51 protein-coding genes and 2 pseudogenes (1 of these 53 running past the window's edge) are annotated in these 57671 nt (G+C 40.7%); 22 read left to right on the forward strand and 31 right to left on the reverse strand.

What is annotated here, in order from left to right; genetic code table 11:
* The 3 genes and pseudogenes from V7K79_RS16105 to V7K79_RS16115 form a co-directional block, all read left to right on the forward strand.
* Positions 1-153 (forward strand): annotated as a pseudogene (locus V7K79_RS16105) (photosystem II q(b) protein); the annotation flags it as partial.
* Between the two features lie 224 nt (positions 154-377).
* Positions 378-887 carry a hypothetical protein gene (locus tag V7K79_RS16110; RefSeq protein ID WP_335049013.1) on the forward strand — a complete coding sequence of 170 codons (510 nt, stop codon included), beginning with the start codon at positions 378-380 and terminating at the stop codon, positions 885-887.
* Positions 888-936: 49 nt separating this feature from the next.
* A complete protein-coding gene (locus tag V7K79_RS16115; RefSeq protein ID WP_335049014.1) occupies positions 937-1824 on the forward strand; it encodes a hypothetical protein in 888 nt (295 codons plus the stop codon).
* A gap of 50 nt (positions 1825-1874) precedes the next feature.
* Here V7K79_RS16115 and V7K79_RS16120 read toward each other — a convergent pair whose 3' ends face one another.
* Both V7K79_RS16120 and V7K79_RS16125 read right to left on the reverse strand, forming a co-directional pair.
* Positions 1875-2270, reverse strand: a complete 396-nt coding sequence (locus V7K79_RS16120) for a hypothetical protein (RefSeq protein ID WP_335049015.1) — start codon at positions 2268-2270, stop codon at positions 1875-1877.
* Between the two features lie 60 nt (positions 2271-2330).
* On the reverse strand, positions 2331-2897 hold the full coding sequence (locus tag V7K79_RS16125) for an ABC transporter transmembrane domain-containing protein (RefSeq protein WP_335049016.1): 567 nt from the start codon (positions 2895-2897) through the stop codon (positions 2331-2333).
* A 277-nt stretch (positions 2898-3174) separates the two neighbouring features.
* Here V7K79_RS16125 and V7K79_RS16130 point away from each other — a divergent pair, with 277 nt between their 5' ends.
* From V7K79_RS16130 to V7K79_RS16145, 4 genes are read left to right on the forward strand one after another with little or no spacing between them, the layout of a single operon-like run.
* Positions 3175-3813 carry a sigma-70 family RNA polymerase sigma factor gene (locus tag V7K79_RS16130; RefSeq protein ID WP_335049017.1) on the forward strand — a complete coding sequence of 213 codons (639 nt, stop codon included), beginning with the start codon at positions 3175-3177 and terminating at the stop codon, positions 3811-3813.
* A 33-nt stretch (positions 3814-3846) separates the two neighbouring features.
* On the forward strand, positions 3847-4812 hold the full coding sequence (locus V7K79_RS16135; protein WP_335049018.1) for a DUF1822 family protein: 966 nt from the start codon (positions 3847-3849) through the stop codon (positions 4810-4812).
* Positions 4813-4835: 23 nt separating this feature from the next.
* A complete protein-coding gene (locus V7K79_RS16140; protein ID WP_335049019.1) occupies positions 4836-7214 on the forward strand; it encodes a CHASE2 domain-containing protein in 2379 nt (792 codons plus the stop codon).
* Between the two features lie 12 nt (positions 7215-7226).
* Positions 7227-8015 carry a DUF928 domain-containing protein gene (locus tag V7K79_RS16145; protein ID WP_335049020.1) on the forward strand — a complete coding sequence of 263 codons (789 nt, stop codon included), beginning with the start codon at positions 7227-7229 and terminating at the stop codon, positions 8013-8015.
* A gap of 6 nt (positions 8016-8021) precedes the next feature.
* Here V7K79_RS16145 and V7K79_RS16150 read toward each other — a convergent pair whose 3' ends face one another.
* Positions 8022-8150, reverse strand: coding sequence for a hypothetical protein (locus V7K79_RS16150; protein ID WP_335049021.1), 129 nt, complete (start codon positions 8148-8150; stop codon positions 8022-8024).
* A 74-nt stretch (positions 8151-8224) separates the two neighbouring features.
* Positions 8225-11518: a two-partner secretion domain-containing protein gene (locus V7K79_RS16155; RefSeq protein ID WP_335049022.1), complete on the reverse strand. Its 3294-nt coding sequence runs from the start codon at positions 11516-11518 to the stop codon at positions 8225-8227.
* A 127-nt stretch (positions 11519-11645) separates the two neighbouring features.
* Here V7K79_RS16155 and V7K79_RS16160 point away from each other — a divergent pair, with 127 nt between their 5' ends.
* Positions 11646-11771, forward strand: a complete 126-nt coding sequence (locus V7K79_RS16160; protein ID WP_335049023.1) for a hypothetical protein — start codon at positions 11646-11648, stop codon at positions 11769-11771.
* Between the two features lie 42 nt (positions 11772-11813).
* On the opposite strand, the gene V7K79_RS16165 is transcribed toward V7K79_RS16160, so the two are convergent.
* Positions 11814-12410, reverse strand: a complete 597-nt coding sequence (locus tag V7K79_RS16165) for a hypothetical protein (RefSeq protein WP_335049024.1) — start codon at positions 12408-12410, stop codon at positions 11814-11816.
* A gap of 231 nt (positions 12411-12641) precedes the next feature.
* Here V7K79_RS16165 and dacB point away from each other — a divergent pair, with 231 nt between their 5' ends.
* Both dacB and V7K79_RS16175 read left to right on the forward strand, forming a co-directional pair.
* On the forward strand, positions 12642-14117 hold the full coding sequence (gene dacB, locus V7K79_RS16170) for a D-alanyl-D-alanine carboxypeptidase/D-alanyl-D-alanine endopeptidase (protein ID WP_335049025.1): 1476 nt from the start codon (positions 12642-12644) through the stop codon (positions 14115-14117).
* A gap of 29 nt (positions 14118-14146) precedes the next feature.
* Positions 14147-15043, forward strand: a complete 897-nt coding sequence (locus tag V7K79_RS16175) for a S66 peptidase family protein (protein ID WP_335049026.1) — start codon at positions 14147-14149, stop codon at positions 15041-15043.
* A 28-nt stretch (positions 15044-15071) separates the two neighbouring features.
* Here the strand turns inward: V7K79_RS16175 and V7K79_RS16180 are convergent, their stop codons facing one another.
* Both V7K79_RS16180 and V7K79_RS16185 read right to left on the reverse strand, forming a co-directional pair.
* Positions 15072-16118: a glycosyltransferase family 4 protein gene (locus V7K79_RS16180; protein WP_335049027.1), complete on the reverse strand. Its 1047-nt coding sequence runs from the start codon at positions 16116-16118 to the stop codon at positions 15072-15074.
* Between the two features lie 120 nt (positions 16119-16238).
* Entirely contained in the window at positions 16239-16982 is a 744-nt protein-coding gene (locus V7K79_RS16185) for a class I SAM-dependent methyltransferase (protein ID WP_335049028.1), read from the reverse strand.
* A gap of 149 nt (positions 16983-17131) precedes the next feature.
* Between V7K79_RS16185 and V7K79_RS16190 the strand changes: the two genes are divergently transcribed.
* On the forward strand, positions 17132-18451 hold the full coding sequence (locus V7K79_RS16190; RefSeq protein ID WP_335049029.1) for an ABC transporter substrate-binding protein: 1320 nt from the start codon (positions 17132-17134) through the stop codon (positions 18449-18451).
* A 146-nt stretch (positions 18452-18597) separates the two neighbouring features.
* On the opposite strand, the gene V7K79_RS16195 is transcribed toward V7K79_RS16190, so the two are convergent.
* Complete coding sequence (locus V7K79_RS16195; RefSeq protein ID WP_335049030.1) at positions 18598-19239, reverse strand: hypothetical protein; 642 nt, start codon at positions 19237-19239, stop codon at positions 18598-18600.
* 33 nt (positions 19240-19272) lie between these two features.
* The gene (locus tag V7K79_RS16200) at positions 19273-20010 is read right to left on the reverse strand and encodes a hypothetical protein (RefSeq protein ID WP_335049031.1); all 738 of its coding nucleotides are present in this window, start codon (positions 20008-20010) and stop codon (positions 19273-19275) included.
* 738 nt (positions 20011-20748) lie between these two features.
* Between V7K79_RS16200 and V7K79_RS16205 the strand changes: the two genes are divergently transcribed.
* The 4 genes from V7K79_RS16205 to V7K79_RS16220 all read left to right on the forward strand — a co-directional run bounded on the left by V7K79_RS16205 (position 20749) and on the right by V7K79_RS16220 (position 25931).
* Positions 20749-21435, forward strand: coding sequence for an Npun_F0296 family exosortase-dependent surface protein (locus V7K79_RS16205; protein WP_335049032.1), 687 nt, complete (start codon positions 20749-20751; stop codon positions 21433-21435).
* 359 nt (positions 21436-21794) lie between these two features.
* Entirely contained in the window at positions 21795-22856 is a 1062-nt protein-coding gene (gene hemE / locus V7K79_RS16210; RefSeq protein ID WP_335049033.1) for a uroporphyrinogen decarboxylase, read from the forward strand.
* Between the two features lie 246 nt (positions 22857-23102).
* Positions 23103-24062, forward strand: a complete 960-nt coding sequence (locus V7K79_RS16215; protein WP_335049034.1) for an NAD-dependent epimerase/dehydratase family protein — start codon at positions 23103-23105, stop codon at positions 24060-24062.
* A 270-nt stretch (positions 24063-24332) separates the two neighbouring features.
* Positions 24333-25931 carry a B12-binding domain-containing radical SAM protein gene (locus tag V7K79_RS16220; RefSeq protein WP_335049035.1) on the forward strand — a complete coding sequence of 533 codons (1599 nt, stop codon included), beginning with the start codon at positions 24333-24335 and terminating at the stop codon, positions 25929-25931.
* A 68-nt stretch (positions 25932-25999) separates the two neighbouring features.
* Here V7K79_RS16220 and V7K79_RS16225 read toward each other — a convergent pair whose 3' ends face one another.
* Together V7K79_RS16225 and V7K79_RS16230 are read right to left on the reverse strand one after the other, a co-directional pair.
* Positions 26000-26164 carry a hypothetical protein gene (locus tag V7K79_RS16225; protein ID WP_335049036.1) on the reverse strand — a complete coding sequence of 55 codons (165 nt, stop codon included), beginning with the start codon at positions 26162-26164 and terminating at the stop codon, positions 26000-26002.
* A gap of 13 nt (positions 26165-26177) precedes the next feature.
* Positions 26178-27734 carry an NAD(P)H-hydrate dehydratase gene (locus V7K79_RS16230; protein WP_335049037.1) on the reverse strand — a complete coding sequence of 519 codons (1557 nt, stop codon included), beginning with the start codon at positions 27732-27734 and terminating at the stop codon, positions 26178-26180.
* 331 nt (positions 27735-28065) lie between these two features.
* Here V7K79_RS16230 and V7K79_RS16235 point away from each other — a divergent pair, with 331 nt between their 5' ends.
* Positions 28066-29241 carry a homospermidine biosynthesis protein gene (locus V7K79_RS16235; RefSeq protein WP_335049038.1) on the forward strand — a complete coding sequence of 392 codons (1176 nt, stop codon included), beginning with the start codon at positions 28066-28068 and terminating at the stop codon, positions 29239-29241.
* 115 nt (positions 29242-29356) lie between these two features.
* Here V7K79_RS16235 and V7K79_RS16240 read toward each other — a convergent pair whose 3' ends face one another.
* The 4 genes from V7K79_RS16240 to V7K79_RS16255 all read right to left on the reverse strand — a co-directional run bounded on the left by V7K79_RS16240 (position 29357) and on the right by V7K79_RS16255 (position 34518).
* Positions 29357-31258 carry an adenylate/guanylate cyclase domain-containing protein gene (locus V7K79_RS16240; RefSeq protein ID WP_335049039.1) on the reverse strand — a complete coding sequence of 634 codons (1902 nt, stop codon included), beginning with the start codon at positions 31256-31258 and terminating at the stop codon, positions 29357-29359.
* Positions 31259-31556: 298 nt separating this feature from the next.
* The gene (locus tag V7K79_RS16245; RefSeq protein ID WP_335049040.1) at positions 31557-32702 is read right to left on the reverse strand and encodes a hypothetical protein; all 1146 of its coding nucleotides are present in this window, start codon (positions 32700-32702) and stop codon (positions 31557-31559) included.
* Positions 32703-32961: 259 nt separating this feature from the next.
* Positions 32962-34023 carry an agmatinase SpeB gene (gene speB / locus V7K79_RS16250; protein ID WP_335049041.1) on the reverse strand — a complete coding sequence of 354 codons (1062 nt, stop codon included), beginning with the start codon at positions 34021-34023 and terminating at the stop codon, positions 32962-32964.
* A 192-nt stretch (positions 34024-34215) separates the two neighbouring features.
* Positions 34216-34518: an acylphosphatase gene (locus tag V7K79_RS16255; RefSeq protein ID WP_335049042.1), complete on the reverse strand. Its 303-nt coding sequence runs from the start codon at positions 34516-34518 to the stop codon at positions 34216-34218.
* Positions 34519-34758: 240 nt separating this feature from the next.
* Between V7K79_RS16255 and V7K79_RS16260 the strand changes: the two genes are divergently transcribed.
* The 4 genes from V7K79_RS16260 (at position 34759) to V7K79_RS16275 (ending at position 41157) form a co-directional block, all read left to right on the forward strand.
* Entirely contained in the window at positions 34759-35136 is a 378-nt protein-coding gene (locus V7K79_RS16260; RefSeq protein ID WP_335049043.1) for a DUF1823 family protein, read from the forward strand.
* Between the two features lie 322 nt (positions 35137-35458).
* Positions 35459-37117, forward strand: coding sequence for an alpha-amylase family glycosyl hydrolase (locus V7K79_RS16265; protein WP_335049044.1), 1659 nt, complete (start codon positions 35459-35461; stop codon positions 37115-37117).
* Positions 37118-37312: 195 nt separating this feature from the next.
* Positions 37313-38368, forward strand: coding sequence for a 3-deoxy-7-phosphoheptulonate synthase (locus tag V7K79_RS16270; protein WP_335049045.1), 1056 nt, complete (start codon positions 37313-37315; stop codon positions 38366-38368).
* Between the two features lie 593 nt (positions 38369-38961).
* Positions 38962-41157 (forward strand): transglycosylase SLT domain-containing protein, encoded by a 2196-nt coding sequence (locus tag V7K79_RS16275; RefSeq protein WP_335049046.1) that lies wholly within the window; start codon positions 38962-38964, stop codon positions 41155-41157.
* A 139-nt stretch (positions 41158-41296) separates the two neighbouring features.
* On the opposite strand, the gene V7K79_RS16280 is transcribed toward V7K79_RS16275, so the two are convergent.
* Both V7K79_RS16280 and V7K79_RS16285 read right to left on the reverse strand, forming a co-directional pair.
* A complete protein-coding gene (locus tag V7K79_RS16280) occupies positions 41297-41503 on the reverse strand; it encodes a hypothetical protein (RefSeq protein ID WP_335049047.1) in 207 nt (68 codons plus the stop codon).
* A 97-nt stretch (positions 41504-41600) separates the two neighbouring features.
* Positions 41601-41756 carry a hypothetical protein gene (locus V7K79_RS16285; protein ID WP_335049048.1) on the reverse strand — a complete coding sequence of 52 codons (156 nt, stop codon included), beginning with the start codon at positions 41754-41756 and terminating at the stop codon, positions 41601-41603.
* A gap of 111 nt (positions 41757-41867) precedes the next feature.
* On the opposite strand from V7K79_RS16285, the gene V7K79_RS16290 reads away from it, so the two are divergent.
* Positions 41868-42059, forward strand: coding sequence for a hypothetical protein (locus tag V7K79_RS16290; protein ID WP_335049049.1), 192 nt, complete (start codon positions 41868-41870; stop codon positions 42057-42059).
* Positions 42060-42112: 53 nt separating this feature from the next.
* On the opposite strand, the gene V7K79_RS16295 is transcribed toward V7K79_RS16290, so the two are convergent.
* From V7K79_RS16295 to V7K79_RS16315, 5 genes are all read right to left on the reverse strand, one after another.
* Positions 42113-43294, reverse strand: coding sequence for a hypothetical protein (locus tag V7K79_RS16295; protein ID WP_335049050.1), 1182 nt, complete (start codon positions 43292-43294; stop codon positions 42113-42115).
* A 273-nt stretch (positions 43295-43567) separates the two neighbouring features.
* Positions 43568-43816: a helix-turn-helix domain-containing protein gene (locus tag V7K79_RS16300; RefSeq protein WP_335049051.1), complete on the reverse strand. Its 249-nt coding sequence runs from the start codon at positions 43814-43816 to the stop codon at positions 43568-43570.
* A gap of 429 nt (positions 43817-44245) precedes the next feature.
* Positions 44246-44710: a CYTH domain-containing protein gene (locus V7K79_RS16305; RefSeq protein WP_335049052.1), complete on the reverse strand. Its 465-nt coding sequence runs from the start codon at positions 44708-44710 to the stop codon at positions 44246-44248.
* A 324-nt stretch (positions 44711-45034) separates the two neighbouring features.
* Positions 45035-45721: a DUF6875 domain-containing protein gene (locus V7K79_RS16310; RefSeq protein ID WP_335049053.1), complete on the reverse strand. Its 687-nt coding sequence runs from the start codon at positions 45719-45721 to the stop codon at positions 45035-45037.
* A gap of 970 nt (positions 45722-46691) precedes the next feature.
* A complete protein-coding gene (locus V7K79_RS16315; protein ID WP_335049054.1) occupies positions 46692-48353 on the reverse strand; it encodes an alpha/beta hydrolase in 1662 nt (553 codons plus the stop codon).
* A 519-nt stretch (positions 48354-48872) separates the two neighbouring features.
* Here V7K79_RS16315 and V7K79_RS16320 point away from each other — a divergent pair.
* The gene (locus tag V7K79_RS16320; protein ID WP_335049055.1) at positions 48873-49325 is read left to right on the forward strand and encodes a hypothetical protein; all 453 of its coding nucleotides are present in this window, start codon (positions 48873-48875) and stop codon (positions 49323-49325) included.
* Between the two features lie 8 nt (positions 49326-49333).
* Here V7K79_RS16320 and V7K79_RS16325 read toward each other — a convergent pair whose 3' ends face one another.
* The 9 genes and pseudogenes from V7K79_RS16325 to V7K79_RS16365 all read right to left on the reverse strand — a co-directional run.
* Positions 49334-50389 (reverse strand): M28 family peptidase, encoded by a 1056-nt coding sequence (locus V7K79_RS16325; RefSeq protein WP_335049056.1) that lies wholly within the window; start codon positions 50387-50389, stop codon positions 49334-49336.
* Positions 50331-50561, reverse strand: coding sequence for a hypothetical protein (locus tag V7K79_RS16330; RefSeq protein WP_335049057.1), 231 nt, complete (start codon positions 50559-50561; stop codon positions 50331-50333). Before V7K79_RS16330 ends, V7K79_RS16325 begins: the two co-directional genes overlap by 59 nt.
* Complete coding sequence (locus V7K79_RS16335; protein ID WP_335049058.1) at positions 50551-51648, reverse strand: ABC transporter ATP-binding protein; 1098 nt, start codon at positions 51646-51648, stop codon at positions 50551-50553. The genes V7K79_RS16330 and V7K79_RS16335 overlap by 11 nt, the downstream gene beginning before the upstream one ends.
* 8 nt (positions 51649-51656) lie before the next feature.
* Positions 51657-52520 (reverse strand): carbohydrate ABC transporter permease, encoded by an 864-nt coding sequence (locus V7K79_RS16340; RefSeq protein ID WP_335049059.1) that lies wholly within the window; start codon positions 52518-52520, stop codon positions 51657-51659.
* 3 nt (positions 52521-52523) lie between these two features.
* Positions 52524-53435, reverse strand: coding sequence for a carbohydrate ABC transporter permease (locus V7K79_RS16345; protein WP_335049060.1), 912 nt, complete (start codon positions 53433-53435; stop codon positions 52524-52526).
* 271 nt (positions 53436-53706) lie between these two features.
* Positions 53707-56082: a two-partner secretion domain-containing protein gene (locus V7K79_RS16350; protein WP_335049061.1), complete on the reverse strand. Its 2376-nt coding sequence runs from the start codon at positions 56080-56082 to the stop codon at positions 53707-53709.
* A gap of 420 nt (positions 56083-56502) precedes the next feature.
* Complete coding sequence (locus tag V7K79_RS16355) at positions 56503-57036, reverse strand: calcium-binding protein (protein ID WP_335049062.1); 534 nt, start codon at positions 57034-57036, stop codon at positions 56503-56505.
* 100 nt (positions 57037-57136) lie between these two features.
* Positions 57137-57432, reverse strand: a pseudogene (locus V7K79_RS16360) (IS1634 family transposase); the annotation flags it as partial.
* Positions 57433-57448: 16 nt separating this feature from the next.
* Positions 57449-57671, reverse strand: partial view of an ABC transporter substrate-binding protein gene (locus V7K79_RS16365; protein ID WP_335049063.1) — the 3' portion only. It continues 1100 nt past the right edge of the window; 223 of the gene's 1323 nt are visible here — the last part of the coding sequence; its start codon lies beyond the right edge, outside the window; it ends in the stop codon at positions 57449-57451.

Consider the following 57671-nt stretch of genomic DNA (forward strand, 5'->3'; position numbering starts at 1 on the left):
GGTCGCGTCATCAGCACTTGGGCAGATGTAATCAACCGCGCTAACCTGGGTATGGAAGTAATGCACGAGCGTAACGCTCACAACTTCCCTCTAGATTTAGCTGCTGGCGATCTTGCTCCTGTAGCTCTAAGTGCTCCTGCTATCAACGGTTAATCGTAATCTGAGATACGCTCTTAACACTTTTCTATAAATAAAAGACGCTCTCCCGAAAGGGGGGGCGTTTTTGCATTGGGTTAATTGCTATGTTAAGTAGTGCAAAAATGACCTTTATAGTTGAGAACTTAGGAAATAAATTATCAAAAAGTAAATTTTACGGGTAATAATTGCTAGCAGCGCAGATAATTGCCTCAAAGCTCAAGTTCAAGGAGAAGCCAAGAATGATTTTACACCGTAGGCGTAGAATGGTAGCCGCCTTGTTGCTGTCAGTAATACTACTGACAACAGCTTGTAATGCCAAAACACCTGGACGTTTTGACCAGGTGCAAAAAGAAAGCACTCAACAAAAAAAGGGTCAATCAATCGCTAAGACTGCAACTCAAGGTAGCGAATTTAATAAGCTTTTCCCTGATGCAGGTGATGGCTACCAGCGCGTGTATACCCAAGAGAAAAAAGGCTTTGCAGAAGCGAAGTTGAAAAAAGGCGGTAAAGATATGGCATTGCTGTCTATTTCTGATACTACTAGTACACCTAGTGCAGCAGCAAAGTTCTCAAAAAGCACTAAAAAAATTGGCGGTTATCCTGCAATAGAAGTTGGTAAGACGCAAACTGCAATTTTAGTGGGTAAGTACCAAGTAAAAGCACTTTCTCGCGATCCATCATTTACAGCTGGCGATCGCGCAGATTGGTTAGAGAAGTTTAATCTTAATCGTCTAGCTAACCTGAAATGATTTGTACTATCAAACGTTTAGATAACAAAACCCAAATCAGGAGATTTTTGTGAGTAAATCAATTTTTGAGTTGGTCGATCAATTACCAACCGGCGGTTTGACTGTTTCTCTGTTAAAGTCCCTTGATTTTGTTGCTCCTGGAGAGTGGCAAAATACCGTCGGCTTTGTCAACACTATTAAGAAAGTCACTGGCGAAGACGACGAAGATTTAATTCAGCAAATTGGTGAAAGAGCGATTTATCTATTCAACGATAAATCCCAAGGATACCAAACAGCCTTATGGTTATATCAAACTGTTGATGGTACAGATAAAGCACTTGGTGCAGCAGCTTTAGCTAACAAAGTCGGTGAAAAAATTCCTTTATTAGGTTTTTTAAATTCTGTCACTCCCAAACCTGATAAAGCCCAAACTATCGATCTAACATTAAAATTAGTGGCTGAGTTGGTAGCCTTCTGTCAAATTAACGGCATTCCTGGAGACAGTATTGGGGATTTTGTTGCCTCTTTAGGTGAGTATAGTGGTGAGTCACTGATCCGCATGGTGGCGTTAGTTTGTGTTGATGGTTTGATACCTTTGGGCCCAGATTTTATTAGCAAAGCGATATCTGGTCTGAATCAAACAAATCCACAAGAGTTAGAAAAAAACTCGACTTTCCAAAACATCAAAGATGTTATTCCAGGTAACAATTCTGCTGGAAAACTCAACTTTATCGGCGAAAGCTTTGACTCAGTTAAAGGTTGGATGAGTGGGCTAGTTAGCGCCAATAATTTAACGCCACAAAAGGTTGTCCACAACTTGCAAAGTTTTACCAATATTGCTGATGACAAGTTAGATTACCTGGCGGCATTCCTGGATGTAGCAACAAATTATTATGAACACACAGGTACGCAAACTTTGGCACGTCGCTTGATTGAACGGGCGGTGGCTGAGATTTAGGTTGGTGGGTGATTGAAGAAGGTTACAGGTTACAGGTTACAGGAGACAAATTATTCCCTATTACCTTTAACCTGTAAACTTTGTCCTAACTCTCCAGGCTTTGCATGGAGACTGATCTCTTCCAGGGTTACAGGTTCATCTTGACGGTAGCGAAACGTGACATGAACCACAGCAATTTTACTCATGAGCTTACCAGGCTCGGCTTTGCACAGCTCCACTTCCGGGATAGTTTCTAAAATTGGTTGAGCGCGTTTCCACTGGGGAATGACTTGCAAAGCATCGGTAACTGTATTGCTTACGTCTGTGGCACCTTTAATAAAAGTACCAAACGCACTGTTAAAAGCCAGGAAAGTCCCAATGCTCAATTCGATTGCACCCGTAGTCTGGGCTGATTCAAGCTGTTGGATGGTAAACCAAAACAGGATGCCAGAAGTTATCGTCCGCATCACTGTATTAAAAAGGGCAACACCATCTTCAACGTTCTGGGTGCTAAGTTCTAGTTTTATTTACCGACTGTAATTTTTACTCCAAGAAGCGAAACCGCGCTCCTGGGCCCCAGCGACATGTAGTTTAGAAATGCCATTGATTAGCTGCACCGTCTGCCCAAAGATATTTCCCTTTATTTCCAACAGTGGACGAACTTTACGGACGAGGAGCATACCAGAGAGTGTAGTAACAGTGATTACAACTACTGCTACAGCCACAGCAACTAAAGCTAATTTCCATCTGTAGCAAAACAAAAGTCCTAAGTTTAATAATGAGAACAGACCAGTGATTAGAGTAATCAGGGTTGTGCCACTTAGTAGGCGACGGATTGTACTAATTGATGTCACACGAGACTGAAGATCCCCTGTAGTGTACTGGCGAAAAAAGGATACTGGCAAGTTTAGCAGCCGATCCCACACAGCAGCTTGAGTAGAGGCATCCGAAATTGTTTCCACGCGCAAAAGTGCAAATCCCTGAGCCAGCCGAAATACTGCCGTCCCAAAAGCTGCAACCAGTAACCCCAACCCAACTTGTAGCAACAATTGCAAAAGGCAAACGGGTATCAATGAAAGCTGTTTCTCCGACAATTTCGCCTTTAGATAATCTCCCTATTTTAGTTAGGTGTCCAAATTATAATTTTAGATTTTATAAAAAATGTAGTTTTTATACTACTGGCTGAAGTACAAAATGTAAGATAAGTACTAAAGAATCTGGTGTCGCGCCAAGCCAAATCTTCCCAATCCTCAGTTCAATGCCTGAGTATAAAGTTTTGTAACAATTGTGGCTGGTTTGTGTAAAAGTCGCGATCAATACATGAGATATAGATGAATTTGCAACTTGGTACGTTCTGATTCGAGGTCTTTTATGAGTAATGACTGGAGAAAACAACTAGATGAACAACTTAAAGACTTAGCGATCGCAGCCCAACAATACACGCACCTAACTAAGGAAAAGCGGATAGCCTTAACACGTTTGATTAATGCTATTTGGCAGTCAGGCAAGCTTGTTCGTCCTTATAAAGGCCAATTTCAACTATTGTATCAAGATATCTATGATGAAGCAGTACAAAATTTATTTTTCTATCTTTGCCAAGATAACAATATTAATAAGTATAACCCAGAACGCGGCGAAGTGATGACTTGGATAAATATGCTATTAACTAAACGTTTTTTTCCAGAGGCTATCCCCAAAATTCTCGGCAAAGAAAATGAAATAAATCTCGAAAACTCTCACCTGGAAAATATATCCTCATCTCAACCTATGTCTTTATTTGAACAAGTAAGAGAATGTATAGAAACCGATCCAGATTTAATTTTTTGCAAGGAACATATCAAAGGTCATCCAGAGGCAAATTTTCAAGCTATAGCTAAAAGAAGATGTTCTGGCATTTCCTGGAAAGAAATTTCGGCAGAATGGGGTATTGGAATCACATCTCTTCATAGTTTTTATCAACGTTGTTTGGAAAAATTTGCTGTTAAATTCCATGAATATTTATGTATTTAATGTTTAATATCATCTAATCAGCTAAGCAAAAATATGAGTAAAAGCATCAACGTTTTAACATTTTCAGCCCCGATACCTGTAGATGGAAGGCACCGAGCAGAAGAGTTACGCAGACAACAAGCCACGCAAGCAAAAGGTGAACAAGTTTATCTCAATACTTTGTCTGTGTCGTTCGTAAATTATTATTTGTGTTGTATGGGATTTGAGACAGACTTGCATAAAAGTGATAGTTGGAATGTCATCCAACAGACACTTATGGATGTTGCTGATTTGTCGCTAAAAAACTTGGGCTTATTAGAATGTCGTCCAGTATTAGAAGATGCACAATTTGTTTATGTGCCGCCGGAAGTACAGTCAAATCGAATTGGCTATGTAGCTGTGCAAATTAGCAAATCATTTAGAGAAGCAACGCTGCTGGGATTTGTCAAGCAAGTACAAACTGATTTCTTACCCATTAACCAATTGCAACCTTTAGATAATCTTTTGGAGTATTTAGAGGAACTTTCTCAGTTTCAAGTTGCTGAAATAGCTGATACTTCGCTTACCTTAAATCAGAATATAATTAATTTGAAGCAATGGTTGGAGAATATTTTTGAAGCTGGGTGGCAAGAGGTTGAGACTCTTTTAGGTACTCCAAGTGTCAGTCCAGCTTTGAGTATAAGAAGCGGCAATGGTGCTTCTATTAGTAGAGGTAAGTTGATTGATTTAGGAGAGTTTTGGAGCGAACGTACTGTGATTTTAATCGTTACCTTACCTCCAGATAACGAGCAAGAAATGGACATTATTGTAGAATTACATCCGACAAATGGACTAGAGTATCTGCCACCAAATCTCCATCTAATGGTGCTGGATTTTGAAGGAGCATCTGTGATGGAAGCTCAAACAAGAAGCAGCAATAAGAATATTCAATTTGAATTTAGTTGTGAAGTGGGAGAACGTTTCGGCGTTAAACTTGTTCTGGGAGATATCAGCATCACAGAAAATTTTGTCATTTGTTAAGGACAACAGCAGGGATACTGCCAATGAGAAAGTTAGTTGTGCTGAAGCTAGATGGCGATTTGCATTTAGGCGTGCAGGTAACGCTGGAGATTGGAGAAGAGGGCAAACGCCCGACTACAGAAATTACTGGCAAGCTACCCTCCAATCTAGATATGGAAACAGCAATTGACCAATGGCAGTCCACATATCGCAGCTTATGGAAATTTACCCGCATCAAAGCCAAAAAAATTATTTACGATGGTTCTATTTCCCAGCGCCGTCAGGAGTGCAATACAAAAGCTAATGAGGTGCAGGAGCATCTAAATAACTGGTTGCTATCAGAGTCTTTTCGTCCCGTGCGGGAAAAATGGCTTAAACACTTGATGCCAGATGAAGAAGTGCGGGTGTTGATTCGCACTCATTGTTTGCAACTCAAAAAACTTCCCTGGCATTTGTGGGATTTGATAGATCGAGATTACCCGAAAGCGGAAGTTGTTCTCAGTGTTCCAGAATCAGAACCAGTAACAGCCGCATTGCAGACATCCAGAAGCAGAAATAAAATTAGAATTTTGGCAATTTTAGGTGATAGTAAAGATATTGATGTAGAGCAAGACCGCCAGTTATTAGAGAAATTACCTGATGCCACTACAACTTTTTTAGTAGAACCTGAATATTCAGACATCGAGGACAATTTGTGGAAACAACCTTGGAATATCTTATTTTTCGCAGGTCATAGCAAGAGTGAGGGTGAAGCTAGTTGCATCTATATTAATAAAACAGATAAATTAACAATTGATGAACTCAGATATGCCTTGAGAAATGCTGTTGCCAACGGGTTACAATTAGCGATTTTCAACTCCTGTGATGGATTAGGATTAGCGCGAGAACTACAAGATTTACAGATTCCGCAAATTATTGTCATGCGGGAACCAGTGCCAGACTTGGTAGCCCAAAAATTTTTAAAGCATTTTCTAGAGGCTTTTTCAGCAGGACAATCTATATATGGTGCGGTTCGCACTGCCAGACAAAGGCTCAAAGGAATAGAAAAGGAATATCCAGGTGCAAGTTGGTTACCAGTAATTAGCGAACATCATGCTGTAGTGCCAATGACTTGGGCAAAGCCCCAAATTCCCAACATTCGCCGCCTTGGAACCTTGCTACTGTTGAGCTTGCTGATAACTGTTGGTGTACTGGGGGTCAGACATCAAGGAGGATTGCAAACATGGGAGTTGCTCTTATATGACAAATTTATGCGATCGCGTCCACAAGAAAAGCAAGATTCACGTTTATTGATCGTCACTGTAACTGAAGACGATCTTGACCTCCCAGAACAGAAGCAAAGAAGTGGCTCACTGTCAAATCTAGCACTGGCGCGACTGTTAGATAAACTTGCACAGTACCAAGCGCGAACTATTGGCTTGGATATTTATCGTGCTGAACCAGTACAACTTAACCAAGGTTCTTTAACCACTCGTTGGAAAACTGATAACAATTTGTTTGCAATTTGCAAAGTTAGCGATCGCACCCAAAACTATCCCGGAGTTTCACCTCCAAAAGAAGTACCATCAGAACGCCAAGGATTTAGTGATATTGTTCCCGACTCAGACAATGTTTTGCGTCGTCATTTATTGGCAATGCAGCCAGCTAACCCAACGTCTCCTTGTACTGCACGCTACGCCCTTAACGCCCAACTGGCATTCCACTATTTGGAGAAAAAAGGGATTTTTGCAAAATACACTCCCCAAGGAGATTTGCAGCTAGGTAACATCGTTTTCAAACGGTTGCGATCGCAAAATGGCTTTAAAACAGAATCGCAGATGGGCGGCTATCAAAAAGTGGATATCGGGGGTTATCAAATATTGCTTAATTACCGCTCTTATCAAGGTTCACCTTTAGAAATTGCCCCTATAGTCACACTCACAGATGTTCTCAGAGGAAAGGTCAACCCCGAACAAGTCAAAGACCGAATTGTTCTCATTGGTACTACTGCCCAAAGCTTCCGTGATTATAGTCTTACCCCTTACATGAGCGAACAGGGTTCTTCTCAGGAAGTACCAGGAGTGATTCTGCAAGCGCAAATGGTGAGTCAGCTGGTGAGTGCTGCAATTGATGGCCGACCTTTAATATCAGTTTTGCCTGTTTGGGTTGAAGTGTTATGGATTTGGAGTTGGTCTGTAGTTGGAGGTGCGATTGGCTACGCTGTGTCGCAGACATTCACTTGGCGCGATCGCTCCAGACTATATCTATTGCTAACGGCAGGAGGCGTACTTGGAGGCTTATACATTCTTTGCTTAATTCTCTTTTATCAGGGTATTTGGGTTCCCTTAGTTCCGTCAACCTTAGTTTTAGTGCTTACTGTTGGCACAGTAGTGATTTACCTATCTACACAACAAGGTCAGCGACAACTGATTTCGACAACTTGAGGTATAAAACAAATGAAATTATCTATGCAAAAGATTCAACTTTTCCTCGCCATTAGTTTATCACTCCTTAGCTGTATCCAAGTGCAGGCACAGCCTGAAAACCCTAATCGACAATTAAATCAATCACTGATTTTCGCTGCGCCGCCCCCACCACCAGACATCGGGGAACCAGGTAAGCGAGGGGAAGCAGGTAGTCGTGGCTGTAGTCAGGATATGAATAAGCAGATGACTTCTTCTCAAAAGCGGCTCACAGCTTTAGTACCTATTTATTCAAACTCAGAATTGGTATTTGGAACAACGATCGCAGAGCATCCTAGTTTCTTATTTTATGTTCCTTATACATCTGACTTTGCATCTGGAGAGTTTGTGCTAGAAGATGAAGGAGAAAATCAAACTGCTTATAAAACTTCTTTAACGGGGACACCAGGAGTAGTTAGCTTTCGTTTGCCCTCAAAAGCAGCACCTTTAGAGATAGGTAAGCGATATCATTGGTATTTTAACATCTACTGTCAGAAGGATAAGCAACCTTTTGCTAATGTTGAAGGCTATGTAAAACGGGAGCAACTAAAGCCTGCTTTAAAAACTCAATTAGAAAAAGCAACACCACGCCAGCAAGTAAACCTTTATGCGGCTAATGGTATTTGGTATGAAGCGCTGAGTACTGCTAGCGAATTGCGTCGCCCCAATTCGCAAGATACTTCTTGGACGGCGTTATTGCAAGCTGTTGGTTTGAATGATTTTGTAACTGAACCAAAGGTAGAGTGCTGCAATTTGAAATATGCCGGGGAAGAGATAAGGTAAGCTCATTTATGCAGGTCGATGCAATGGGATTGTAAGGTGATGCGATCGCATTGTCAGCCGATACAATCGCATTGTAAGGCGATGCGATCGCATTGTCAGCCAATACAATGCCATTGCAGGTCGAAACAATGGCATTGTTAGTCAATACAATGCCATTGCAGATCGATGAAAAAAACCAGATTGCAATCTGACGAATCTGAAATTACGAATTACGAATTAGGAATTGCTCTACAAGATGCAGGCTTCAACCAAGGACTATGGGGCGTAGTGGTGGGAAGATTTGCTGTCAGAATAACTTCTCCTTTTTCGTTTAGCGCCAAACCAGTAGCTTCTATGATGCGTTCTGGTGCGGGAGTAGTTATTTTGCTGGGAACAAAGGAGCGATCGCGGTTATCACCGTTTGGATTGAGACTCACTAAATCTACCTGCACTGCATCAGTGTTAAGAGGTTCACCTGGGTTAGGAGGCAAACCGCCGCGTCCAGTGATTGTAAAACTGCTTTTAGCTAAATTTCCACCAGCTTGACAAGTCTGTGCTATCTCGGTATCAACTGGTACAGTTGGCAAATTGACTAAGCCACTGTTAGGGTCAATATTCGGCGTGTTAAGTTCTACAGTGCCGTTTACACCAAGCTCAGAACTAGCGGTGATGTCCGAAAGAGAAGTTGGGTTAGAGCGGGGTTGAATGCCTAAGATACGAAAGGCTCGAATATTGATTCTCCCACCACTGCCTGTGTAAGCATTAGCAGTAATGTCGCTATCTTCGCTTGGGACAGCAACGATGAAGCCCGACGGGGCATCAATATTAATGTTGCCACCATTACCACCAGCTTGTGCTGTGCCTGCGGAGGTGGAAATGGAAGCGCCACGACGCAGAAGCAGTAAATCAGTTTGTAAATTGATGTCGCCACCGTTACCTGATGCAGATATGGCGCTGAGTTTGCCATTGTTGTCTAGGGTAACTCTAGGTGAGGTGACGATAATATCTCCAGCAGTACCCGTCGGACTTTGGGAGTTAACGAACAAGCCACTGTTAAAGTTAGAATTATTGCTATAAATGGTGACTTTAGCAGCAGCATTCACTTGAATTGCACCTGCATTCCCTTGTCCAAATGTTGAGGCAGTAAGTTGAGCGCCATCAATTAGCGATAGCGTTGCAGCATTGATGTCGATATTGCCACCTTTACCTGCACCTCCTGCTTCCACCGTACTGAGGATGCCAGCATTACCAGCAAGGAAAACAGCATCTTTTGCATTTACTGTCACATTCCCTGCATTCCCAAGTCCCGAAGTTGAGGCAGAAAGCAGTACAACGCCATCTTTTAGCGAGAGGGTTGCAGCATTAATGTCGATATTGCCTCCCTTACCTACACCTCCTGCTTCCACCGTACTGAGGATGCCAGCATTATTTGCAAGGGAAACAGTATTGAGTGCCCGCACTATCACATTCCCCGCATTCCCTTGTCCTGAAGTTAAGGTAGTAATTCCAGCGCGATCGCGTAACGAGAATGAACCAGAGTCGATAGTAATATTACCCCCATTGCCAACTGTCCCAGTTTCTACCCTGCTGCTAATTCCACTTTTCCCACCAGCAATATCAACTGACCCAGTAACATAAATATTGACATTCCCCGCATCCCGCCGTTCTGCTGGCTGGGTAGCAAATGCTTCACGAGTAACGGTTAGCAATTGAGCGCCATCAATTAGTGATAATGTTGCAGCATTGATGTCGATATTGCCACCCTTACCTAAACCTTCTGCTTCCACCGTGCTGAGAATGTCACCCTTTGCAAGGGAAACAGCATCTCGTGCCCGCACTGTCACATTCCCCGCATTCCCAAGTCCCGAAGTTGAGGCAGTAAGTTGAGCGCCATCAATTAGTGATAATGTTGCAGCATTGATGTCGATATTGCCACCCTTACCTACACCTCCTGCTTCCACTGTACTGAAGATATAAGTATTACCAGCGAGGGAAACAGCATCTCGTGCCCGCACTGTCACATTCCCCGCATTCCCAAGTCCCGAAGTTAAGGCAGTAAGTTGAGCACCATCTCGTAACGAGAGTGAACCAGAATCAATAGTAATATTACCCCCATTGCCTTCTGTCCCAGTTTCCATAAAGCTGCCAATCCCACTTAAACCGTTTTTCCCATTAGCAATATCAACTGACCCAGTAACATTAATATTGACATTCCCCGCATCCCCCCGTCCTGCCATCTGGGGATCAGATGCACCACGAATAAGGGTTAGCAATTGAGCGCGATCAATTAGTGATAGTGTTGTAGCATTGATGTTGATATTTCCACCCTTACCTATACCATAAGCTTCTACTGTACTGAGGATGGCAACATTATCTGCAAGGGAAACAGCATTTTTTGCACTCACTGTCACATTCCCCGTATTCCCTTGTCCAAATGTTGAGGCAGTAAGTTGAGCGCCATCTCGTAACAAAAATGAACCAGAGTCAATAGTAATGTTACCCCCATTGCCAAGTGACCCGAAGCGCACAAGATTGCGAACTGTGCTTCCACCAGCAACTTTGATTGAGCCAGTAGCATTCAGCGTAATATCTCCTGCAACGGTTTCAGATGTTCCCAAACCTTGCCCAATACCAGCACTTAAAAGACTTCCTCCTAAAATCTCTAGATTAGAGGCATTGACTGCAATATTACCGCCACCAGCCCCAGTTACAAATACACCTGAACTATTAGTAAGGGATACCTCAGATCGCGCTACATTCTCAGGAAATCTCAAGCTGAGATTATCGCTATCTACATCCAACGCTACAGTACCAGCTTGGGCCAACCCTCCTAACTCAACTCGTCCACCATTAGCATTTAATCGTCCCCCATCTATGCTGACATTACCACCGACTAGCAGCAAACTTTTACCATTTGGTATTCGTAAACCAAATGCGTTTAAACCTGCTGGATCTTGTCCTGCAAATGCAACTGAGCTATTTTGAATCGCGGCGTTTTGATTAATCTGATTAAACAGCAATGCTGAAGGATTAATAGTCAACAAGGGTGAAGGGATATTTTTTTGTGTCGCGCTAAAAAATCCGATATTTCCAAATTGCAGTGCATTGGCTGTAGTTGCAACAAACGAACCACCAATATTTAGCCTCGCATCCTTGCCAAAAATAATCCCCCAAGGATTTATCAAAAACAAATTAGCCGCACCATGAGCGCGAATTAACCCATCAATCTGAGAAGCTGATCCACCCGTTACGCGACTGATAATATTTTGAATATCCGCAGCATTATTAAATAAAGCAGCGCCGTTAGGAGGAACAGAAAACTCCCGAAAGCTGTGGAACAAGTTGCCACCTGCTTGGGTTCCTCCTTCAATGATGCTGTTGTTCCCCTCTAATTTGACACTAGAGTTATTAGGCAAAGTGCCATCTGGGATAATTTCGGCAAAAGCGCAATTTGGACTCCAAACGCTTAAACCACATATTACAATTCCGATAAACCAGCCCCAACGAATATTTATCTTAGACATTGCACCCCTCTAAGCAAACAGCAGCTGCGGAACTTTTGGTTATTTCACACCACTAATGTGGGTTTACAGTGGTTGAAGTCACCTCTGGATAATTCTCTGTTGCGATCGCCTTAATTTTACGCAAAACTTGCTAATTTCTTTACATAAATTTATACAACATAATTCATCACTCGATGCGATCGCATTGTCAGCCGATACAATCGCATTGTCAGCCGATGCAATCGCATTGTTAGCCGATGCAATGGCATTGTAGATCGATGAAAAAAACCAGATTGCAATCTGATTAGTTAGCTAGCTAAAAGGAAATTGGTACATTTTTAAATGCAGCTGTATCTGGTACAAAAATGTCCAAATTATTAATACCATCGGGAACTCTTAGCCAGATATAAGCATCTGCGGAGGCTTGTGGACGTACTGGGAACAAAGAAACGCTTCCTGTTGAGCGATTAAGAGCAACTCCTTTGTAGGTTACGCTAGTGTCAGGATTGCGGGCTGTTGTACTAGCAACCGATATAATATCGCTACCAACAATTCCGTCTGTGGCAAGGCGACGAATACGCATTTGCACATTTACCACATCACGGTTTCCAGTTTCTGGATCTTTAATGCGTTTTGCTGAAAGTAACTCAACTTCTGCCTTTTTACCAAAAGCGGGCTGCACAAATTGACCAGGGCTAATTGCTGAAGTTGTACTAGCTGAGGATGGTGAGGCCGTTGCTTGTGGAGAAGTTGTAACTGTAAAATTTGGCACTGGAGTGGGAATGGTGTTACTGGCTGTACTAGTAGTATTTAGTGTCTGCCGTAACGTGAAAACTTCATAAGCTACATAGCCGCTACATCCCAAAGCCAAAGTAGAAAGTAATACAGCTACACCAGATAAAAATGTACTCACGCCGTTGCCTCAATTTCGTATTTCTGTATATGCAGGTTGACTTGGGTTTCTATTTTGTAGTCCCATAAATTATTTCTGTGCGTAGGCGCAGCCCGTTGTAGACATCGCCTATATATGAAACATGTGAACATCTTCCCTATACTAATTAAGTAACTTTACTGAGCTAATTCTTCTCTCTCCGGAAAGAAATTGTTTGCAAGGTAAAAATATCTGTCTTTGGGATAAGAAAAATTGGTGAAACTTAAGACTTTTAATCAACCACTAGGTGTTTTATTAATATTTTTGACTAGCCAAATAGGATTTAGTTCTAGGGTTGCGAAAGCACAAACCCTAGTTGCACCAACAACCAACACAAAATCAATTTGCTCTAGCCAACTGGGAACAGCGATAGATGCTGTAATCAATCGTCCCTTATTTAGTCGAGGGCGCTGGGGAATTTTAATACAACCTCTGTCAACTGGACAAACTCTTTACAGTCGAGATGCTCAGAAATATTTTATTCCTGCGTCTAACCTTAAATTGCTGACAACAGCAGCTGCATTGCAGGAATTGGGTGCTAATTTTCGGATTCGCACCTCTATTTATCAGAATGGTAATGGTGTTTTACGTGTTGTTGGCAGGGGAGATCCTAGTTTGAGTGATACTGAACTACAAAAATTGGCACAACAGTTAAAACAGAAAGGTATTAGCCAAATTCAGCAGTTGATTGCTGATGATAGTTATATTCAAGGTGATATTGTTAATCCCACCTGGCAATGGGAAGATGTGCAGTCAAGTGATGGCGTACCAGTCAGCAGCTTTATTCTGAATCAAAATACTTTTAGCTTCAAACTTGTACCGCAAGCTGTAGGTAAATCTTTGCAAGTGTTGTGGCTCGATCCTGGCGAAGCGAAACAGTGGCGGATAATTAATCAGTCAGTAACCGTTCCCCAAAATCAACCAACCTATGTCAATGTCACCCGCCAATTGTCAGGAACAGTATTACAAATTCAAGGACAACTGACAACAAATTCTGAACCCTCTTTAATAGATTTGCCCGTAGTCGATCCTAATTATTACTTCTTACGACGCTTCCGTACTGCCTTAGCAACAGAAAAAATTAGTTTGGGACAAACATTAGTAGCAAATGGTGGTGTGAATCAAGGAGAAATAGCATTTGTAGAGTCGCCACCTTTAGCTGAATTATTAGCAGAAACTCTTCAGAATAGTAATAATCTTTATGCTGAAGCATTGCTGAGAGCATTAGCTGTGAAAAAAATCAGACTGAAAAATCAGACTAGTGCTGATGTCGGTTTGGAGGTTGTCAAAGCAAGTTTAACTAAGTTGGGAGTCGATCCAGCAAATTATATTTTAGTGGATGGTTCCGGTTTATCACGTCGTGACTTAGTGACACCAGAAGCTTTTGTGCAAACTCTGCGGGGAATGGCAAAAACCCCAACAGCATATATATATCGTGCATCTTTACCCGTGGCTGGTAAAAGTGGAACTCTGAAAGGCCGCTTTCAAGATACACCTGCTGAGGGCATTGTGCAAGCAAAAACAGGTACGTTAACGGGTGTAGTTTCTCTATCTGGATATATGAATGCGCCGAAGTATGAGCCGCTAGTTTTTAGTATTATCGTCAATCAGTCGAATCAGTCTGCAACAGTTATACGGCAGGCAATTGATGAGGTTGTTGTGTTGTTAACACAGTTGCAGCATTGTTAATATGATACTTTTCACTCCTAACTTGTTTCATGCCAGCCAAAATCTTACCACCGCCCCTGAAACCTGGAGACTTACTACGAGTAATTGCTCCTAGTGGTGCTTTGCGAGAATTCAAGGAATTTGAACGAAGTCTAGAAATTTGGCGAGCGCGTGGTTATCAGTTACAGGTCAGTCCTCAGATAGATGACAAATATGGTTATTTAGCTGGAACAGACGAAAATCGCCGTCAACAGCTAGCAGCAGCATGGCAAGATCCTGATTGTCGTGGTATTCTCTGTGCCAGAGGTGGTTTTGGCAGCACCCGCATCTTAGAAGATTGGAATTGGTCAACCTCAGCGCTTCCCAAGTGGCTGATAGGCTTTTCTGATATCACAGCTTTATTATGGAGCCTTTATACAGCAGGAATTTCCGGCGTTCACGGCCCTGTAATGACAACTTTGGCAGATGAGCCAGATTGGTCAATTAAGCGATTATTCGATTGGGTTGAAGGTGGTTCTTTCACCCCTCTAAAAGGTTGCGGTTGGGGTGGTGGTGTAGTTAATGGTACTTTGTTACCAGGGAATCTCACGGTGGCTACTCACCTTTTAGGTACACCAATCCTGCCACATCTAGATGGTGTAATTCTGGCGTTGGAAGATGTTACCGAAGCACCTTATCGGATTGACAGAATGCTGACACAGTGGCGTTTGAGCGGTGCTTTGTCTCAAGTCTGCGGTATTGCCTTGGGTGGTTTTACTCGCTGTGAAGCGCCACCAACTATATCTAGTTTTAGTGTAGAAGAAGTATTGCGCGATCGCTTGGGCGATTTGGGTATTCCCATTGTCTCTGATTTGCCTTTTGGCCATGATAATCCCAATGCAGCCTTACCAGTGGGTGTAGAGGTAACTTTAGATGGGGATGCGGGAATATTAGCGATTGCGCCATAGTTGAGCGCAGATATTGATTGGTACTATATCAGTTTTTCAGGATTTTTTGAAACCATTGTTCTACGCGATCGCCCATAGCTTTTAAAGAGTATAAAGTTTCTGCTTGCTGGCGACAAGCTTGGCGGTCAATTTCATCTAAATGCTTAATCGCTTCTACTAAACCTTGAACACTATCAGGTTCCACCAAAAAGCCAGTTTTGCCTTCTTGGACAATTTCTGTTAAACCACCCCGACGGTAAGCAATTAAAGGCACTCCACAAGCAAGTGCTTCTATTGCTACATTTCCAAATGCTTCTACCCAACGAGGAGTTACTAAAAGTCCTCGACATTGACCTAACTTTTTTTGTAGCTCAATCGTTGATAAAAATCCCACATATTCGATGGGAGCATTAGGGTATTCTTGACAAATTTTCTCCCAGTAAGATATATCCTGTTTCAAACCGAATATTTTTAGTGTAATACCAGTGATTTCTGCTGCTGCTACTGCATCTTCTAGCCCTTTTTCCGGAGCTATTCTACCTACCCACGCCAAGCTGTTAGTTGGTTTGGGACAAAATTTATAAATAGATAAATCCAAACCATTTAGCAGACAAATACACCGTTGTGCAAATGTAAAAGTAGCTGCCTGTGTTTGACTGTGAACACCGATAGTATTCGGAAAACTAATTGCTACTTGTTCAATAATCTGATCCATAACATCTGTTAAAGAACCCATACTGATCAGATGTGCGATGGGAAAGTTAAAAAAGGGTGTTAGATACAATGGCAGCCAATCATAAGCAAAATTTACAATCAGATCATAATCTGCTTGCACTTGACGAGCATAATCCCACATATTCGCTAAAACAGAATTTTTATGCAGCAAAATCGGATCGCCACGACTCTGATTTTGAGCTGGTATATGTATTAGTTCTCCAGAGATTTCTTTAATAGGTAATGAATTACTGACAGAACCCTGTGGTGCAACAATTTCTAATTGATGTCCTCGTCGCACCATCTCTGTAGCAAGATTAGATAAGGTCAACTCTACTCCGCCTCCCAATCCTGAACCTAACGCACCCATTGGTGTAGACATAAATAATAACTTCTGGTGCATTTTCGTCGTTAATATATTTTCATAAACATCATTTTTTCACCTAAATAACGTACTTATTAAGTTTGGCTATGGCTCTCCCTAAAAGACATGAAATTAAATTCAACTCTGCTTACGGTAACAGCGAGTTGTAATCAGATAAGGGTGAAAAACTTCTAAAAAGTTACTCTGAAGTGTATGGAAAAATCTTTCTACTACTTTAGGATCATTTAAATGAAAAGGATATTCTTGATTAAAACCTTTAAAGAAATACCAATTCACTATCATCTTACCTTCAGAGTTCAAAGCTTGATAAAATTGTAATAACTGCTGGCTAGGATCTAACAGATGTTCTAAAACATCAAAGCACAAAATCGTATCAAATTTATCTTTTTCAGGCATTTCCAGAGCAAAAACTATTTTTTTGTCCAGTCCCATTTTCTCAGTTCGATACTGAACAAAATCACGATTGATGGGATTAATATCATAATAAATTACTTGCTCAACTTTTGGGCAAAGAGCAGCGCCAAGGGCATGAGTTCCTATTCCACCACCAAAATCTAACACTCGACCTTGGGCAAAATCTGCAATCAACCGTAACATATCTCCAATATACTCATGACTTGACAGATGCCAAGCCCCCAATTCAAATAAGTAAAGTTCTCCTACTTGATCGCGATAGAAAGCACTTGCTTCTTGCCAATTAAAATCTTTGTGTACTAAGTTTTTTATTTCTTCTTGTGCTGCTGCTAACTTTGTCTCTATAGTTTCTGGATCTAAATGTAAAAAATCTTGTAGATGATGCTTGAAATAAAATGAATTTTCTAAAAAGCTACTTAATAAAAAAGGCGTGGTAGAATTTACCATAAAAGTTATGTTGCAAGAAAACTAACGCATCATATTATACAATAAATATTTATTAGTTTAACTTCTTAGCACTTGTAAACATTAATTTTACTTTTTAATCAGCACTATTTTGGTGAAGTGATAGATGCCCAACAAATCTAAAAGTTGATATGAAAGTTACCCTTTTCCAATTCCAAATTCCAAATTTTTCTCGCCAGTTGACCAATTCTATTTGGCGGTTTTCGCTGATGGGAATTATTCTGAGCATATTTTTGATATTTTTATCTGGTTGTCAGGGGACAGTTGAGAAGAATGACGAAGTAATTCACCTGAATCTATGGCAATCAATCAATCCCCCTACTAATCGGGATGTGTTTAACAAACTAGTAGATAAATTTAATCAGACTCATACTGATGTTCAGGTAGAATCTATCTTCATAGGCCAACCCCAATTGCCAAAAATATTAACAGCAGTTGTGGGCAATGCGCCTCCAGATATTCTATCATTCGACCCTCAATTGACAGGTCAGTTTATCGAACTAGGGGCAATTCAGCCTTTAGAAAAATGGCTAGATAAATCGCCATTGAAGTCGGAAATTAACCCCAACCTATGGGAAGAATTAAAATTAGACGGTCATCTTTGGTCAATCCCCCTCTACACAAGCAATTTAGGCATTTTTTACCGACCTAAACTTTTCCAAGCTGCGGGAATTACGCAAATTCCTAAGACTTGGGAAGAGTTGAGGGAAGTTGCCAAAAAATTGACTATAGACACCAATGGCGACAATCGACCTGAACAGTACGGAATGTTACTGCCTTTAGGAAAGGAAGAATGGACTGTCTTTAGTTGGTTCCCCTTTTTATTAAGTGCTGGCGGAGAAGTTGTTACCAATAACCGTCCGAATTTGACGAATCCAGGAGCGATCGCAGCGTTACAATTTTGGCAAGACTTATTAAAAGATGGTTCAGCAACACTTTCTTCTCCAGAGCGAGGTTATGAAGAAGACGCTTTTATTGCAGGTCGCGTTGCTATGCAAATCACAGGGCCTTGGACTTATATAATAAAATCTAATGTTGATTTTAACGTATTTCCTATACCTACAAATATAAAACCTGCTACAGTGACAGCTACTGGAAATATCTATTTAATGAAGACCACACCAGCAAGAGAGCAAGCTGTACTCAAATTTTTAGAGTATGTATTGAGTGAAGAATTCCAAATAGAATGGAGTATGGGAACCGGTTTTTTACCAGTTAACCTTAAAGCTACTCAAAGTGAAGCTTATCAGCAATTCATCAACCAAAAACCTTTGTTAAAAATGTTTGTGGAACAAATTCCTCTGGCTGGCGCTAGACCGATTATTGCTGGATATAACCGTCTTTCTGACAGTCTTGGTCGAGCTATAGAAGCTACATTGTTAGGAGAGTCTGCGGAAAAAGCCCTAAAGATATCACAAGAGCGTTTAGAGCTGATTTGGGATGACAAATAAATGGGACTGGGTATTGGGTACTAAAGATTAAAGAACTGGTTGTATCCTTTGGGGTGCAGTGACTTGAGTACACAACTAATACCAATTCCTAATTCGTAATTAAGAAAGCTGATTATATCTGGGTTTGGGGGTTTGAATGTGTTGCCTCATTTTAGAGAATTGGTATAACTACTAGCATTGGTAAGAATTCCTACAAGTACTCGCACTAATTCTTCCAAACCTTCGGGAACGCGATAAAGTTTGATATCTTGCATGACCCGTTTATCTTGTCGATAAAATATTCCAAATCGCCAATCTTCTCCATTTGTTACAGCACCATACAAAGTTGGTGTTTGCGAATCTGTCCATTGGTCGAGTGCGATCAATTCAATTGCCAGTTGAGTAAACCCCCGGCTTAAATCAGATTGCTTGGCTTCAACGACTAACAGTGAATTGGAAGATGAAATATAGTAATCAAAACTTCCTTTGAGTTGTTCGCTAACATTAATCGGGTACTCAATATTCAGTTGAGTTTGCGTTTGGTCGCAAATTTCCAACAAAATAGGAGCAATTAAAACTTCACGTTTTGCAGCTTCACTAATAGGATTTACGCGTATGATATTGCGCCGTAAGTAACGCTGTAAAAATTCTAAATAGTCAATTATACCTGAATATTGTGGGAGTTGTAGTGATGCCCGTTCGTAACTACATCCTAGTTCTGCCAAGATATCTGCTGGGGCATAAGGTAATTCAAAATACTTACTAAATGTATAACTTTGACCGGGTTGGAGAATGCGCGGGCGAGTCATAAGTATTAAGGTTATGGAATATATTAATAAAAGTTAGGAAGAAACTTTAGTTTTGGGATATAAATTTCTTTTCAATGTACACAAACCAATTGCTGGTATGGCTCCCAAAATAACTGCTGTCAATCCTTGTCCACTCCAATATAGTATGGGAGTACGGTAAGTTTCTGGAATCAAATTTTGCATAATAAAAAGCAACCAAACCAAAATAGTAATCCAGAAGAAAGAAATTGAGGGTAAAAAATTCCACCACCAAATGTCTGCTGTATATCGCCTCAATACCAGCCATTGGCAAATTCCGAGCCAAATTCCAGAGATTATATATGCGATCGCAGACAAAAATCCAAAAATCAAAGTATCTTCAGAAGATGATGAGGCAATAGTCGAAATATACTCAATCCACGCTGTAGAAACACCGTTGGCAATCAGCCAACCTACACTAGTAGCAAATAACCACTGCCAACCCGGTAAATATCGGTAAAGGGCAAGGCTCTGGTCGGCAGCGAAAGTCACGGCAAATATAATGTTACTGAGACTTCTAACCAAAATGCTCCATGTTTGTGGTTGGATAGCAACGTTAGATGAAAGACTTTGGAGAATCATTTTTTCTAAAGCGATACTGGCAACGCCACCCACAACCCATCCGATGAGAGTCATTAAGGTAAACTGAATAAAAAACCTCTGTCGCTGCGATCGCGGAATCAAATACTTTCCTGGATTACGCTCATTATAAGCAGATGCAAGATTATCGGGACTATTAGAGTCAGTTTGCATAAGAAGTTACAGTGAGGGAAATTACGGAGATTGGGAGCAGGGGAGCAGGGGAGCAGGGGGACGAGGGGACAAGGTGACAAGGTGACTAAAGTTAGAACTTGCAACAAGTCTTTCCCTTCCCCTTATCCCCAAGTCTCTTCCCAATACCCTGTTTGCCCAATTCTCAATTAAATATTGATTCTTGTTTGACCCTATTTCTCAATCACCAGTTCCTATTTTCCATTTCCCACTCGCTACTCGCCACTAGTCACTTCTCTAAGGCGAGGATATTATGTCAATAATATAAGTCTATTCTCAATAGGGTAGGAAATAATTTCATTAACCTATCTATTCAGGGGTAGCTGATCGTAGACATCGTTTTGAGTCTTGAAAAATAAGGCAAACGAGAAATGGTGATTTTTTATTGGTTTTTAATCTTGATTGCGATCTTGAGTAATTTTATATGCCTTTGTCTTACCCACTATAATTGCACAATATCCTTCACATAATCTTTAAACAAATTTTAGTATATACACCGTACCTTTTGTGAGTTAAGAAAATCAAAATAGGATCACAAAGCAGAAAGATAAACTTATATCTTTGAGCTTGTTTTACTCAACACCAGTCATATACAAAGGCCTAATAATCTTTGCAAATTCTTTCTACTTTATTGGAGTAATAAGACCAGTTTTTCATAGCTAGGTTTCAAGAAAAGTTCAATCTTAATTCTCTTTGTGTTCTTCAAGCTTTATTACTAAAATGCTGCAAAAAATCTCTTTGGCTTTACTCGGAATAACTGCTGTAGTTATGAGTGCAAATCCAGCTAGTGCCGTCAGTCTGAAAGTCAATTCTGGCCCGTTTTCTAGCTACGCTGATGCCAAAACTGTCACCTTTGACGATGGCACAGCAAATGATCCCAATGGATTTGTTACTTACTCTAATATTACTAGTAACATTGTTCAAGGTAGTGCAGGTGGTCAATACGCCTCACCTTATGGGGATAATACTAAATTTTTAACAATTTCCCCAAAAGGTAGCAATGTTGCAGGCGACAGTGGTTTTGTCAATATTGCCTTCAAACAAGCTGTTAATTACTTCGGTTTTTATGGAGGTTCATTAGATAGTTACAACTTTGTTGACATTTACAAAGGCGATAAGTTGTTAAATACTTTTAGTGGTGCAGATGTGCCAACTGCTATAGCTGATGGTAGTTGGACTAGCTCTCAAGCTAATATGTTTATCAATCTTGTAGCTGATAAAGGAGAAACATTTGACCGAGTTGTGATGCGCTCAAATGGTGTTGCCTTTGAAACAGATAACCACGCTTATAGACTAGCCAAGAGCGTTCCCGAATCTAATACGATGTTAGGTGTATTAGCAATTGGTGCTTGTGGTATGACTTCACTTTTCAAACGCTCACAACATAAAGCGACAGTGAAAGCATAAATTTATCCAGATACCTGTTAAATAACTCTTAAGGATGTGTCTCTATGCCATGCGTAGAGACACATTTTGTTATGCATTTTTCCTCATACGTTCCCTTGATGCTCCAAGTAACAGGTGCATTTCTACGTGGCACTCAAGGCAATGATTTTATGGGATAAGCCAAAAAAAGAAGAACTTATAGCCCTTGCTAGCATTAATTACTGTAGTCAAGCCAACCGAGCGCTCATATCCAATAATCAAAAGATTATAAAATAATATTACTTTATGCCCTGCCACTTACCTTTTGCTAACAACCTGCTAGAAAAGCGTAATCCCAGAATGATAAGCTGAACAGTGGCATAAATAGGATGAAGTAATAAATGGGTGTTTATTCAACGACTCCTCATCTCTTACGGGCTGCTCGTGGTGAAGTAGTAGATCGTCCCCCTGTATGGATGATGCGACAAGCCGGACGATATATGAAAGCATATCGAGACTTAAGAGAGAAGTATCCTTCGTTTCGCGATCGCTCGGAAATTCCAGAAGTAGCAATTGAAGTTTCCTTGCAACCCTGGAGAGCTTTCCAACCAGACGGAGTAATTTTATTTTCTGATATTGTCACCCCATTACCTGGTTTGGGCATTGACATGGATATTGCTGAAGGTAAAGGGCCAATCATTCATTCACCCCTCCGCACTCAAGAACAAATAGATAGTTTACATCCTTTAGAACCAGAAGCAGCGCTACCATTTATCAAAACAATTTTGCAAGCGCTGCGTTCGGAAGTAGGCGATAAATCAACGGTATTAGGCTTTGTCGGTGCGCCGTGGACGTTAGCAGCTTATGCAGTGGAAGGAAAAGGTTCTAAAACCTACTCCATCATCAAAAACATGGCATTTTCAGAGCCGACGATATTGCATCAACTTTTAGCTAAACTAGCAGATGCGATCGCTATCTATACCCGCTACCAAATTGACTCTGGTGCTCAAGTTGTGCAAATGTTCGATTCTTGGGCGGGTCAATTAAGTCCTCAAGATTATGATACTTTTGCTCTTCCCTATCAGCAGAGAGTTTTCCAGCAAGTCAAGCAAACCCATCCCGATACACCTTTGATTTTACTAGTTAGTGGTAGTGCGGGTGTGTTGGAAAGAATGGGACAATCTGGCGCTGATATTGTCAGTGTAGATTGGGCTGTAGATATGGCAGATGCAAGAGCCAGATTGGGTAAACAAGTAAAAGTTCAAGGAAATCTTGACCCAGGCGTACTATTCGGCTCTAAACAGTTTATCCGCGATCGCATTCTTGATACCGTTCGCAAAGCTGGTAATTGGGGTCACATTCTCAATCTCGGTCACGGTGTCCTCCCAGAAACTCCTGAAGAAAATGTCGCTTTCTTCTTTGAAACCGCAAAGGAATTAAATCTTGCAGGAGTTAAGAGTTAGGAGTCATGCAATTTTAGATTTTAGATTTTGCGAAAAGTTTGAGCGGAGGTTCCCTCCGCTCAAACTTTTCAAGACAGATTTTAGACTTTGGCGTGAGCGCTCAGTCGAACGCTTTTTACTGCAATCCAAAATTCAAAATTCAAAATCTAAAATTTCCAGAGTTATAAGTTATTAGTTGAGATTCGGAACTTTTAACTTTATTTTTAACTCTTTAGTTTTAACTCCCAACATTTTAATAAATTATCTATGAGCCAGAAACGGATTTTAGTGACTGGTGCAAGCGGTTGTGTAGGTCATTATTTAACAGAAGCCTTAATTAAGGAAACAGATTGCGAACTGTATCTACTAGTTAGGAACCCAAGCAAACTGCAAGTTGATACTAATGCACGTTCAGGCATTAATGTTTTGCAAGGTGATATGCAAAATATTCGCCAGTTTGCCGATTTGCTATCTACAATTGATACGGCGGTACTCACAGCCACAGCTTGGGGCGGCGATCAGACATTTGAGATTAATGTCATCAAAACTATAGAATTGCTCGAACTGTTAGATCCAGAACGTTGCCAGCAGGTAATTTATTTTTCGACAGCTAGCGTTTTGGATCGCTATAATCAACCATTGAAAGAAGCCGGGGAAATTGGCACAGATTACATCCGTTCTAAATATGAGTGCTTAGAGAAAAAAGAACAATTAGCGATCGCACCCAAAATTACCACAGTATTTCCCACTTTAGTATTGGGCGGTGATGCCAATAAACCCTATTCTCACCTCACATCTGGCATTCCAGAAGTGACAAAATATATTAATTTAATTCGCTTTTTGGAAGCAGATGGCAGTTTACACTTTATCCACGCACGAGATATTGCCACTGTCGTGCGATATTTAATTAATCATCCTCCCGAAAGCGATCAACCACGTCGGCTTGTTTTAGGTCAAGCACCGTTAACTGCTAATCAAGCAGTGAAACAAGTTTGCGCTTATCTAGGCAAAAAGATTTACTTTCGCATTCCCATATCTATAACATTGGCTAATTTGATTATTATTCTGTTCCGCATTCGGATGGCCGCTTGGGATCGGTTTTGCATGAACTATCGGCATTTTACATACGAAAAATTCATCAATCCTGATAGTTTCGGCTTGTCAAATTATTGTGCGACCATGAGTGATGTTTTGAAAATTAGCGGTGTTGAAAAGGCTAAAAATTGATTATAGTCTGTGGCTTTTGACAAGGTTTGAAACATATTAGCAGTAAATTCTCCTAATTTAGTAGAGAGCCTCTAGAGTTTTATCCGTTAGCGGCTGGCGTTATTGAGTGTGAGTAAAGAATGGAAAATTATCTCTTTTTTATCTGCTCCCCAGTCCCTCGATTTGAGTCAAAAATATCAATGGTAAAATAAAACAACTTTAATAAAAAGTCAATAACTCTTTATTTTCGTTAGAGTGGGATAACAATCAAAGTGTGAGGATTAATACTAAATGCGAATACTGTTAGTGTATCCAATATTTCCCAAAACCTTTTGGTCTTATGAAAAAATCTTGGAGTTAGTCGATCGGAAGGTTTTATTACCACCTCTGGGTTTAGTAACAGTAGCCGCGATTTTGCCCCAAGAATGGGAATTCAAGCTGGTCGATCGCAACATCCGCTCTGCAACAGAAGCAGAATGGGCGTGGGCAGATATAGTAATTCTCTCTGCGATGATTGTCCAGAAACAAGATTTACTTGAGCAAATTCAGGAAGCAAAAAAACGTGGCAAGTTAGTCGCAGTTGGCGGCCCTTACCCCACCTCTGTACCTCATGAAGTTGAAAATGTTGGCGCAGATTTTCTCATTCTGGATGAAGGAGAAATCACCCTACCCATGTTTATTGAGGCAATTAAACGGGGTGAAACTTTTGGGACTTTCCGCGCCACAGAAAAACCTGATGTCACAAGCACACCAATACCCCGCTTTGATTTATTAGAATTGAACGCTTATGACATGATGTCGGTGCAGTTTTCGCGCGGGTGTCCTTTCCAGTGCGAATTTTGCGACATTATTGTTCTCTACGGGCGCAAACCGCGTACCAAAACCCCAGCCCAACTGTTAGCAGAGTTAGATTATCTCTACGAATTGGGTTGGCGGCGGGGTGTGTTTATGGTGGATGATAACTTTATTGGCAACAAGCGAAATGTAAAATTGTTGCTCAAAGAGTTAAAAGTCTGGATGGCAGAACACAAATATCCCTTCCGATTTGACACGGAAGCTTCAGTTGACTTGGCGCAAGACACAGAAATGTTGGAGTTGATGGTTGAGTGTGGTTTCTCGGCGGTGTTTTTGGGAATCGAAACGCCGGATGAGGATAGTTTGCAAATGACCAAGAAGTTTCAAAATACTCGCAGTTCTCTTACTGAAGCAGTGCAAACCATCATTAAAGCGGGATTGCGCCCAATGGCTGGGTTTATTATTGGGTTTGATGGCGAAAAAGCAGGTGCAGGCGATCGCATTGTCCGTTTTGCTGAACAAGCAGCAATTCCCTCAACAACTTTTGCCATGTTACAAGCGTTACCTAATACTGCCCTTTGGCATCGCCTGAAAAAAGAAGGGCGACTGCGGGAAAATCAAGATGGCAACATCAACCAAACAACATTAATGAACTTCCTGCCCACCCGTCCCCTCGAAGAACTTGCCAGAGAATATATTGAAGCCTTCTGTACTTTATACGACCCTACACAGTATTTAGACCGTACCTATCGCTGTTTTTTGATGATGGGCTTGCCAAGTTGGAAAGCTCCAGGAAAAATGCCAGAGTGGGTAGTTGTAAAAGCGTTGCTGATTGTGATTTGGCGACAAGGCATCAAACGAGAAACCCGCTGGAAATTCTGGCATCATTTGTTCAGTATTCTCAAGCGTAACCCTGGAGTTATTGAGCATTACATCTCTGTTTGCGCCCACAACGAGCATTTTCTAGAGTATCGCCAAATTGTGCGCGATCAAATTGAAAGTCAGCTAGCCGATTATTTAGCACAAGGCGCAGAAAAGCCTTATATCTTAGTGAAAGAAAAAGCTGAGGAAAAAGCGGAAGCGGTAGTTAGTTAAGGTTGTTAATGGGTAATAGTAAATAAATTACTTATTACCCGTTCTCAATTAAAATTATACAAATTCAATTAATAGTCGTTGTCAGCCACACAAATGCCTTTACATTTAATACCATTGGTAACGGTGCGCTGACAATGAGAACATAGAACTTTTTCATTTTCTGTTTCTTGATTTATCTTTAAATTAGTACTTGCCTGTAATTTTTCTTTTTCGGTTTGGATTTTTAGAGTCATAGTTAAAAGCTGTTTAATTACTTAGAACTTTTATCAAATATTGTGTCAATGTAAACGCATCTACACCCAATTCGCTACGCTCTTGGGCGGCTATTATACCTGCTTGGGAATGCCACCATGCAGCAGTTGCCACAATATCTTCTACGGGAATCTGTTTAGTTGCTGCTTGCGCCAACAATCCACCTAGTAGGCCAGTTAACACGTCACCGCTACCGCCACGGGCTAAGGCGGGTGTGCTGTCAGGAACAATCCAAACAGTACCTTGAGGGTTGGCGATCGCAGTTCTCGCCCCTTTCAACAACACTATCGCCTCACTTTGCGCGGCTGCTTCCCTTACTGCTTGCACCCTGTCATGTTTGGCATCGGGGACATCAGGAAATAATCGCTCAAATTCGCCAGTGTGGGGTGTGAGTACGGTTAATGCTTGGCGTTTTTTTAGTGTGGCGATCGCTCCCATTTGTGCCAAGATATTTAAACCATCGGCATCGAGAAGCAAAGGGCGATCGCTTTCTATTACTTGTTGCACAATGGGCGTAGCATCTCTTGTTAAACCAGGGCCACAGGCGATCGCATTAAAGGAACTCAGATCGGTGTTTTCTGATAATTGCAGGTGGGCGATCGCTCCACTTTCCGTCTCTGGGCAACCGATAATTAGCGCTTCTGGTAAGTGTGACACCAAAAGAGATTTTAGCGATTCGGGTACGGCAATCGAAAGCATCCCGATACCACTAGCCCTAGCACCCAAACCAGTTAAAATTGCTCCACCTGCATAGCGCTGCGAACCGCAAATCAGCAGTAAATGTCCTTCTTTATATTTGTGAGTAACTGCTGGACGGGGTAAAGGTAAAGTAGTAAGTGCCTTTGCTCGTGTAATAAGTTTAATTTTAGGTGTATCTTTGAGAACGGCTTCTACATCAGCCAAAGGAATATCAAAATCGATTAACTCAGCTTTACCAAGATACTCCAATGCTTGATCTTGCAAAAAAGCGAGTTTCCATAAACCTAAGCAAAATGTGTGAGTAGCGCGAATGGCAGTTCCCAATACTTCGCCTGTGTCGGTGTGTAAACCTGAAGGTAAATCGATACTATAAATCGGTACAGGCAATTCATTTAGCTGATTAATTGCAGAGGCGATGGGATCGGTCAGGTTTCTTTCTAAACCAAATCCAAACAAGCCATCAATCAACAAATCAGAATCTGGTAGTTGCTCAATTGTTTGATAAATTGGAATGCCCAAACTCTCGGCATACTGCAAGTGCTGCGAAGTTAATTCCTTAAGCTTAGAAAAAGGAGAATAAATCCAAACCTCATACCCGCCAAAGTATAATTCACGGGCTACCACTAAAGCATCGCCACCATTATGACCGGGGCCGACAAGAATTCCCACACGAGATCCCCTTAACAAAGGGGTGTTTGAAAGAATCTCTGAAATGCGACGAGCAATTAATCCCGCCACCTTTTCCATCAAAGCAACTACAGGCATTCCCGCTGCAAAGATCCGCTTTTCAATATCGCGCATCTGCCCAGCAGTCACTACCACTTGCGAAAATTGTTCTTGCCTATCTTGCATTAGTCCTGAGTGGTGAGTTATTAGTTCAGGCTAACTGAAAGTTTAGCAAAATTGACTCAATATTCCACCCAAAAAGTTACAAACCAATTTCCTACGTCTTCAAGAATGCCGAGTGCGTCTAGTCCGTACTCCTCAAACAGGGGGAGCAAATCGGTGACGGCAGTGTTATCTAAACTGCTGTAACCGCGAGGTCATACCAATTTTAAAAAAATGCGACAAATAGACCATTTGTAGAGACGCGATAAATCGCGTCTTTACCCAAAGATGTGTTGCTTTGGCTGAAAGCTAGATACCATTAGATTCGGCGTGTTTACTGTTCGGGAGTGCCAAAATGTCTAAACAGCTGGGTCAAAAAATTACCCCTACACCAATATCAAATGATATCAGTGTAGTGGATTTGATCGATCAATACTTCACTGCTTACAACTCAGCGCGGTTGCGGGAAATCTGCCAACTACTGAGTCACGATATACTAACAGAAGGTGTCACAGTGGGAGTTAGCCTTTCTGGTGCGATGACGCCAGCAGGATTTGGGGTTTCAGTGCTTGCACCCTTAATTCGCAACGGCTTTATTGACTGGATGATTAGCACTGGTGCAAATCTTTACCATGATATGCACTATGGTTTGGGTTTTGAACTCTTCGCTGGTAATCCGTTTTTAGATGATGTGAAACTGCGTCAAGAAGGCACGATCCGCATTTATGACATTATCTTTGGTTACGATGTGCTGCTAGAAACTGATGCGTTCATCCGTAAGATTCTTCAAGGAGAAGCGTTTCAAAAGCGGATGGGAACGGCTGAGTTTCACTATTTACTAGGTAAATATGTCCGAGAAGTAGAAAAGCAATTGGGTGTGCAGCATTCCTGCTTGATAGCTACAGCTTATGAATATGGCGTACCAATTTATACGTCTTCTCCAGGAGATAGCTCAATTGGGATGAACGTGGCGGCTTTAGCATTGGAAGGTTCGCAGTTGGTGATCGATCCATCAATTGACGTGAATGAGACAGCAGCGATCGCATATAATGCCCGTGAATCAGGAGGAAAAAGTGCGGCTGTAATTCTTGGTGGCGGTAGTCCTAAAAACTTTTTGCTACAAACCCAACCGCAACTTCACGAAGTCTTGGGGTTAGAAGAACGAGGACACGATTACTTTGTGCAGTTTACCGATGCACGTCCAGATACAGGCGGTTTATCTGGGGCGACTCCTTCGGAAGCTGTTAGTTGGGGTAAGATTGACCCGGATGAGTTACCTAACACAATCGTTTGTTATACCGATAGCACGATCGCTCTACCACTGGTGAGTGCGTATGTGTTGAACAAATGCCAGCCTCGTCCTCTGAAGCGTATATACGACAGGCGAGAAGCCATTCTGGATAAACTGCAAAAAGACTATCTAGCAGCCAAAACCCAACCATCGGATCGGATTCCAGCAGCAGTTGCTGAAAGTGCTTCACAGCAAACAGCAACTTATCCCTGTGGTCGGCTGATTCCGAATACTCACTAAGGGAATAGGCAGGGGAGCAGGGGGGCAGGGGAGACAAGGGGACAAGGGGACAAGGGGGAATTATAGAACAAGTCTCTCCCTTGTCTACCTTGTCTCTTCTCCATGCCCAATGCCCTCATTTCTTCTGTCCAATCAACAAATAAGTTATCATCTTCCCTTTGCCTTTAACTTCAATTTCCCCTCGTTTTTCAAATATAAATTCATTACATAAGCACTTATAAGTATTTTCTGTAACCTGGATTTTACCCGTAATCCCTTGGGATTCTATACAGCTAGCGATGTCTACTGTGTCTTTACAGAGTTCATTAGTAAACTTGTTCGGGTCAATTACTCCCGCTACTACCGAACTACTATGGATGCCGATGCGGATACTGAAATTTTGGTTATTCTCAGTATTAAATAGAGCGATCGCAGTTTGCATATCCAGTGCCATCAGAGCGATCGCTTCTGCACGACCTTGGCGGTGTGTAGATAAGCCACCAACCACCACATAAGCATCGTTAATGGTTCTGATTCTCTCTAAACCGTATCGTTCGGTGAGGCGATCGAAAACTAAGAAAATTAGGTTGAGTAAGTTCAGCAGTTGAATTGCACTCATAGAAGTAGCAATTTCGGACAAACCACCGATATCTGCAAATAAAACTGTGACATCAGCAAAGTCTATACTATCTGGTTGTTCTTTCACCTCTCTATAAATTGTGACTGGCAAAATATTCAGCAATAAACGTTCGGTTTCTTTCTGCTGATAGCGAAGTGCTTTTTCTGCTGCTACTCGCTGGCTTACATTGTGAAAAATGCCACGAATCGCAACCGGATGACCTTCCACAAATTTGCAATTAATATTACCTTCCAAAAAAATTGGTTGCCCGTCTTTAGTAACGAATCTAGTTGTTATTTGCCCAAGCTTTTCTCCTGATAACACGCGATAAAATCTTTGTAAACTACTTTGTTTAAACTCTGGATGTATAATATCGAAAATACTCATATTCACAATTTCAGCTTCACTATATCCCAAAGTTTCTCGCCATGCACGATTGACATACAAAAAACGACCAGATGGATTGACAGATTGAATCAAGTCATTCGCATTTTCAAATAAATCTCGATATCTCTCTTCACTTTCTACAAGAGCATCTTCTGCTTGTTTGCGTTTAATAAATTGGGCAATTTGGCTACCAATAGAACCCATCATCTGCAATAGGTCTTTATCTTTTGGTAGTAAATCACGGCTAAAGAAAACCATCACTCCTAAGATTTCACTATCGTCTAAAATTGGGAAGCCAAAAGCTGCGTGCAATCCAGCCTCCGCCGCTGGTAGCGATCGCCTTTTATCTCCATCTACTGTGATATCTTTAATCCACAAAGGCAAACGTCTGATCCAAATTCGACCAGGCAGTCCAACACTAGGTGTATAAGTAGTTTGCCAGGTAATTGCTTTAAACTCTCGGACAGAAACTAATCGACTTGACCAAATTTCCACACACCTTAGTACTGCATTGAGACTATCTCCTTGTACCGAAGTGCCAATATATTGGCTTGGTGTCCAAAGTTCACCTAAATCCCATCCCAAGTTTTGACAAATCGACTGCAAAATTTGTGGAATTCCCTGTTTTATGCTCTGTGATTCTGATAATATGCGGGTAATAGAATACTGGATACTTGTACGCTGTTCCCGGCGTTGCCAAGCAGTAATATCACGCCCAATGTAGACTATATCTTCTAGTCCTTCTGTTTTTTTTGAAATCACTGAGCAAGAAAAAGCAATCAACAGTTTTTCTCTAGTTTTGGTTCGACAAACTACTTCTATATTTTGATAATTACGCTTTAAATAGCAATTTTGATAAATTGCTTTAATTAAAATTTGATCATCATCAAGGATTAGTGATATGGGTTGATTTATTAATTCTTTTTCCTCAAAACCGAATAATTCTTGAGCAGCATGATTTACTTTCTTGATTTTTCCAGAATTACTGGTTACTAACAAAGCATCTGCTATTGAAGTAATTACTTGTTCCATGTAATTTCTGTATGAGATTAAAGTACTTGATAGCAGATTCGCTTTCTTAGCTTACTGCACTAATTTTTGCTTAATAATATTTTTAATTTTAATCCTATGTGGTATTGTTAGATTAGTATTCCAACTAACATATTGCCGTAAACACCTGTGATTAGTTTAACTATCTTGAAAGTTAATTTTTCAAGATAGCGCGATCGCCAGTATCTGGGAAATTTCAAACCCGTCATGTTATAAGAGAGTGGCAATAACCCAGCTACAGACTTGCCACTCTCTTATTCTTCAATTCCATCTATGAAGTTTATGACTGTGCGCTGGCTGCAATCTGATTCCAGGCTTTGATTACTGTCTGTAAATTCTTTGGCAGGTTATTTTGAGAAATATCGTTGTATTGAACCGTACCTTCTTGGCTGGTGAGGGTGAAGGTGATATAATCAGCAGCACCACTGGGGGCTGGGTAACTCAAATTCCGAAATTTACTAAACTGAGAACGTTTTAGCGATCGCACAAATTGTTGTACCTGTTGCACCGAAACACGGCGAACACTACGTTCAGAATCATTGGCATCACCAATCCGCACGCGAATCAGTCTCCCATCTTTGAGTAAAACAGTCTCATAGGTTCTGCCAGCAAAACCCCCACTGGAGATTTGGCGAAATACTATATCTCGATCTAACGGTGGTGGTAACTCACTGGCTGGAATTTGCACAGGCTTCAGTGTAGTTTCGTTAGCCTTTTGATTCAGCCTGAGTGCGGAACCTGTTTGATTGGTATGATAAACCAAGGTTTGGTCAACTGCACCGACAACCACCCGCCAGCCTGATACTAAAGCTTGGGTACAGAATTCATCAGCATTAGCTAATTCTAAACAGCTATCTCTCCAGGTTTGCTGTTGAGCCTCAATAATGGTTAACTGAGAAATTGGCTGTTGCAAACGTCTGGATGCGGCTTGTAAAACCGCATTTTTTACAGATGTAGGTAATTTATCTGGCAGATTTTCTGAGGGATTGTTTGCCGAAGCCAAACGTAGCGATCGCCCATTGTTATTGGTATGATAAATCCAGTTTTCTTTGCCATTAGATACCACAATCCGCCAACCAGGAACTAAGGCTTGCGTACAGAATTCATCAGCTTGAGGCAGTTCCAAGCAACCATTACGCCAAGTCTGTTGCTTGTAGTCAATAATTTGCAATTGTCTAGTAGAAATTCCCTGCCTGCGGGCTAAATCTCGCAGTACCGCATTAGCTACTGGACGTGGCAAGCGGTTTGGTTTAATATTGTCTTTAAGAACTTCATTGCTTGTTTCTAGAGATAAATTCGCAGAAGCGCCCGTCGCGCCTTTGACAAGTGTTAAACCGCTAGTAACAGACAAAATACCAGTCAAAATCAAAGCAGTGAAAATTCGCGCTTGATTGGTGTTCAAGTAGTTTTTCAGCATAATTTTCATAGTAAGATAAAACAAAGAAATAGTATCCAGCCACGAATAGACAAAAAAGTATATAATTCCAGAACTTCATCAGTTGGAATTAGTTTAGTATCTATGTTGTCAGAGAGATATAAAGACAGACGCTGATATACTGTTTGTTTGTTCCTGATACAAATTTTGAGAAAAATCCACTCAATCAAAACGCTCTATAGTTCTACAGCAATCAACTAATAACTCAAAAGCTCAAGCTTCATTAAATAGCTGGATTGTGCAATTCACTCTAAATTCTGACTCCTGACTCCTGAATTATGTTTGATAAATCCATCAAATTTGCCAGCTTGTAAACTATCCGCGCTCCAACATTACCATCCCACTCTGCATCACCGACTTCGCAAATATCAAAGCCAATAATTTTTCTTCCACTATTGACCAATTCTCGGAATAGACAAAATGTTTGCTCTAATTCCAACCCACCAGGAACAGGAGTACCCGTACTCGGACAAAGTTTTGGATCTAAACCATCTACATCAAAGCTAATATAAACATACTCAGGTAAATGACTGATAATTTCTCGGCATAAATCAATCCAAGTTATGCCAGAGTAAAGCTTTTGCTTAATAGCTGGGTCGTAATAAGCAATAATCCGACTATCAGATTGGTCAATCATTTGTACTTCATCATGACTAATATCACGCAAACCTACCTGCACTAACTTAGAAATTTGCGGTATTTTCATCGCATTAAACATAATCGATGCATGAGAAAACTCGAATCCCTCATAAGCATCGCGTAAATCTGCGTGGGCATCAATATGCAAAATCCCATAGTTTGAGTATTTAGTTGCTAATGCTTGGAAATAACCTAAAGGCGAACTATGATCTCCGCCAATCACTGCAACTCGCTTACCATTATTAATTGCTGCCTGACAATTTTCAAACAGCCATTGATTAACTCGTTGACCAGCCTGATTAATTTCTGTTAGGACAGATGTTAAATCTGGTGTATCTGAAAGTTGTTTACCTTGGGCTAATCGCCCGATAATTTTTGCTGCCAAAGCACGGTAGTATGTATTCTTCTCTAAAATATCTTGGGAAATTTCTTCCATAAAAATTCCCTGCTTCCAGCCATCAGAGTGATCAAAATCGAACAAATCTAATTGAGTCGAAGCATCTAGAATTCGCTGTGGGCCATTAGCAGTACCAGCACCATAAGAAACAGTGACTTCCCACGGCACACCAAAAACAATCAAGTTTGCAGACTCATAATCGCAGGGCAAACCTAAGAGGTTGCCATTTATTTCACCTACGCTGCTGGGATTGTAGTCTTTTAATTGATTACTCATTGAGTATATTCTAGATTTATGTAGATAGACAGCAGGCCGCCTAGTGGACATCTGCATTGTAATCAAAATTTTTCACAGGCGGTAAACTGCTTCAAAGGATGAATAGGAAAAACCCACGAGTATACAGGTCACTTCAGCATAGTTTATCAGGTACAGGGGATAGTTTTTCTTTCCTGTGTCCTTGTTAACTCCCTACTTAACCCGCTTAACTTCAAATCCTCGTAACCCTTCCGGTTCCTCATATTCAACCACAACATCTTTAACTACAGCAGCAGGTGGCCCAGAGTGACACCAGCGAACCATGTTATCTACAACCTCTCGCACCCCTTCAAAAACTGCCTCTACTCGATTATCAGGGAGATTCCGCACCCAACCAGTTAATCCCAATTGCCTAGCTGTATCGACAGTGGAATAGCGGTAGCCCACTCCTTGGACTCGGCCAGAAATGAATACATGGGCGCGGATAATCTTTGGCAGTGCTGTAGAATTCTGCATAAACTGGTCTAATCTTTATGATTCCAGTCTACCTAGTTTGTGTATACACAATCTATTTTTTACTTCAACGACGCAAATTTCATTTCAGTCTTTCTTAAAACCTACTAGTTTTTGTACATTTACAGCGCTTTTCAAGTAATTGGACTACCCTACTCTCCATCCAAGCCGTAGTCTAAATACTTGAAAACTGTTGTAATTTAATCAGTAGTCAGTTTTTCTACTTGGAATTTTGAATTGTTTATGTCTAACCTGCCACCACTTAATACAGAAACAATTTGGGCAATTCTTGACGATAAACTTGATGATGCCACAGTCAACCAGTTGCTATGGCATTGTTTAGGCTATCGCTATGACTTTGCAATTGCACAATGGGACACTAACCAAGTTGCAGCAGAATGGCATAATGAGTACCCACAACCACCAGATTTTATTGCATCTCGCCCCGCAACTGTCAAGTTGACTCGTTCCATTCCTGCTGAAAATAAACAAATGCTAAAAGAAAAACTGGGTTTCAAAGGTTACAAAATTGGAGAATTTGGGCCTCGACAAACTCGCAGGGCGACGGCGGCGAATTGGTTATTAAGTTATCTCCAACAAGCTAACAACAAAAAAGATTAATTTTGCAGTAGATATTTTGGAGAAAAGCAGCCTGATTTTCCTAAATATCTACTGTATTTCAATATGATAAAAACCTTATTTTATTTAAAACCTTTTATTTGCTAAAAAAAGAATTACAAGATAGTGAATTTAGATTTTAGCCAATAACTAAATATTATAAACAGCTAACAATCAAAAAACTTCAGTTAAGTTTTATAAAAAAAAACAAATTATTCCTGAAGATAGAAGCACTCGCAATCTAATTATTTCTCTAGAGCTATTTGCAAATTCAATTGAGCATCAGAAAATATTTTTATCAACCCCTGATATTATAAACACTTCTATGGCAAAGCCAATTGAATTTAATTTATTTGCACCTTATAACAAAGAAGCCGCATTAATTGGTTCCTTTTCTGATTGGCAAGAAATTCCAATGGAAAGAGGTGAAGATGGTTATTTCCGCACAAGTGTTGAACTAGAAGATGGCGTTTATAAATATAAATTCCGCGTTCAGTCAAATTCATGGTTTTTGGAACCAGAGCAATGGGTTGATGTTACAGATCCTTATGCAACTGATATAGATGAACAAAGTGGAAAAGATGATGGTGTTATCCGGGTTAAAGATGGGAAAAGGATTACCGATACTTATGTTTGGCAACATGATGATAAACCTTTACCTGCTGACCGCGAATTAGTAATTTATGAATTGCACGTTGGTGACTTTTCTGGTGGCGAGGACGATCCTTATGCACGAGGTAAATACAAAAACGTCGTTGAAAAGTTAGACTATTTATCTGAACTAGGAATTAATGCTATTGAGTTGATGCCACTTAAAGAATACCCTGGTGATTATAGTTGGGGTTATAATCCCCGCCACTTCTTTGCAACAGAATCAAGTTATGGTTCTACTGCTGAGTTAAAAAATTTGATTGATGAGTGTCATGGTAGAGGTATTCGTGTAATTCTTGACGGAATTTACAACCACTCAGAAGCATCTGCTCCCTTAACACAAATTGATCACGATTATTGGTATCATCACGAACCTCGTGACCCTGATAATAATTGGGGGCCTGAGTTTAATTATGAACATTATGATGAAAAATTAGATATTAAGCCAGCCTGGAAATTTATTGGTGACACAATTCGTTTTTGGATTGGAGAATATCATCTTGATGGTATTCGTTATGATGCGGCGCGGCAAATTGCTAACTATGACTTTATGCACTGGATTGTTCAGGAAGCCAAAAACACTGCTAGCATGAAGCCTTTTTATAATGTTGCTGAACACATTCCTGAAACTCCCAGCATTACCAATGTAGACGGGCCAATGGATGGTTGCTGGCATGATAGTTTTTATCACTGCATTCTAGAACACATTTGTGGTGATACATTTGATTTAGAGCGTTTAAAAGATGTGATTGACTGCAAGCGTCAAGGCTTTTTGGGTGCCATCAATGTAGTAAATTATCTTACCAACCACGACCATAATCATATCATGGTTGAACTGGGGAACCGTGAGATTTTTGACGAAGAAGCATTTCGGCGGGCTAAATTAGGAGTAGCCATCCTAATGACTGCTGTTGGTGTGCCTTTAATTTGGATGGGAGAGGAATTTGGCGAGTATAAACCTCAACAACCTGAATCTGCCAAAATTGATTGGACGTTGTTAGGTAACGATTTAAATCGTGGTTTATTTGAATCATATAAAGGCTTAACCAACCTGCGTAAAAGCAATCATGCTCTCTACACAGAAAATATTGATTTTATCCACGAAAATCCTGAAGCAAAAGTATTAGCTTATACTCGTTGGAATGATGAAGGTTCTCGTGTAGTCGTAATTGCAAATTTCTCAGAAAACTTCCTAGGTGAGTATCATGTTCCTAACTTTCCTAGTGCTGGTACATGGCACGAGTGGACAGGCAATTATGATGTCGAAGCTAGTGACGATGGCATCATAATCGATTTAGGACCACACGAAGCTAAAGTGTTTGTATGGCAGTAATGATATACATTACTACTCACTCAGCAGTCTAATAGCAAAGAAAAGGGGTAAATATTTCCCCTTTTTCAGTTGTATTTTATTGAGTACAGTCTAATTAGAAATTTGTCAAGCATAAAATAAGCTATTTTAAAATTTCATCGGTTTGTGTTAGACTTTTGAGTTGAAGTGCGTCTATAGAATTGCCAAAGCATCCCTATGCACAACAAATTATTTAATACTGATATCGATAACGCTAACATTGAGAACGATCGCATTTTATTAACTCCCAATGAAGTAAAGTCAAAATTACCTTTGACACAATTAGCCGAGCAAAGAGTTTTAGCATATAGACAGGAAATAGAACATATCCTGAATTTTCAGGATCGCAGGAAATTTATAGTAGTTGGGCCATGCTCAATCCACGATCCAAAAGCAGCACTCGAATATTCTCACAGATTAAAAATATTATCCGAGCGAGTCAAGGATAAGTTGCTACTAATTATGCGAGTGTATTTTGAAAAACCAAGAACAACCGTAGGCTGGAAAGGTTTAATTAATGATCCAGATATGGATGATTCTTTCCATGTAGAGAAAGGTTTATTAATTGCACGAGAGCTATTATTAAAAATTACAGAGTTAGGATTACCTGCTGGCACGGAAGCACTAGATCCAATCATACCTCAATACATCAGTGAACTGATTACATGGTCTGCCATTGGCGCACGCACAACAGAATCACAAACCCACCGGGAAATGGCAAGTGGGCTTTCGATGCCTGTAGGTTTTAAAAACGGTACTGACGGCAATATTCAAGTAGCTTTGAATGCCCTACAATCAGCCAGAAACCCGCATAATTTTCTGGGAATTAATCAAAAGGGACAGGTGAGCGTCTTTCAAACTAAAGGTAATGACTACGGTCACGTAATTTTAAGAGGTGGTAGTCAACCCAACTTCGATCCAGCAAATGTCAAACAGGTAGAAGAGAAATTAAAAAAGGCAAATTTACCACCGAGAATTGTTATCGACTGTAGCCACGGTAATACCAATAAAGATTATAAATTACAAGGTACTGTCTTGGAAAATATTATTCAGCAAATAGTCGATGGTAATACATCAATTGTTGGCATGATGCTAGAATCGCATTTGTATGAAGGTAGTCAACCAATTACTGGTAAAGAAGAATTAAAATACGGTGTTTCTGTAACTGATAAATGTATTAGCTGGGAAGAAACCGAAAAAATTATTTTGGCTGCTCACGAAAAACTTAAGTGAGAAGTCAGAATTCTAAACTCAGGATGCAATCAATGGGGGATTTAGAGGATGTTTGTCAAGTATGAAAGTATAATAAAAAACCCGCTTTCATTCCTCTCCCCGTTTCGGCTACGGTATACACACAAATCGAAAAACCTGCTTCACATTAGCTATTAATTTGGTATGGTATGTTATGGACTTTAGTCCTAACGCGCCGAAAATCTCTGACTATGCGTTACACTGACGCGATAACACGCCCTACAAAACTCAAAAAAACCCTCAAGTGGTTGTGTCAAGTTCTATCTATCGAGAGAAGATTTTAATATTTTTACTGTTGCGTCAGTTTACCACAGGGTACGGAAGTTCATTTGTACTAAATCAGTAGGAGTCAAAATTCCTAACTGAAAAGCTGCTGACTGGCATCTTTTAAGATATACCTAAGATAGATGTAATAATATCTAATATATGCTAATTACTCAATATTACCAACTGAAGGATTGAAAATTAGGATTTTTCTACATAGAATTAAAAATCTAAAATTAAAAATTGGTAACACTGATGGTTAGGAGTGTTAAAGTTTCAAGAAATTCACCCAAACTATTCAGCGGGTATTCATGCTGAAGAAACTACAGAAAAAGCAAATTTCGATAATTGCTGGTGCGGCACTGTTTGCCTTTTTAACGGGGGCAATGGTATCAGCACCCGAAATTGGTAAGTCTCTGGGAAAATGGCTCAAACTGAGTCAGAATCAAGCAGAGCAAAAATCGGACGGTAGTGTTACTCAATCAGCCGTCTTTGGGCTGATTGAGCAATCGCTGCCAGAACGGGCGGCAAAACTGGCTGCGATCGCTCAAGAATCGCGATCGCCAGATCGGAATCGCGCTCGTTATCTTTTGGCGAGTGATTACATTGAAAGAACCCAAGGGCAAAAAGCTCTGGTTTTACTCCAAGGACTAGAGAAAGATTATCCCATCCTCGCGCCCTACATTTTGCTCAAACAAGCCCAGGCAGAGGATTTGCTGGGCGAGGACGGCAAAGCTTCGGATCTCAGGCGAGAGGTGCTGAAACTGTATCCCAAAGAACCGGCGGCTGTGAAAGCGCTATATCTAATTGCTCAACCAAAGCAACAAGAAACTGCGATCGCTCAATTTCCTTCCAATCCTCTAACTTGGGAAATTATCCGCAAACGCTTGCAAGAAAATCCCAATCAGCCACAATTACAATTGATTTTGGCTAAATATGCCTACGATCAACCAGGCATAGTGGGCGTTTTGGATCAGTTAGTAAAACAGCCTAATCTCAAACCCGAAGACTGGGAACTCATTGGTACTAGCTATTGGGAAAATAATCAATTTCCCAAAGCGGCGAATGCTTACGCCAAAGCACCCAAAACATCGCGCAACCTCTACCGAACTGCACGAGGCTTACAGGTGGGAGGCAAAGATAAAGAAAAAGCGATTGCCACCTATAAACAATTAGTGCAGCAATTTCCCAATAGTGAGGAAACTGGGACGGCACTACTGCGGTTAGCAGAAACCGCAAAAACACCTAAAGACGGCTTACCGTATCTTGAGCAAGTAATTAGTAAATTTCCCAAACAAGCTGCTACTGCACTCGTACAAAAAGCCAAAACTCTCCAAACTCTCAAGGATCAAAAGTCAGCTAGCGCGGCATGGCAATTACTCATAGGTAAATACGGCAACTCTGATGAAGCAGCAGAATACCGTTGGAAAACCGCCCAAGATAAAGCCGAAGCCAAAGATTACGTCGGTGCTTGGCAATGGGCAGAACCAATCGTCACTAATAACCCTAATAGTATTTTGGCTCCAAGAGCGGGCTTTTGGGTAGGTAAATGGGCAGCTACACTGGGGAAACAGCAAGAATCTAAAACTGCTTATGAGTATGTGATTAGCCAGTTTCCCTACTCTTACTATGCATGGCGAGCCGCGACAATGTTAGGGCTAAATGTCGGCAATTTTGACAACGTGCGCGTGATGAACCCGGAAGTAATCGCAGCCCAGCGTCCATTACCGCCTGCTGGTTCTGAAACTTTTAAAGAATTGTATCTGCTAGGTCAAGACCGTGATGCCTGGTTACAATGGCAAACAGAATTTCAGAACAAAATTCAGCCAACGGTAGCAGAGCAATTTACCGAAGGGTTAATGCGGCAGGCAAGGGGAGAAAATCTCATCGGAATTGATGAAATTTCTAAATTGGAAGACCGGGAAATACCAGCCGAACTTGCCCAGTATCAGACTTTGAGTAAACAAATCACCTACTGGCAAGCGCGTTATCCATTTCCTTATCTGCGAGAGATTAAAAAGTGGTCTATTGACCGTAAACTTAATCCTCTACTAGTAACTGCTTTGATGCGTCAAGAGTCACGGTTTGAACCAAAAATCAAATCTGTCGCTAATGCTACTGGTTTAATGCAACTGTTGCCGAGTACGGCTAAATGGATCGCCCCACAAATCAAGGTGGATTTTAAAACAATCAACTTAGAAAATCCCAATGATAACGTCATGCTGGGTACATGGTATTTGGGTCATACCCACGATCAATATAACAATAACTCCTTACTGGCGATCGCTAGTTACAATGCTGGCCCTGGTAATGTCTCCAAATGGTTGCAAACTCTAACTACAAAAGATCCAGATGAGTTTGTTGAAGAAATTCCTTTTGATGAAACTAAAAACTATGTGCGGCAAGTATTTGGCAACTACTGGAATTATCTGAGGCTTTACAACCCTGAGATTTCTGGCATAGTAACAAAATATTCTGTTCAACACCCACAGCTATCGGTGCGATAACTTTAAAAAGTTATGAGTTGTGAGTGTTGAATTTAAGCAATACTCAGCACTCTGCCATACCACTATAAATATCGCAGTAGTTCTTGCGTAGGGCAGTATTCCTCTAGCCTTCTGCCTTACGCAAGAACTACCTCTTTTGTTAAATACTTGTTGAATGACTAGAGTCATTATAGAGATTTGGATAAATAGACCAATTGTCAGGCTTTTGAGACTGCAATTCCCAGATATCGCGTTTTTCTAGTTCTCGATCCGCTAATAACTGTAGATGATCTGGTAATTTACTTGTTTGCCAAATAGACCAAATTTCTTCACTAAATAATTCTTTTTCAATTTTTCCAGAAAACATGATTTGACCTCCACTAATGCTCAATTTTAAGTTTAGTAACTCCTAATTTCGGAAAGACGAAGTAACAAAATTGTCATTCTTCATTCTTTCGCTATCTTTAAAATACAGGTAGTATTCGCCTGAAATACTGTTTATTAAGAAAATCTCCAACTTGTGCATAGTTAAGTAACTTTTTATTGCTGACTGTGAAGGCAATAATCCGTTGACAAAAGGCGATCGCACGAGCATCATCATCACCAATTTGTCTACTCAAAATTAAATGCTCTCTCAGAGTCAGTGGGCAATTTGTTGCGGCCCATAAATATTTTGGCTGACTGTTCTCTAATACCAAGCTTTACTGAGAAAAGCACAACCACTAGTAGCAATGACAACTGCTCCGCTCGAACTGTCCAGCGTTTATGAAGTCTACCCGCAGGGGATTCACCTGTTTAGCGACAATGGCATTAGATATATTGGGTTAAGGGTTATTGGTGTAGATAATTTGGTCTTTCCAGACGCGATAAATTGCGTCTCTACATCTGGGTTTTGGGTTTATCTGAACTGTATTGACCTATAGTTTTTTGCAAAAAAGAATCGAGCAAGGAGATTGTAGACAATCTCCTTGCTCGATTAAAACTTAACGAAATAAGTATTTGTTGGTAATTTTTGGGCAGTTCCTACATTTGTAGCTAAGTCATTGATTTTATTATCTGTTTTGATTACTGCAAACTTATCAGTAAATAGCAATACTTCACCATTTCCCGGTGTTACCCAAGCGTCCCGAGTCATTAGGTTTTTGGGCACAACTAAAAGAGACGCATCTCCACGGTAAGGCGAGATCGGTCTACCCATGAAGGTTTGTTTATCTCTATTGGCGATCGCATAAGCAGCAGAAGAACCCACAAAAATTTTACTGCCATCTGAGTAAATAGTTTTAGGGAAATTGCTACCGCCGTCTCCCATCCCCGCAGTTGTTGGCCTTCTGGGAAAACTTAGCTGTCCGCGCTCGACAGTAAAATTAGTCAAATTAACAGTTCCTATATATACTTTTGTTTCATCACGTGTCTGTGCAGGGTTGGTATAGGTGTCTGTAACGATCAAAGTCTTTGTTAATAAGTCTTTGCCATTCCACCTGTAGATTGAGTTACCTCCATAAACTGAACCGAGGACATAAAGCTTGTCTTCAAAAATATGTAATCGGTTAAGTCTTGTGTCTGCCATGTCGTTAGCAAGATCGGCAGAATTGTAACCCCAAAGCTTACCTTGGTTATTTCCTGCTAAATTTGCCAAAGCAAATATTTTTGCTCCATCGAAAACCATCCGGTAAAGAAAAGCTATCTGGACGGGAATACCTAACCTCTTTTGTTGCTGGTAACCACTAGTGTAGAGATAGCCATTTTTATACTCAAAATCCATTACCTCAGTTACGCCATAACTCTGTTTAGCTTTAAAGTTGAGGTTTTTGTCATAAATTGATAGAGTATTTGCAGACTGGTAAATAATCCAATTTTGCAAAAATTTCACCCGTGTCTTTGAATTAGCTGTGTTGCTAACTATTTTTTGGCTAGTTCCGTCAGTTTTTATTTTTACTAGTCCCGTTGGAACAGCTAAGACATAAGTTTTGCCGTCAATTGCTACAATGTCACGAGCACCGTAATTAGAGTTTGGAATTAGTTTTTTTGTCCCATTACCTTCTACTTCCCATACACCTTCAGTATTGATAACTGCAACTTTGCTGCCGTTAGTGCAAGCTGTTATTGGCGAAGAAATATTAAGGTATGTAGCTAAAGCGGGGGTAGAATAATCAAACATTGTACAGTTCAGATAAAGTTGACTAAAAAATATTTGTGCTCAATTAAGAAAAAAATCCTGGAGTTTTTGCGCGTTTTTAACCTAAACTCGTCTTCAAAAGTGAAGAAAATATCAGCTACGGTAAACTCAAACTCAAAGATTGAGTAATCCGCAAAATATGCATATCTGCAAACATCGGTAAAATTAGAATTGAGTTGTTTGTGGTTATGTCGTAGCGATAACCTGTTAATTGGGGGAAAGTAACTTCAATTAATTTGCCTCTCAGCCTGCCTTCTAATTCGACAAATACTTCACTGACACTTTCTGCCCAAGATCGCTCATCTCCTCTAGCATCCCCTCAATCTTTTGCATAGCTAGAGATGAAGGCTTGGTATGTCCTTTCTCGCAACGGTTTAGCGTCGAATAAGTTATACCTAAAGATGCTGCAAACTGTTCTTGGATAAGACCAGTTATGCCACAAAGTTCACTGATGAGCTGTCCAACTTCCGGTTGCTTGATTAGCAAAGGTTTCTTAATAGTCATTTAGCTCAGAACGCACCTGTTAATCTGGCGATTGATATGTATTTCGCTACATCCTATTGGAGCTAATGCTGAATTGATAGGCGAAAATATACTAGACTTTTTATACTTCTTTTAATTTAATAAGTAAGTAATCACACGCCCGTAGAGCAAATATTTCTTAATGAGACTTTCAAGAAATAAACTACGTAACGAAATAAGTATCTGTTGTTAAGAAGTACTTGAAATTAATATCTGATAAATAAAAAGCTGCGTAAATATTCTGAGATTTTAGGTATTAAACTCAGATTTAAAATAACTGGGATAATTTATGATGCCAGATTTTTAGTCCGCAAATAATTTATACGAACACTTTTTTGTCCAAAGTTTAGTATAGCGGTTCTCACTTACGTGAGTCTCCAACGAAGGCGCATCTACACCTTGCGTAACAGCTTACCATTGTGAAAAAGGGTATTTTACTAAATTGCTATTGAAATATCTGGAGTCATCAGAAACTTCTTGTCCAATCCAGCTTGGTAATTCAATTTGCTGATTTTCATCACTGAGTTCAACTTCTGCTAATATCAATCCTTTATTAACACCATCAAACTCATCTATTTCCCAAATTAAACCACCCGACTCTATTTTATATCTGGTTTTTTCTATAAAGGGACGTTGACACAATGTCTCAAGTATTTCTTGAGCATCATTAATAGGAATAGGATATTCAAACTCTAATCTTGAATATTTAATATTGGGGCTTTTAATAGTCAAATAACTTTTTTCCCCTACTATACGTATACGTACAGTCACTTTGTCTTGTGTAGCGATGTATCCTTGACGATATACACTACCTTCAGCTAATCCTCTCCAGCTATCTCCTTTAACTAAATATTTACGCTCTACTTCTTGCGCCATTTTATTTACCAAACTATTTGCTTTTTTATATTAAAAATAATATAGCAATCTTAAATCTATTTGCAAAAGTTTGTATACATTTATTACCAATTAGAGTGAAGTTATTGAAGTATTGATATTTACTAATTGATAATTAGCGATCGCTTCTACTGGAAGACGATAATTTACATCCTGATAACAATTTGATGCTATCTGCACTAAGCGATTACAACTAACAGTAAATTCGCTGTTTTTATCCCACTTATTTCAAGGTGCAGTGATTTGGAAAGACTTTTAATTCTCCATACCATATACTCAATTACTAACCTGGAATCCAAACATTTGTTATATGCAAGAACTCACTAAATTTTCTTCTTTAACTTGTTCTTTTGCTAAAGCTAATGCTTGATGAGCATTTTTAAACTTTGTTGCATCTGTAAATTTATGCTCAAAATGCTTTAAGTAAGCTTCCAGATACCGAATACTTAAGTGGGGATCGGTAGGATTCTGAAGAAAGGGAAGGTCAGCTTCAACCATGAACCGGATAGCTAACAAGGGGATAGGACTACGAAGTGGACGAAAATTTAGATTGTGTAAACCAGGACTTTCATTACGTTTATGAAATTCTCCTATCATCAATCCTGACTCAACAAACAAAGGTTTAAGTTTTTGCTGAACACTATCTATTACTTTAGGAGCATCTTCTATATCGATGTCAGGAAAAATAAGTAAAAAAGCTCTATTAATTGCTAACTCCTGCTCTTTAATATCTATTTTCAAAAATATATTTCGATAGTGTCCAACAATCTCTTCTAATTGTTCTGGATGCAAATCTTTTGTGTGAATAACTGCTAGACGAATACTGTTCGATTTGAGAGAGTAAGGTACAAACGGGCAAACTGCGCCAGGTCTACCTAAGTCAGGATGAGGCCTTCCTAAAAATTTTTTCACCCACTCCATAATTTCGATTAAAACACAAAGGTCTTCGTGTTGCTGGAGTTGTTCAATTTCACGAGTTGTATAGAGTTGCATAAGCTTGAGTAAAATGGAATAATTGTTTAATTCAGAATTCTAAATTAGTTTTACAATACACCTGTAGGTGAAACTAATTATTTAAGTAAACAAAACAAGCCCTTTATTGGTTATTTTGGTTAATCTATAACTTGGAGAAAATAAGAATGTTTTACCATTTTATTTTGTGAACTTAAAGTAAGTTCCATCAAGACAACATATACAAACATATTTCGCATCAAAGAATTTGTTTTCATTTGTGTTGAAATTAATTTGTGATATTTTAGCTACAAAACTAATGTTTGAATTTTAAAACATATGTATAATATGCTACGTCAATTAGCACACCCTACAATTACTTAAGATTTTTTCAAAAGCAATTTACGATTCCTATAGAATACGTATGTATTATCATTATTCGGCGTCTGCTTCTAGTTGTTTACACTCTTAAGCTTCCGTTATTTTTATGAATACATTATAAATTTTATGTCTAAATAGTTATTTATACTGTAAAAGTTTGGTGTAGATTTAAAAGCAACTTTAAGGTTACTATCAAGCTAATATACTTTTAGTAAGTAAAAAATTTACATAGTATTTGGTATAAGGCAATTTTATAAGCTGTACATTACTTACAGCAGATTATAAATTAATAAAGTACACTCTTCCGATTGCAGCGAATATCGGTAGTTTAAACTTTATTTTGTCTAAATATAAAAATCATGGGGGGGAGGTAAAATGTGCGGCGACTTCTACCATTCCCCATACCCCTATTTTAAGTAAGCTACTCAAAAATTTAGTATTTCAGGACTTACGTACTATACCAATTAACCATAATATGCATTCAGCAAAATTTATATTTCAGATGTTGATTGCAACCTAGATTTTGTTGCATATTTACTGTTCTGGGTATTAGACATGGCTCAAAAGCCCAAAATTAGTATAGTCAATATGTATGATACGTAAGTCTTATATTTGTTTAATTGGAAGTTCTTTATTTATCAACAAATTCTTTCACCACTGCCATAGCATCAGGAGGAATCTGCGTAATTAGACGAAATGGAAATGCGGCAGTTGAAGCAAACTGAGCATAATCTGGTGTTAGGAAGATAGCATAGTTTTTAGCTTCTGGAGTCATCTGTGCAGCAAAGGCCAAGGTTAAAGCCTTAACATACTTACGAATATCTGCTGCTTGTTCACCGACAACTTCACCGCCACTAATCGGTGTGTTTGGTTGTCCGATCTGATCTAATGTGGTGCTGGGATCTTTTACACTTAGATGAGTACCCCCAATTATACCAACTAGCGATTTTGGGGATGGGATCTTTTCAAATCCGACAATCTGTTCAGTTAAAGCTGGAGTAGTTTTATCGGCGGAACCTGCTAACACTATAATAGGAACTTGTATTTTTGTTAATCCAGTTTCACCAAAAATCAGAGAAGTTGTCGGATTGAGAGCGATCGCTTGTTTGATTCTAGTATCTCGTAGTTGATAGCTATTTTCTGGTAGTTCTTCAGCGATGCACTGGATATTTTCTCCCAAACTCAAGATACTCAAGTTCTTTTTACAGCGTTGTTTAAGATGTTCTAGTTGTAACTCGGCTCCAGCAAGTGCTAAAGCTGTACCACCACCAAGAGAATAGCCAACAACCATCGCGTTCGTGGTCGCAAGTTTCCCTTGTAGGGGATGATTAGCCGTTTGGTTGAGCTTTGCTAATTCGTCGAGGACAAAACTAATATCTTGAGGACGATACAAAAACTCTTGAGGCTTCATGACTCTGGTTTTGCCTTGTAATGTTAAGTTAACATTTGCCGCATTACTACCGGGATGTTCTAAAGCTGCTACTACATAACCGTGGGATGCTAAATGTTCTGCTAGGTAACGCAAGTCCGTGCGGACTGATCCAAAACCGTGAGAAAAGACAATAAGGGGTTTATCGAGAGTTGCAGCAGTTGGCCAGTAAATATCAACTGGGATTTTGCGATCGCGCTTTTGATCGTTGAGACTTAAGTTGAGTATTTTTACTTGGGCGCTTCCTGGTTGGCTGGGATCAAAAGGAAAAGCAATCTGTGGTGTTCCCGGCTGTGCTGTTATCGGGTTGAGTTGGGGAGCGATCGCTAACATAAATTGCTGGGTGCGCCAAAAAGCTGTATTTAAATTTCCTGCAACAACCCAAGCCTTTGGCAAATTAATTTCTAAGCGTTTACTGGGATAAGCCGCAATAAAACTTAGTATAGAAAGACCCTGTGGTGCAGTAGAACCTAATACCAATCCGGCTCTCAGTGCTTGTACTCCAGCTTTATCCTTCCGGGCTAAGGCTGTAGCAAAATCATTGAGAATAGTTGTACCAATCTGAGTATTAATTAACTTATCAAGTGTGACAACATTCATGGGTATATTCATGCCCAGCGCTCCCAAGAAGAAGCGGCGTTGTTCTTGGGATAATCCTTTAGTGTAAGACTGTAAACTCCCAGGTATTTTCCCAGTTTTTACAGCCTTTTGCAACTCAGAAAGGGAGATAGATTCTGTAAATAAACCCAAACGCACAACAACCGTGTCAGCAGCAATAGCCGAAGTATTTGCCGCGAACTGTGTAAGTGCGATGGCGCTAGATAAACCTGCAACTGTCTTAAGACTTCTCCAAATTTTTCCCATAAACTTTTATACCAATTCTTACTTACGGGAATATAACGGATATTTGTGTATTTGACTACCCTATTAATTGCTTAGAAATAAAAGTAAATTTTTTCTTAACTTTATAGCGATGTCTACGACGGGCTATTTAATGTCGCTGCAATCTCCTCAAAGCATCTGCTGATGCAAACAGAGCCACATTATAAGCATAACAAAAGCAACGAATTGTAGAATTCATCACAGCTAAAAATTTCAGCATAAATCAGTGTTAACAGCCACAAAAGCTTAATGGTTTCTCAGCTAAGTTTAGTACTGTAACAGAGCTACTAAAACAGGGTAAGCGATGCCTGCGGCGGTAAACTACGCATCTACAATCTGCAATTTTTTTTGAGAACAAAATTTAACCGACTGCTTAATGTTTTGTCTTTGCCCTTTAAAACGTTTTGCAGATGTGTTGCAGGTGAATAGTCTGACTGCTGTAGGTGCACTATCATTACTGATCAAATTTTACCAGCCGCATCAATAACTTTTCTTGGCTTTATGCGTCGCAGACTCCCATATATTTTAATTTTGCTACTCTCCCTGAGTATTATTACACTGTGGTGGCCTGTGAATGATTCTGATTGCAATTTCGAGGCTTTTATCGCATCAAAAACTACAAAATTCCAAGTACACGCTGCTAAAGTTATTGTTCAGCCGTGGCGTGGTCGTCACCATGTATATGGAATCTTTATGATTCCTGATAAATACAAACAAGCTCCATTTTTTGTGTTAACAGTCCAAGGTGCTGGCAGTTACTGTTCAAAACAATTTGGTTATAAACAAAACTTTGATAATATCTTTGCTGAACCGGGAACTTATCTGGTAAAGAAGGCTATTAGAACTCGAAAAACTATCCGGCTCATTCTCCAAGGTTTGTATTCTCAGGTCAATAATAAAAATAATTGGACGTTGACTTTCCCAGAATCAAAAGCTGGTCAAGATAATTCATAATTCAGAAGTTAGCTTGGTGCTTGAGTTTCCAAAACCAGGTTTTTCTCTAACAAGGCATTAGTAGCATTAACTACAATTTGTGCTGCTCCTGTGAAGAACGATCGCTCGATAGTCGCTGGCACATCGCTAGGTTTATGATAGTGCGGAGTGCGTAAATTTGCGGTATCTGTCACCAGCACAGCGCCTACGCCTTGGTACCAAAACGGTGCATGGTCGCTGCGTAGGGTGTCTGGTGTCAGTAAACCTTTAAAAGGAATTGGTAGTGTTAGGACTGCTGGCAGATTTGCTTTTTGTTTATTCAGAGCAATTGAGGGGATGTTGTGTGAATTTTGAAAGGCATTCAGTAAAGGTAAATGTTCTGTATCACCGACTACTGCCAAAAAGTCGCCCTTGTCGCTAGGTGGTGTAACAGGCAATCCGGCAGGGTATTTCTGGCAGCCAGTAGTGTAACAAGCGTAACCTACCATATCCATAACGATCGCTCCGCCTAAATTTTGCAAGCGTGCTGTCTGACTCACAAAAGCTTGACTACCCAAAAGTCCTGCTTCCTCTTTGTCGAAAAAAGCTAGCTGTAACGTCCGTGGCGTCGGATGGGAACCGAGCAACCGAGCGACTTCCAGCACTACGGCTACACCACTGGCGTTATCATCAGCACCAGGAGATAAGGCAACAGTGTCGTAATGCGCTCCTACAAGAATAGCTTTAGCGGCTTTGTTAGTCCCTGGGCGTTCGGCAAAAATATTCACACCATCGGCGAACTTTTCTAATTTAGGTTCCCAGCCGACTTTTTCCAGTTCCGTTGTAATATAAGTGCGAGTAAGCGATCGCTCTTTTGTGGTGTAGCGCTGAAAATTTAACTTTTGGATATGGGTTAGCAGCTTGTCAGGAGACACTTGCAGGGTAATGTCAACTTCCTTTGACTCTGGCTGTACTTCGGGTGTTTTTACTGGAATGCTCTCAACAATTGTCGGTGAGGGATGCTGTTCAAAAAACGTACTACCTCTGCTACCTACAACAGTAATTGCCATCAGCACCAACAGCATCAGCCAAATCCATTTTCTCATCTGATTTATCCTTGGCTTCCTGACTTAGGGTAGCGCAAATTCCCCAAGCATCACTTTTCAGGATTACCAGGAAGGGTTTCAATAGGATTCGGTTAAGGTTTTTGATAGAAAATTCTAGATCGCTAAAGACGCGATAAATCGCCGTCTCTACGAAAGACTGATTAACTGACATCTAACATTTGTCTTTTAACAAGAGCATGACCAGATTGCACATCAAACCAGTGAATATCTTCAGGGGGCAATGCTAGTGTAATATCCTTGTCACTCCATTTTTGGTCTATTGGCAACAAAGCACGTACTGTAATCGCTTCAGTTTGTGAACCCTCAATCCTGATACTGACCAAATAGTGCATACCCAAGTTTTCTACTAAAAATACTCGCCCTTGGATAGTCTGAGTATCACCTGGTTGAGCAATGCGGACATTTTCTGGGCGGATTCCCAGAACAATTTGCGGTGGTACAGTTGGTATATCTGGCAGAAGCACTTGGAAGTTACCCAGGATAGCGTATTTTCCCTTACAAGGTAAAGTCAGCAAATTCATTTGCGGACTACCAACAAATCCAGCTACAAATAGATTAGCTGGATGGTTATAGATGCGGTCAGGCGGGTCAAGTTGCTGGACATAACCATCGTTGAGTAATGCAACTTTTGTAGAGAGCGTCATCGCTTCGGTTTGGTCGTGGGTGACATAGACAACTGGCACTTTTTGGGCTGCAAAAATTTGCTTAATATCGGCTCGAACTCTTTCCCGCAGCAGTGCATCCAGGTTACTTAAAGGTTCATCCAGCAGGTAGACATCGGCATTACGCACCAAAGCCCGACCGACAGCAACCCGCTGCCGTTGACCTCCCGACATTTGACCAGGCTTGCGGTTCATTAACTCTGCTAATCCTAAAACTTCTGCCACTTCTGCCACTCGCTGTTTAATTTCTGTCGGTGGTACTTTTTTCAGCTTCAGTCCAGAAGCGAGGTTTTCGTACACTGTCATGTGGGGATAGAGTGCATAGCTTTGAAATACCATTGCAATATTGCGATCGGCTGCTCGTTTATAGGTAACATCTACATCCCCAATTTCAATCTGACCGCGAGTCGGTTCCTCAAGACCCGCAATCATCCGTAGGACAGTGGATTTACCACAGCCAGAAGGGCCAAGTAAAGTCAGAAACTCATGGTTTTCTACAGTTAAGCTAACGTCTTTGACAGGGATAACTTTAGGATTGTAGGTTTTATTCAAGTTTTTGAGTTCGAGTTTAGCCATTTTGATTTTTATCCTTTGACAGCACCAGCGGTAAGACCTTGGACAATCCGGCGCTGGAAAAACAAAACTAGTAAAATCAAGGGTAATGTCCCGATGACAGTAGCAGCAGCGATCGGGCCATAGGGAATTTCATATATTGTCGCACCACCCAACTGAGCCGCAGCAACAGGAATCGTCTTCAATTCTTCACGAGTCATAAATGTCAGAGCGAAAATAAACTCGTTCCAAGCAAAAATAAAGGTGAGGATTCCAGTAGTCACTAAAGCGGGAAGGGTCATAGGTAGCACGATTTGCCATAGTAGTTGAAAGGTGTTGTAACCATCGACTCTAGCGGAATCTTCTAAATCTTTTGGCAATTGTTCAAAAAAGCTTTTAAGTACTAAAATTGTCAGCGGCAAATTGATGGCAGTATAGGGTATAATCAGCGCCAGATAATTGTTGCCTAATTTCAGCGCTTGAATAATTTCTAACAATCCTAAGAACAACAGAATTCCAGGAAATAAGGTAACAATCAGAATGCTGGCAAGGATAACTCGTTCACCCCAAGGGCGTAATCGTGCTAGGGCATAAGCCGCAGGTGCGCCGATCGCTAAAGCTATAGCTGTAGAAGTAATCGACACAAAGGCACTGTTGAAGATGTAGCGCCAAAATGGACGGCGGGTGAATAACTCAATGTAGTGATTAAAAGTGAATCGTGTGGGGAAATAGACAGTAGGAACGGCGGCAATATCGTCATTTACTTTAAACGAGGTCAGTAATTGCCATAGAGCTGGTGCGAGGCTAAATAGCATCACTAATGCAACTATTATAAATAGCAAGATTTTTTTCAGATAAAACTTGGTTCCTTCTGTTCGTTTTGGAGTTACACTCATGGGTTAAATGGTTCCTGATGTTTTGGCACGGTATTTGTTAAGCAAGAAACTAGCGATCGCTACCGCCGCAATCAATATTAAAAATGTCACTACTACCAGGGCTGCCCCATAACCAAAATCTAAGTAACGCATCACCGTGGAGTAAATGTACAATGACACTACTTCCGTAGCGCCACCAGGGCCACCCCCAGTCATCACAGCAATCAAGTCGAAAATCCCAAAAGCTTGAGCAAACCGAAATAGCACTGCAATTAAGATTTGCGGCAGCAGTAATGGCAGGGTAATATTGCGGAAACTTTGCCAAGCAGTTGCTCCATCGACTGAGTAAGCTTCATAGAGGTCTTTTGATATCGACTGCAACCCAGCTAGCAACAGGATACTGATAAACGGCGTAGTTTTCCAAACATCAGCAAAAACCACTGCGATCATCGCCAGCGTTGGATCTCCTAACCAATTAATCCCAGTCTTAATCAGCCCTAATCGCAGCAGAATATCGTTCACAACCCCAAACTGGTCGTTAAAAATCCAAGACCACGCCAGACCAATCAAAGCAGTAGGCAAAGCCCAAGGGATAATTGCAGTTGTACGCACTATGCCCCGCCCAAAAAATGCCTGATTGAGAACTAAGGCAATCCCCAGTCCTAGCAGTAGTTCTGAGATTACTGATGCTGTTGTGAACACGGTTGTCGCCCACAAACTCTGCCAAAAACGACCATCACCCACCATCCGCAGATAATTTTCCAAACCAGAGAATACAGGTTGTAGCTCTGTTGCCAAATTTTTAGTAAATACGCTTAACCAAAATGCTCGTAAAATCGGGTACGCAAATACAAACAACAGCAGCAGTAATGCGGGTGTTAGTAAGATCCAGGCTGTCTGTTGTTCTCGATTTCTGAGTGTATGTAAATTTGTCATTTGTCCTCTATTACAAAGTTCTGATGCCTGCGGCGGGCTGCGCCAAAGGATAGCGCAGCCTCTTCGAGTCCGCGAGCGTCGGAAACCTCCGCTCAACGCCAGTTCGCTCAAGTCGGGAAACCCTTTCCCTTGCGACTGGTTTGACTTTGCGCTTTGTCATTTGTCACTGGGAACTGGCTATTAATTCTTCTCCCCCTGCTTTCAAGATGAAGTTAAAACCGACATTCCGCAGGTTAGCTCAACATAGTAGATAATATCTTTGACAGGCGATCTAAAAATCGCTACGGCAATTAGCTGGTTTCTGCCACGAACTATGAAGCGTGGTTGTAGGCGCATAAGCCGTTAGTACAATCTCTCCTTTTGCATTTCTCACCCACCCTTGCGCTTCCACAATCGGCGCTGGTGTCGGGTTAGTTGCCTGAGTAGAAACATCTGTACTAACGGGGTTTTCACCCCTTGGGTCGAGAGTTACCCAATCTGCCAGAACTGCATTAGGAGAAAGAAGGTCATAGGGATTGCGGGGTAAACCGCCACGTCCAGTGATTGTAAAACTGCTTTTATTTTGTGCTGTGCGCTTTTGACAGACTTGCGACACTTGAGTATCAACTGGTACGGCTGGTAAGTTAATTAATAATCCTCGATAAGGGTCAACATCAAGCGTGTTGATTTCTACAATGCCGCCTAAATTAGGTCTTATTTGAGAAATTGCCGTAATATCATTTGTCTGGAGTTTAAGCGGGTCTGAATCACTAGGGCGCAACCTTTTAAGGTCTTCGCTAGTTAGTGACGCAATTCCAAAAATTTTAGTAGCCTTGATTGTGACTGTTCCCCCTTTACCATTGTAGGCATTGGCGGTGATGTCACTGTTTTCATTTGGTTTGGCGACGATGAACCCGTCAGGGGCATTGATGGTGATATTACCCCCATTTCCACCCTGTTGATTAGTGCCTGCGGTAGCAGATATCTGGCTGTTGCCGCTTAGTAGCAATAAGTCTGGTAAGTTCAGCGTAATATTGCCACCATCACCGGAGTCAGCTTGCCCAATGAGCTTGCCTTGATTATCCAATTTGATAGAACGAGCAGTGATTTCCAAATCACCTGCCTTTTTTGTGCCTTGACTGCTCACAGTTATGTCACCTTTTAAGACATTTAATTCTTCAGTCTTAACTATGATGCTTCCCCCATTTCCAGTAGACTCACCAGAAGTGGAAGCTGAAATTCTTGCTCCATTTTGAACAATCAATTGCCCAGTTTCTATCTCTAAGTTTCCGGCATCTCCAGCAGCTGTAGTCCCAACAAATAAGCCACTGGGTTTACCTATTGGCGAAGTTCCAATGAGTTGGATAGAGTCCCTTGCGTTGACAGACAACTTTCCTCCCCCTCCTGTAGATTGTGGAAAAGTGGAAGCTGAAATCAGCGCTCCATCTTGAACAATCAACTGCCCAGTTTCAATCTTCAATTCTCCGGCATTTCCAGCGCCTTGTGTTACAGTAAACAAGCCACTGGGATTATTTTCTGGCGAAGTTCCAATGAGTTGGATAGAGTCCCTTGCGATGATAGACAAAGTTCCTCCCCCTCCTGTAGATTGTAGAGAAGTGGAAGCTGAAATCTGCGAGCCATCTTGAACAATCAACCGCCCAGTTTCAATCCTTAATTCTCCGGCAGTCCTAGTTGTTGTTGTCCCTGTCAACAGACTGCTTCCTCCCAAGAGTTTTATTGACTCCGATGCGTTTACCACTAATGTTCCCCCCGATTTTGAGAGTAGGGTATCAACCGCAATACTTGAATTATCGGCGAGTGTGATGCGCCTGCCTTGTACCTGGATAGCACCACCGCCTTCACCACTAGCATTTACTACTGCATAATTGGTAAGAGATATATCTGATCGCGCTACACCATCAGGAAAACTTAAGCGGAAATTGTTGTTATCAATGTTCAACCCTACCGTTCCTACTCCTGCCAATCCTCCTAATTCGACTCGACCATCTGGAGCATCCATGAACGCTCCTTCTAAATTCACATCGCCTCCCAATAGCATTAAACTCTGATTCTTAGGAACGGATAGAGTTGCTTCATTGACTTGAATCGACTTAATCGGCTGAGATAGAATTTGATTGAATAGAAATGCAGAAGGATTCACTCTCAGCAAGGGGTTAAGCGGATTGACGGGTGAAGTCATAGAAAATTCTCCACCACCTAGAAACCGGATCGCACTAGCTGTTGTTGCGATAAATGAACCGCCAATATCTAAGTAGGCATTTCCTCCAAATATGATCCCGTTGGGATTTATTAAAAAGAGATTAGCTTTACCTTCAGCTTGAAGTGTTCCCTGGATGTCAGAGGGGTTTCCTCCTGTAACTCGCACCAAAATATTGTTGATAGTACCGACGTTACGGAAACTGACTACCTCATCAGGTTTAACACTAAAGTTGCTGAAACTATGGAATAAATTTGTATTGCCAACGGTTGTACCCCCTGTAATATCCAAGGTTGTGTCGTCGATTCGCTTTACTTGAGTTCCCACAGAGGGATCAGGAGTCACCTGAGCGGATGTGCTGCCTCCTTCTATTCCAATCGCACCTACTAGAATCACCAAGCCCAACAAACCTAAGTGACAACCGTGACCAAACCAGTTTCTGAAACTCACAGAACTTGTCTCCTAACCTTGAAAGTTACTTCATTGCAAGATAGAACATTACCTTGGTAATGTTGGTGCGAACCTTTGCCCCTACCCCTCTCCAGGTAACTCTGCTGGAAGGTTAGGTTTTTGATTACTAATCCGCTGTTGTGACAGTAGTGACTGGACGAATTTTAGGACTTACGCACTTTACTAAAGAATCATCCTGTATATCAACCTAAATACGCCGTTTCAGCCTTTTGCAAATCACCCTTTATTGCTTACATAAACTAGCAAAAACCACAGCGAAAAGTCATATCTGCTGTTCCTGCTGATGCCTGCGGCAACGCCAAAGGCGAACTGAACTTTTCAAGAAAGGTATCGCAAAAAGGTAATTGAAAAATCTAATTAGAAGCCTTGAAAATCATACCTACTATTTTGACTTTTCTGTTATTGCGTAAGTCCTAAATCGTCAGCAAAGTCAAGGTTAGGAGGCAGCCAAGCTAACTGCTGACTAAGATAAAATAGAGCACCAGTGTTTTCGTTATAGCTTAAATAATCAGGAAATCTGATACCCCAACCAACTATTGTTAGAGAAGATTCATCGCCACCAGTGACAATGTCATTACCACCTGCTCCAACTAAGTAGTCTTTACCTGATCTAGCTATTAGAGTGTCATCGCCTTTATAACCATTGGCGTTAGTGACGCTGCTAATAGAAGGAATAGGAGGGGTAGTAATTTCAAGATGATCGTCATAAACTGAGAAGTCTGTAATTGTATCAATACCGCCACCTGAGTAATTCAGGACAAAGGTATCTCTACCAGTACCACCAGTGAGAATGTCATTACCACCTCCTCCAACTAAGTAGTCTTTACCCGACCCACCTATTAGAGTGTCATTGCCTTCATAGCCGTTTATTCGATTGTTTCCTTGAATCGTAGTTAAATAGTCGTTTCCAGGGGTGCCTTGAATAATTGCCACGTTCGTTACTCCCGGATAAATGAGTGTTTCTACTGTTGATCTTAACTAGCAATTAGCATTACAGATGAAATTGGCTAAGAACCCACATTCCGCAGGTTAGTTAAAAAAGAAGATAATATTTTCGACAAGGAGAACCGAAAAACTGGAGAATCCATTGCCTTTCATGGGTTAAATTGGCAATTTGCTTGATTTGAGCGACCGTAAGCAAATGAATCGACACAAAACATTGAAACACCCAACTAATGGTTGAAGTAGAAGTTGGTTTACCCAACTGATTATCAATAGTTTTTTTTTGACCGTTCTAAAGCTTGACGTAAAGCCCTTTGACCCAGACTATAAACGAGCAAGCACAAACCCATAACCATACAAGCGTGCAGCAACTCGCTCAGTCGAATTACTTTTAGCATTTGACTTACTTTCCCCTGCTCCCTGCCGCCAGCAGTCGGCGTGTTTCGGCAGCAGCAGCTTTCATTGCTCGTTCAGGATTCATCCGATTAGATAAGGCGGCGCTGAGATAACGCTGCAAAATATCTGATGTCTGAGGATATTGCGCGATTGGTGGACGTAAAACTGCATTGTCCACGACCTTCAATAACTGCGGATAGTGGGGATATTTAGCGACAATTTCTGGGTCT

This window comes from Nostoc sp., assembly GCF_036917575.1.
Lineage (GTDB): Bacteria > Cyanobacteriota > Cyanobacteriia > Cyanobacteriales > Nostocaceae > Nostoc.

Coding starts and splice junctions, on each gene's coding strand:
- V7K79_RS16320 (WP_335049055.1), top strand. CDS start 48,873: ATGCGTCGCAGACTCCCATATATTTTAATTTTGCTACTCTCCCTGAGT.
- V7K79_RS16145 (WP_335049020.1), top strand. CDS start 7,227: ATGAAATTATCTATGCAAAAGATTCAACTTTTCCTCGCCATTAGTTTA.
- V7K79_RS16245 (WP_335049040.1), bottom strand. CDS start 32,702: ATGAAAATTATGCTGAAAAACTACTTGAACACCAATCAAGCGCGAATT.
- V7K79_RS16330 (WP_335049057.1), bottom strand. CDS start 50,561: ATGTCAGTTAATCAGTCTTTCGTAGAGACGGCGATTTATCGCGTCTTT.
- V7K79_RS16275 (WP_335049046.1), top strand. CDS start 38,962: ATGCTGAAGAAACTACAGAAAAAGCAAATTTCGATAATTGCTGGTGCG.
- V7K79_RS16185 (WP_335049028.1), bottom strand. CDS start 16,982: ATGGTAAATTCTACCACGCCTTTTTTATTAAGTAGCTTTTTAGAAAAT.
- V7K79_RS16270 (WP_335049045.1), top strand. CDS start 37,313: ATGCACAACAAATTATTTAATACTGATATCGATAACGCTAACATTGAG.
- V7K79_RS16230 (WP_335049037.1), bottom strand. CDS start 27,734: ATGCAAGATAGGCAAGAACAATTTTCGCAAGTGGTAGTGACTGCTGGG.
- V7K79_RS16110 (WP_335049013.1), top strand. CDS start 378: ATGATTTTACACCGTAGGCGTAGAATGGTAGCCGCCTTGTTGCTGTCA.
- V7K79_RS16345 (WP_335049060.1), bottom strand. CDS start 53,435: ATGACAAATTTACATACACTCAGAAATCGAGAACAACAGACAGCCTGG.
- V7K79_RS16175 (WP_335049026.1), top strand. CDS start 14,147: ATGCCAGCCAAAATCTTACCACCGCCCCTGAAACCTGGAGACTTACTA.
- V7K79_RS16205 (WP_335049032.1), top strand. CDS start 20,749: ATGCTGCAAAAAATCTCTTTGGCTTTACTCGGAATAACTGCTGTAGTT.
- V7K79_RS16280 (WP_335049047.1), bottom strand. CDS start 41,503: ATGTTTTCTGGAAAAATTGAAAAAGAATTATTTAGTGAAGAAATTTGG.
- V7K79_RS16200 (WP_335049031.1), bottom strand. CDS start 20,010: ATGCAAACTGACTCTAATAGTCCCGATAATCTTGCATCTGCTTATAAT.
- V7K79_RS16135 (WP_335049018.1), top strand. CDS start 3,847: ATGAGTAAAAGCATCAACGTTTTAACATTTTCAGCCCCGATACCTGTA.
- V7K79_RS16120 (WP_335049015.1), bottom strand. CDS start 2,270: ATGCGGACGATAACTTCTGGCATCCTGTTTTGGTTTACCATCCAACAG.
- V7K79_RS16140 (WP_335049019.1), top strand. CDS start 4,836: ATGAGAAAGTTAGTTGTGCTGAAGCTAGATGGCGATTTGCATTTAGGC.
- V7K79_RS16265 (WP_335049044.1), top strand. CDS start 35,459: ATGGCAAAGCCAATTGAATTTAATTTATTTGCACCTTATAACAAAGAA.
- V7K79_RS16130 (WP_335049017.1), top strand. CDS start 3,175: ATGAGTAATGACTGGAGAAAACAACTAGATGAACAACTTAAAGACTTA.
- hemE (WP_335049033.1), top strand. CDS start 21,795: ATGGGTGTTTATTCAACGACTCCTCATCTCTTACGGGCTGCTCGTGGT.
- V7K79_RS16335 (WP_335049058.1), bottom strand. CDS start 51,648: ATGGCTAAACTCGAACTCAAAAACTTGAATAAAACCTACAATCCTAAA.
- V7K79_RS16190 (WP_335049029.1), top strand. CDS start 17,132: ATGAAAGTTACCCTTTTCCAATTCCAAATTCCAAATTTTTCTCGCCAG.
- V7K79_RS16220 (WP_335049035.1), top strand. CDS start 24,333: ATGCGAATACTGTTAGTGTATCCAATATTTCCCAAAACCTTTTGGTCT.
- V7K79_RS16195 (WP_335049030.1), bottom strand. CDS start 19,239: ATGACTCGCCCGCGCATTCTCCAACCCGGTCAAAGTTATACATTTAGT.
- V7K79_RS16305 (WP_335049052.1), bottom strand. CDS start 44,710: ATGGCGCAAGAAGTAGAGCGTAAATATTTAGTTAAAGGAGATAGCTGG.
- speB (WP_335049041.1), bottom strand. CDS start 34,023: ATGAGTAATCAATTAAAAGACTACAATCCCAGCAGCGTAGGTGAAATA.
- V7K79_RS16215 (WP_335049034.1), top strand. CDS start 23,103: ATGAGCCAGAAACGGATTTTAGTGACTGGTGCAAGCGGTTGTGTAGGT.
- V7K79_RS16240 (WP_335049039.1), bottom strand. CDS start 31,258: ATGGAACAAGTAATTACTTCAATAGCAGATGCTTTGTTAGTAACCAGT.
- V7K79_RS16310 (WP_335049053.1), bottom strand. CDS start 45,721: ATGCAACTCTATACAACTCGTGAAATTGAACAACTCCAGCAACACGAA.
- V7K79_RS16295 (WP_335049050.1), bottom strand. CDS start 43,294: ATGTTTGATTATTCTACCCCCGCTTTAGCTACATACCTTAATATTTCT.
- V7K79_RS16255 (WP_335049042.1), bottom strand. CDS start 34,518: ATGCAGAATTCTACAGCACTGCCAAAGATTATCCGCGCCCATGTATTC.
- V7K79_RS16180 (WP_335049027.1), bottom strand. CDS start 16,118: ATGTCTACACCAATGGGTGCGTTAGGTTCAGGATTGGGAGGCGGAGTA.
- V7K79_RS16325 (WP_335049056.1), bottom strand. CDS start 50,389: ATGAGAAAATGGATTTGGCTGATGCTGTTGGTGCTGATGGCAATTACT.
- V7K79_RS16235 (WP_335049038.1), top strand. CDS start 28,066: ATGTCTAAACAGCTGGGTCAAAAAATTACCCCTACACCAATATCAAAT.
- V7K79_RS16290 (WP_335049049.1), top strand. CDS start 41,868: ATGACAACTGCTCCGCTCGAACTGTCCAGCGTTTATGAAGTCTACCCG.
- V7K79_RS16150 (WP_335049021.1), bottom strand. CDS start 8,150: ATGCCATTGTTTCGACCTGCAATGGCATTGTATTGGCTGACAATGCGA.
- V7K79_RS16315 (WP_335049054.1), bottom strand. CDS start 48,353: ATGGGAAAAATTTGGAGAAGTCTTAAGACAGTTGCAGGTTTATCTAGC.
- V7K79_RS16340 (WP_335049059.1), bottom strand. CDS start 52,520: ATGAGTGTAACTCCAAAACGAACAGAAGGAACCAAGTTTTATCTGAAA.
- V7K79_RS16300 (WP_335049051.1), bottom strand. CDS start 43,816: ATGACTATTAAGAAACCTTTGCTAATCAAGCAACCGGAAGTTGGACAG.
- V7K79_RS16260 (WP_335049043.1), top strand. CDS start 34,759: ATGTCTAACCTGCCACCACTTAATACAGAAACAATTTGGGCAATTCTT.
- V7K79_RS16155 (WP_335049022.1), bottom strand. CDS start 11,518: ATGTCTAAGATAAATATTCGTTGGGGCTGGTTTATCGGAATTGTAATA.
- V7K79_RS16225 (WP_335049036.1), bottom strand. CDS start 26,164: ATGACTCTAAAAATCCAAACCGAAAAAGAAAAATTACAGGCAAGTACT.